This is a genomic window from Proteus vulgaris (assembly GCF_023100685.1).
Taxonomy (GTDB): Bacteria; Pseudomonadota; Gammaproteobacteria; order Enterobacterales; family Enterobacteriaceae; genus Proteus.
Genome location: NZ_CP090064.1, coordinates 288357 through 346027, shown reverse-complemented (window position 1 = coordinate 346027; position 57671 = coordinate 288357). Strand labels below are relative to the sequence as shown.

General features: G+C 38.8%; 53 protein-coding genes, 1 tRNA gene and 1 pseudogene (1 of these 55 only partly in view). 24 read left to right on the top strand and 31 right to left on the bottom strand.

Annotated features, from left to right (window positions below; translation table 11 throughout):
• The 11 genes and pseudogenes from arsC to LW139_RS01695 form a co-directional block, all read right to left on the bottom strand.
• A protein-coding gene (arsC, locus tag LW139_RS01745; protein ID WP_247850537.1) for a glutaredoxin-dependent arsenate reductase crosses the window boundary here: on the bottom strand, positions 1 to 57 show its 5' end (the start). Its footprint begins 384 nt before the window's first position; only the first 57 of its 441 coding nucleotides appear in the window; its start codon is at positions 55 to 57; its stop codon lies off the left edge, out of view.
• A 10-nt stretch (positions 58 to 67) separates the two neighbouring features.
• Positions 68 to 1357 (bottom strand): arsenic transporter, encoded by a 1290-nt coding sequence (locus tag LW139_RS01740; RefSeq protein ID WP_247850536.1) that lies wholly within the window; start codon positions 1355 to 1357, stop codon positions 68 to 70.
• 55 nt (positions 1358 to 1412) lie between these two features.
• Entirely contained in the window at positions 1413 to 3164 is a 1752-nt protein-coding gene (arsA, locus tag LW139_RS01735) for an arsenical pump-driving ATPase (RefSeq protein ID WP_247850535.1), read from the bottom strand.
• Between the two features lie 13 nt (positions 3165 to 3177).
• Complete coding sequence (arsD, locus tag LW139_RS01730) at positions 3178 to 3543, bottom strand: arsenite efflux transporter metallochaperone ArsD (RefSeq protein ID WP_247850534.1); 366 nt, start codon at positions 3541 to 3543, stop codon at positions 3178 to 3180.
• 47 nt (positions 3544 to 3590) lie between these two features.
• Positions 3591 to 3926 carry a metalloregulator ArsR/SmtB family transcription factor gene (locus LW139_RS01725; RefSeq protein ID WP_247850533.1) on the bottom strand — a complete coding sequence of 112 codons (336 nt, stop codon included), beginning with the start codon at positions 3924 to 3926 and terminating at the stop codon, positions 3591 to 3593.
• 444 nt (positions 3927 to 4370) lie between these two features.
• Positions 4371 to 5051, bottom strand: a complete 681-nt coding sequence (locus LW139_RS01720; RefSeq protein WP_247850532.1) for a hypothetical protein — start codon at positions 5049 to 5051, stop codon at positions 4371 to 4373.
• A complete protein-coding gene (locus tag LW139_RS01715) occupies positions 5051 to 6160 on the bottom strand; it encodes a hypothetical protein (protein ID WP_247850531.1) in 1110 nt (369 codons plus the stop codon). The genes LW139_RS01720 and LW139_RS01715 overlap by 1 nt, the downstream gene beginning before the upstream one ends.
• Positions 6157 to 7263: a hypothetical protein gene (locus tag LW139_RS01710; RefSeq protein ID WP_247850530.1), complete on the bottom strand. Its 1107-nt coding sequence runs from the start codon at positions 7261 to 7263 to the stop codon at positions 6157 to 6159. Before LW139_RS01710 ends, LW139_RS01715 begins: the two co-directional genes overlap by 4 nt.
• A 149-nt stretch (positions 7264 to 7412) precedes the next feature.
• Positions 7413 to 7633: pseudogene (locus LW139_RS01705) on the bottom strand (integrase); the annotation flags it as partial.
• A gap of 16 nt (positions 7634 to 7649) precedes the next feature.
• Positions 7650 to 8921, bottom strand: a complete 1272-nt coding sequence (locus tag LW139_RS01700; RefSeq protein ID WP_247850529.1) for a tyrosine-type recombinase/integrase — start codon at positions 8919 to 8921, stop codon at positions 7650 to 7652.
• 196 nt (positions 8922 to 9117) lie between these two features.
• Positions 9118 to 9202 (bottom strand) — tRNA-Leu (locus LW139_RS01695).
• A 1827-nt stretch (positions 9203 to 11029) separates the two neighbouring features.
• On the opposite strand from LW139_RS01695, the gene ampH reads away from it, so the two are divergent.
• Entirely contained in the window at positions 11030 to 12262 is a 1233-nt protein-coding gene (gene ampH / locus LW139_RS01690; RefSeq protein WP_247850528.1) for a D-alanyl-D-alanine-carboxypeptidase/endopeptidase AmpH, read from the top strand.
• Positions 12263 to 12335: 73 nt separating this feature from the next.
• Here the strand turns inward: ampH and lptG are convergent, their stop codons facing one another.
• Both lptG and lptF read right to left on the bottom strand, forming a co-directional pair.
• On the bottom strand, positions 12336 to 13415 hold the full coding sequence (gene lptG / locus LW139_RS01685) for an LPS export ABC transporter permease LptG (RefSeq protein WP_109408533.1): 1080 nt from the start codon (positions 13413 to 13415) through the stop codon (positions 12336 to 12338).
• Positions 13415 to 14512: an LPS export ABC transporter permease LptF gene (gene lptF, locus LW139_RS01680; RefSeq protein ID WP_166540317.1), complete on the bottom strand. Its 1098-nt coding sequence runs from the start codon at positions 14510 to 14512 to the stop codon at positions 13415 to 13417. The genes lptG and lptF overlap by 1 nt, the downstream gene beginning before the upstream one ends.
• A 286-nt stretch (positions 14513 to 14798) precedes the next feature.
• Here lptF and pepA point away from each other — a divergent pair, with 286 nt between their 5' ends.
• From pepA to LW139_RS01640, 8 genes are all read left to right on the top strand, one after another.
• Positions 14799 to 16307 carry a leucyl aminopeptidase gene (pepA, locus tag LW139_RS01675; RefSeq protein ID WP_036939243.1) on the top strand — a complete coding sequence of 503 codons (1509 nt, stop codon included), beginning with the start codon at positions 14799 to 14801 and terminating at the stop codon, positions 16305 to 16307.
• Between the two features lie 105 nt (positions 16308 to 16412).
• Entirely contained in the window at positions 16413 to 16862 is a 450-nt protein-coding gene (locus LW139_RS01670) for a DNA polymerase III subunit chi (RefSeq protein ID WP_006535638.1), read from the top strand.
• A 13-nt stretch (positions 16863 to 16875) separates the two neighbouring features.
• Positions 16876 to 19764: a valine--tRNA ligase gene (locus LW139_RS01665; RefSeq protein WP_247850527.1), complete on the top strand. Its 2889-nt coding sequence runs from the start codon at positions 16876 to 16878 to the stop codon at positions 19762 to 19764.
• A 180-nt stretch (positions 19765 to 19944) separates the two neighbouring features.
• Positions 19945 to 20292 (top strand): hypothetical protein, encoded by a 348-nt coding sequence (locus LW139_RS01660; protein ID WP_227336314.1) that lies wholly within the window; start codon positions 19945 to 19947, stop codon positions 20290 to 20292.
• A gap of 544 nt (positions 20293 to 20836) precedes the next feature.
• Positions 20837 to 21346, top strand: coding sequence for a GNAT family N-acetyltransferase (locus LW139_RS01655; RefSeq protein ID WP_109394761.1), 510 nt, complete (start codon positions 20837 to 20839; stop codon positions 21344 to 21346).
• Between the two features lie 422 nt (positions 21347 to 21768).
• Positions 21769 to 21936: a YhfL family protein gene (locus LW139_RS01650; protein ID WP_036914671.1), complete on the top strand. Its 168-nt coding sequence runs from the start codon at positions 21769 to 21771 to the stop codon at positions 21934 to 21936.
• A gap of 211 nt (positions 21937 to 22147) precedes the next feature.
• On the top strand, positions 22148 to 23071 hold the full coding sequence (locus LW139_RS01645) for an SEL1-like repeat protein (protein WP_166540315.1): 924 nt from the start codon (positions 22148 to 22150) through the stop codon (positions 23069 to 23071).
• A gap of 287 nt (positions 23072 to 23358) precedes the next feature.
• Positions 23359 to 24228 carry a pirin family protein gene (locus LW139_RS01640; RefSeq protein WP_166540314.1) on the top strand — a complete coding sequence of 290 codons (870 nt, stop codon included), beginning with the start codon at positions 23359 to 23361 and terminating at the stop codon, positions 24226 to 24228.
• 110 nt (positions 24229 to 24338) lie between these two features.
• Here the strand turns inward: LW139_RS01640 and rraB are convergent, their stop codons facing one another.
• The gene (gene rraB / locus LW139_RS01635; RefSeq protein WP_109408523.1) at positions 24339 to 24773 is read right to left on the bottom strand and encodes a ribonuclease E inhibitor RraB; all 435 of its coding nucleotides are present in this window, start codon (positions 24771 to 24773) and stop codon (positions 24339 to 24341) included.
• A 184-nt stretch (positions 24774 to 24957) separates the two neighbouring features.
• On the opposite strand from rraB, the gene argF reads away from it, so the two are divergent.
• From argF to LW139_RS01610, 5 genes are all read left to right on the top strand, one after another.
• The gene (argF, locus tag LW139_RS01630) at positions 24958 to 25962 is read left to right on the top strand and encodes an ornithine carbamoyltransferase (protein ID WP_166540313.1); all 1005 of its coding nucleotides are present in this window, start codon (positions 24958 to 24960) and stop codon (positions 25960 to 25962) included.
• A 178-nt stretch (positions 25963 to 26140) separates the two neighbouring features.
• Positions 26141 to 26311 (top strand): hypothetical protein, encoded by a 171-nt coding sequence (locus LW139_RS01625; RefSeq protein ID WP_166540238.1) that lies wholly within the window; start codon positions 26141 to 26143, stop codon positions 26309 to 26311.
• A complete protein-coding gene (gene pyrB, locus LW139_RS01620) occupies positions 26311 to 27246 on the top strand; it encodes an aspartate carbamoyltransferase (RefSeq protein WP_109408521.1) in 936 nt (311 codons plus the stop codon). Before LW139_RS01625 ends, pyrB begins: the two co-directional genes overlap by 1 nt.
• Before the next feature lie 13 nt (positions 27247 to 27259).
• Positions 27260 to 27718, top strand: coding sequence for an aspartate carbamoyltransferase regulatory subunit (gene pyrI, locus LW139_RS01615; RefSeq protein WP_006535648.1), 459 nt, complete (start codon positions 27260 to 27262; stop codon positions 27716 to 27718).
• Between the two features lie 220 nt (positions 27719 to 27938).
• Positions 27939 to 29114, top strand: a complete 1176-nt coding sequence (locus LW139_RS01610) for an MFS transporter (protein WP_247850526.1) — start codon at positions 27939 to 27941, stop codon at positions 29112 to 29114.
• Between the two features lie 4 nt (positions 29115 to 29118).
• Here the strand turns inward: LW139_RS01610 and LW139_RS01605 are convergent, their stop codons facing one another.
• Positions 29119 to 30030: a LysR family transcriptional regulator gene (locus LW139_RS01605; RefSeq protein WP_247850525.1), complete on the bottom strand. Its 912-nt coding sequence runs from the start codon at positions 30028 to 30030 to the stop codon at positions 29119 to 29121.
• 362 nt (positions 30031 to 30392) lie between these two features.
• On the opposite strand from LW139_RS01605, the gene LW139_RS01600 reads away from it, so the two are divergent.
• The 4 genes from LW139_RS01600 to LW139_RS01585 all read left to right on the top strand — a co-directional run bounded on the left by LW139_RS01600 (position 30393) and on the right by LW139_RS01585 (position 34253).
• Complete coding sequence (locus tag LW139_RS01600) at positions 30393 to 30779, top strand: RidA family protein (RefSeq protein ID WP_006535650.1); 387 nt, start codon at positions 30393 to 30395, stop codon at positions 30777 to 30779.
• Positions 30780 to 31122: 343 nt separating this feature from the next.
• Positions 31123 to 33261: an anaerobic ribonucleoside-triphosphate reductase gene (nrdD, locus tag LW139_RS01595; RefSeq protein WP_247850524.1), complete on the top strand. Its 2139-nt coding sequence runs from the start codon at positions 31123 to 31125 to the stop codon at positions 33259 to 33261.
• Positions 33262 to 33265: 4 nt separating this feature from the next.
• Positions 33266 to 33730, top strand: a complete 465-nt coding sequence (nrdG, locus tag LW139_RS01590; RefSeq protein ID WP_247850523.1) for an anaerobic ribonucleoside-triphosphate reductase-activating protein — start codon at positions 33266 to 33268, stop codon at positions 33728 to 33730.
• A 160-nt stretch (positions 33731 to 33890) separates the two neighbouring features.
• Positions 33891 to 34253, top strand: coding sequence for a hypothetical protein (locus LW139_RS01585; protein WP_247850522.1), 363 nt, complete (start codon positions 33891 to 33893; stop codon positions 34251 to 34253).
• A gap of 24 nt (positions 34254 to 34277) precedes the next feature.
• On the opposite strand, the gene LW139_RS01580 is transcribed toward LW139_RS01585, so the two are convergent.
• On the bottom strand, positions 34278 to 34718 hold the full coding sequence (locus LW139_RS01580) for a YhbP family protein (protein WP_166540309.1): 441 nt from the start codon (positions 34716 to 34718) through the stop codon (positions 34278 to 34280).
• Between the two features lie 114 nt (positions 34719 to 34832).
• Positions 34833 to 35084 (bottom strand): YdgH/BhsA/McbA-like domain containing protein, encoded by a 252-nt coding sequence (locus LW139_RS01575; protein ID WP_109408514.1) that lies wholly within the window; start codon positions 35082 to 35084, stop codon positions 34833 to 34835.
• A 286-nt stretch (positions 35085 to 35370) separates the two neighbouring features.
• On the opposite strand from LW139_RS01575, the gene LW139_RS01570 reads away from it, so the two are divergent.
• Positions 35371 to 35661, top strand: coding sequence for a GIY-YIG nuclease family protein (locus LW139_RS01570; RefSeq protein ID WP_109408513.1), 291 nt, complete (start codon positions 35371 to 35373; stop codon positions 35659 to 35661).
• A gap of 2 nt (positions 35662 to 35663) precedes the next feature.
• Here the strand turns inward: LW139_RS01570 and LW139_RS01565 are convergent, their stop codons facing one another.
• On the bottom strand, positions 35664 to 36170 hold the full coding sequence (locus LW139_RS01565; RefSeq protein WP_227336306.1) for a GNAT family N-acetyltransferase: 507 nt from the start codon (positions 36168 to 36170) through the stop codon (positions 35664 to 35666).
• Positions 36164 to 36697 carry a ubiquinone anaerobic biosynthesis accessory factor UbiT gene (gene ubiT, locus LW139_RS01560; protein WP_166540306.1) on the bottom strand — a complete coding sequence of 178 codons (534 nt, stop codon included), beginning with the start codon at positions 36695 to 36697 and terminating at the stop codon, positions 36164 to 36166. Before ubiT ends, LW139_RS01565 begins: the two co-directional genes overlap by 7 nt.
• A gap of 216 nt (positions 36698 to 36913) precedes the next feature.
• On the opposite strand from ubiT, the gene ubiU reads away from it, so the two are divergent.
• Positions 36914 to 37909 carry a ubiquinone anaerobic biosynthesis protein UbiU gene (gene ubiU / locus LW139_RS01555; RefSeq protein WP_109408510.1) on the top strand — a complete coding sequence of 332 codons (996 nt, stop codon included), beginning with the start codon at positions 36914 to 36916 and terminating at the stop codon, positions 37907 to 37909.
• Positions 37910 to 37922: 13 nt separating this feature from the next.
• Positions 37923 to 38801 (top strand): U32 family peptidase, encoded by an 879-nt coding sequence (locus LW139_RS01550; protein ID WP_166540305.1) that lies wholly within the window; start codon positions 37923 to 37925, stop codon positions 38799 to 38801.
• A 182-nt stretch (positions 38802 to 38983) separates the two neighbouring features.
• Here LW139_RS01550 and LW139_RS01545 read toward each other — a convergent pair whose 3' ends face one another.
• From LW139_RS01545 to LW139_RS01535, 3 genes are read right to left on the bottom strand one after another with little or no spacing between them, the layout of a single operon-like run.
• Entirely contained in the window at positions 38984 to 40147 is a 1164-nt protein-coding gene (locus LW139_RS01545; RefSeq protein ID WP_166540369.1) for an ABC transporter permease, read from the bottom strand.
• Positions 40147 to 41292: an ABC transporter permease gene (locus LW139_RS01540; protein WP_247850521.1), complete on the bottom strand. Its 1146-nt coding sequence runs from the start codon at positions 41290 to 41292 to the stop codon at positions 40147 to 40149. Before LW139_RS01540 ends, LW139_RS01545 begins: the two co-directional genes overlap by 1 nt.
• A 9-nt stretch (positions 41293 to 41301) precedes the next feature.
• A complete protein-coding gene (locus LW139_RS01535; protein ID WP_166540303.1) occupies positions 41302 to 42273 on the bottom strand; it encodes an HlyD family secretion protein in 972 nt (323 codons plus the stop codon).
• Between the two features lie 234 nt (positions 42274 to 42507).
• Here LW139_RS01535 and LW139_RS01530 point away from each other — a divergent pair, with 234 nt between their 5' ends.
• Genes LW139_RS01530 through LW139_RS01520 form a run of 3 tightly spaced genes read left to right on the top strand, consistent with a single transcriptional unit; the run spans position 42508 to position 45128 of the window.
• Complete coding sequence (locus LW139_RS01530) at positions 42508 to 44211, top strand: sensor histidine kinase (RefSeq protein ID WP_109408506.1); 1704 nt, start codon at positions 42508 to 42510, stop codon at positions 44209 to 44211.
• A 2-nt stretch (positions 44212 to 44213) separates the two neighbouring features.
• Positions 44214 to 44930 carry a two-component system response regulator BtsR gene (gene btsR / locus LW139_RS01525; protein WP_036939320.1) on the top strand — a complete coding sequence of 239 codons (717 nt, stop codon included), beginning with the start codon at positions 44214 to 44216 and terminating at the stop codon, positions 44928 to 44930.
• Positions 44931 to 44954: 24 nt separating this feature from the next.
• Positions 44955 to 45128 (top strand): hypothetical protein, encoded by a 174-nt coding sequence (locus tag LW139_RS01520; RefSeq protein ID WP_166540237.1) that lies wholly within the window; start codon positions 44955 to 44957, stop codon positions 45126 to 45128.
• A 207-nt stretch (positions 45129 to 45335) separates the two neighbouring features.
• Here LW139_RS01520 and LW139_RS01515 read toward each other — a convergent pair whose 3' ends face one another.
• The 9 genes from LW139_RS01515 to rimP all read right to left on the bottom strand — a co-directional run bounded on the left by LW139_RS01515 (position 45336) and on the right by rimP (position 57609).
• Positions 45336 to 47243, bottom strand: a complete 1908-nt coding sequence (locus LW139_RS01515; RefSeq protein ID WP_227336304.1) for a DEAD/DEAH family ATP-dependent RNA helicase — start codon at positions 47241 to 47243, stop codon at positions 45336 to 45338.
• A gap of 171 nt (positions 47244 to 47414) precedes the next feature.
• Positions 47415 to 48302 (bottom strand): lipoprotein NlpI, encoded by an 888-nt coding sequence (gene nlpI, locus LW139_RS01510; RefSeq protein ID WP_109394665.1) that lies wholly within the window; start codon positions 48300 to 48302, stop codon positions 47415 to 47417.
• A gap of 112 nt (positions 48303 to 48414) precedes the next feature.
• Positions 48415 to 50544, bottom strand: coding sequence for a polyribonucleotide nucleotidyltransferase (gene pnp / locus LW139_RS01505; protein ID WP_166540301.1), 2130 nt, complete (start codon positions 50542 to 50544; stop codon positions 48415 to 48417).
• Between the two features lie 253 nt (positions 50545 to 50797).
• The gene (rpsO, locus tag LW139_RS01500; protein ID WP_166540300.1) at positions 50798 to 51067 is read right to left on the bottom strand and encodes a 30S ribosomal protein S15; all 270 of its coding nucleotides are present in this window, start codon (positions 51065 to 51067) and stop codon (positions 50798 to 50800) included.
• A 124-nt stretch (positions 51068 to 51191) separates the two neighbouring features.
• A complete protein-coding gene (gene truB / locus LW139_RS01495) occupies positions 51192 to 52145 on the bottom strand; it encodes a tRNA pseudouridine(55) synthase TruB (protein ID WP_166540299.1) in 954 nt (317 codons plus the stop codon).
• Complete coding sequence (gene rbfA, locus LW139_RS01490) at positions 52145 to 52546, bottom strand: 30S ribosome-binding factor RbfA (RefSeq protein ID WP_109408501.1); 402 nt, start codon at positions 52544 to 52546, stop codon at positions 52145 to 52147. The genes truB and rbfA overlap by 1 nt, the downstream gene beginning before the upstream one ends.
• A gap of 302 nt (positions 52547 to 52848) precedes the next feature.
• Positions 52849 to 55605, bottom strand: coding sequence for a translation initiation factor IF-2 (gene infB, locus LW139_RS01485; protein WP_072069567.1), 2757 nt, complete (start codon positions 55603 to 55605; stop codon positions 52849 to 52851).
• A 22-nt stretch (positions 55606 to 55627) separates the two neighbouring features.
• Positions 55628 to 57136, bottom strand: coding sequence for a transcription termination factor NusA (nusA, locus tag LW139_RS01480; protein WP_006535691.1), 1509 nt, complete (start codon positions 57134 to 57136; stop codon positions 55628 to 55630).
• 20 nt (positions 57137 to 57156) lie between these two features.
• The gene (gene rimP, locus LW139_RS01475; RefSeq protein ID WP_072069568.1) at positions 57157 to 57609 is read right to left on the bottom strand and encodes a ribosome maturation factor RimP; all 453 of its coding nucleotides are present in this window, start codon (positions 57607 to 57609) and stop codon (positions 57157 to 57159) included.
• Positions 57610 to 57671: the final 62 nt, after the last annotated feature.

Here is a 57671-nt window from a genome sequence, read left to right as displayed (position 1 = left end):
AAGGGTATTACGCGAAGTGCCACAATTGGGATTATGGTAGATAGTGATCTCATTCATGGGGTTACCTTTAATTTAACAGTGAAAGTCGAAGTACTAAAGCAACGAGTGTGACAATGAGCACAGGGATAGTCATGATAATCCCGGTTTTGAAATAATATCCCCATGTAATGGTCATGTTTTTTTGCGATAAAACATGCAGCCACAGCAATGTCGCCAAACTACCTATTGGTGTGATTTTTGGACCCAAATCGGCACCAATCACATTCGCATAAACCATTGCTTGCTGAATTAACCCTGATGCTTCACTTCCTTCAATGGACATGGCACCAATTAATACCGTTGGCATGTTATTCATTATTGAGGATAAAAATGCAGTTATAAATCCCGTACCAATTGTTGCAACCCATAACCCTTTATCGGCAAGGTAATTGAGCGTTTCAGAAAGATAATCGGTTAACCCTGCATTTCTTAAACCATAAACAACCAAGTACATACCTAAAGAGAAAATGACGATTTGCCACGGTGCGCCACGTAATACTTTTTTGGTATTAATCGTATGGCCTCTGGCTGCAATCACCCAAAGAATTAAGGCACCAATAGCCGCAATCGCACTCACTGGAATACCTAATGGTTCTAAGACAAAGAAACCAATAAGTAGCAGTACCAATACCAGCCAACCTGCTTTAAACGTTGTCATGTCCTTAATGGCTAAAGTCGGTTCACTCAGTTTGGTAACATCATATTGTTTAGGAATATCTTTGCGGAAAAACCAATGCAGTATCGCTAATGTTGCAATAATTGCGGCAATATCCACTGGCACCATAATCGATGCATATTCAGTAAATCCAATATTAAAGAAGTCCGCAGAAACGATATTCACGAGGTTCGAAACGATCAGCGGCAAACTTGCCGTATCGGCAATAAATCCAGCAGCCATGACAAATGCTAATGTCGTGCCTTTGTTGAAACCAAGTGCCAATAACATCGCAATCACAATGGGCGTTAATATCAATGCTGCGCCATCATTGGCAAATAAGGCCGCAACCGTTGCACCAAGTAACACGATATAACTGAATAACAGTTTTCCTTTACCCCCGCCCCACTTGGCAACATGTAATGCCGCCCATTCAAAGAAACCACTTTCATCTAAAAGTAGGCTAATGATAATGACGGCAACAAATGTCGTCGTGGCATTCCAAACAATGTTCCAAACAATCGGGATGTCTTGAAAACTGATCACACCAAAGATCAGTGCCAATACAGCCCCTGCCGTAGCACTCCAGCCAATACCCAGTCCTTTGGGCTGCCAAATAACAAAGGTGATCGTTAAAATAAAAATTAAAGCGGCAATAAACATAACAACCTCATTTAAAAGGTGCTTTTCCGCACCTTTTATTTTTAGAAAATAAGACTTATTCTGCGAGCTGACTTAATGCAGATATCCCCACAGGCTCTGTTTCAAGCAAAGGAACAATAGCAACACGTTTTGCCAATGTTGATGTCACCTTTTCAATCTGAGCGACTTCCTGTTCTGCTCTTGAAAGTAACAATGGTGATGTTGTTTCCGTGATAGATAGACTGTTATTGATCACCCACGCCCACGGATGTATGTCTGCCCGTATTAAATCATTTTGTAAGTTCTCCGCCTCAAGCACAGGCGTAGTTTCAGCGAGAGTCGTAATAATAACTTTGGTGCGTTCAGGATCTTGTAATTGCATCATCGGCGTTAAATAGTGGCCTTTTTCGCCCATTTTTTTAGCAATTTCTTTATGGTATGCCCCTGTTGCATCTAGAAGTAATAATGTATGCCCAGTCGGCGCAGTATCCATGACGACAAAACGTTTACCCGCGTCTCTAATGATGCGAGAGAAAGCCTGAAATACCGCAATTTCTTCTGTGCATGGAGAGCGTAAATCCTCCTCTAGTAATGCACGCCCCTCGGCATCTAAATCTTTCCCTTTTGTTTCTAAGACATAATTACGATAACGTTCAGTTTCAGCTATAGGATCAATTCGGCTAACTTGAAGATTGGGTAAAACACCATCGAGGGTTGATTCAATATGCGCGGCTGGATCAGATGTGGTCAAATGGACATCAAGCCCTTTTTCTGCCAATTTAACTGCGATTGATGCCGCAATCGTTGTTTTCCCTACACCACCCTTGCCCATTAACATAACCAGCCCATGCTGTTGCTGGGATACTTCGCCAACCAGTTCTGACAAGGTAGGTAAAGACATAGGTTGTTTTGTCGGGGTAATAGTTGGAATTTGTGGCATGTCATTCGATAACAACTGTTTCAGTGCATCGACACCCACCATATTGATATTTTGTAAATAAAGAATATCGATAGGTAACGAGCGTAGTGCTTCAGGCATAGACGCTAATGCCGTTTGTTCACGAGAGTAGAGCGCATGGGATAACTTATCATTTTCAGTCACCGCCGTTTCAGGGAAAACACCATTGACAATCAATTGCTGATTTCTGATACCCAGAGATGACAACTCGCTATAGGTTCTCGCAACCTCTCTCAATGCCGCTGATTGAGGTCGTGCAACTAATACTAACCTTGTTAGTGATTTATCACTCAACGCTTCCACCGCCATACTGTACTGCTCACGTTGTTTATCAAGACCAGACATTGGCCCTAAACATGACGCACCATCAGGATTGTCACTAATAAAATCACTCCATGCACTCGGGAGTTGTAATAAACGGATGGTATGCCCCGTTGGTGCGGTATCAAAAATGATATGGTCAAATTGCTCTGTAATTTCGGTATTGGTTAACAACCCAGTAAATTCATCGAAAGCTGCAATCTCTGTGGTACAGGCACCTGATAGCTGTTCCGTAATACTTTGAATTACCGCTTCAGGTAAACTTTCTTTGATTGGATTAATAATTTTGTTTCGATATTCCTCGGCTGCGGCTTGAGGGTCTATTTCAATAGCAAATAGATTTGGAACCAATGTTATTGGCTTAATATTGTTGCCTATCAATTGAGAGAATACTTGCCCAACATTAGAAGCTGGATCAGTACTCACCAGTAAAACTTTTTTCCCTTTTTCAGCCAACTTAATTGCAGTCGCACAGGAAATAGAGGTTTTACCCACACCACCTTTTCCTGTAAAAAATAAATAATTAGGTGTGTTATCTAAAAATTTCATTTTATTGCTCCTGTTAACAACACGTTTTATCATTACCACAACACGATTTAACAATTTCGGCTTTTTCAATATTCGGTCGAATACCAAACCATCTTGCTAGCTCATGTCGTTTTGGGTATCGACCAGTCAGCACAATCTCACCATCAAGAATCAATAGTGGAAGTGACTCGGCACCTGCGGTTTCCAAAAATGTTTTTACTTTTGTGTTGTTAACGAACTCCATAGGCTCTTGTGCTAAATTAAAACGTCTTATACTTGCCCCTTGTTTTTTTAACCAATCCACATCTGTTGCGAAGTCTACCAATGCTTGATCGACTTCGGTTCCGCAAACACCAGTGCTACAGCATAATGCGGGATCAAATACTTCTAGTTTTTTCATACCTAAACCTCACATATGTTTTTTCGAATATGTTGACTTAAAAATTTTTATCTAGAACAGCTACTCGCAGGTTCTTTTGTCTCTAAGCTTTTGAGTAAATCTGCAACTCTATTTTTCTCTGTGGCATAGGTGACATCAATGATACTTTTTACCCACGGTAGTAATGCTGGAGATAATCGATAATGAACCCATTTACCATGTTTTGAATCGAGCAAAAGACCCGACTCTCTAAGCATTGCTAGGTGCCGAGAAGTCTTTGGTTGCGATAGATTTAAGGCCGTATAGATGTCGCAAACACACTGTTCACCAGATGCTTTTAACAATAGCACGATATCCAGTCTGGTTTGGTCACCTAAAATTTTAAACAATTGTAATGGTTCCATGTGTACCTCTTTAGTCTTTTCTTTAAACTACACCTAAACAATATATACGTCAAATCGAATATGTATCTAGCCATAGATTAGTATCAACATGGAATTTACTAACTAAAAAATTATAAAATAAATATATTATTAACTTGCATTTTAATTCTAGAAATAGATTTATTATTTACAACAATGTTATTCATAATAAAATATTGAGTTTTAATTGTAAATAAATGGATTATGATAACGAAAATTTATCATATATTAATGGTCGATTTACACATTCATCTTAAATAACTAATAACATCATGACGGTATAGCATAGATGATTTTATATAGCGATATAACCACTGCTGATTTAATCAGTAGTGGTTATATCGCGAAAAAATTCATGTGTATACATCTAATGATATTTTTAAAACTGAAATTGTTAAGAAACATGCAATTACCAAAAAATTTAGATTAGATATATTCATGACAAATTAGCTTTTCAATTAAATCAATTGGTGCCATATTATCTACTGTTATTCCTGAGTTTTTTATATCTAATGTATAAGTTGTATTATCATAAGAAAAAGTTAGCTTTGCATACTCTAACTTAAAATCTTTTACTTTGAACTTATCCATAAATATATCTAAAGCATTAATTGAAGATGTAACTTCCACTATAGCAGAAGAATATGTGTTTATAATAATATTAGATGCTTTTATTTTTTTTATATTAATATTTTTTAGCGTATCATTCATCATTAATGGTATTAATTTAAAAATATTAATATTTACTGATTCAACAAAAAAATTATAATCTAGTATTTTTTTTAGATACATAATAAATTCATTCAGTGTTCTAGGTGAATTTTCTATTCTTATTAAAAACTTATTACCAGAAAAAATAGATATAACAAAATATGTATATAAAAACCTTTCAATCTTTATTTCATCCTCAGTACCATCAGGCCTATTTATTTTCTCATACTGTATTACTCTTTCAACAAAAACAGCATCTATTGAATCATGATCTAGATTATTTACTATATAACCCTTATTAGCCCTTGAATCAAACCCATTATTTAATATAATATTAACAAGGTCATCAAGAGATATATCTATATTAATTAAAACCCACCTATATCGTGTCTTCATCATTCCTCCATTATAGGTAAATCATCACTATTACCGCTTGATCTAATTTCAGATATTATTTTCTTTGCTGTTTTTAACACTAATTTATTGAATATCATTTCCTCTGATTTACTCATATTAATTCTATTTTTGTGATGAGTATCATTAATATCTGAACTATCTATTTTTCTCGGATAATAACCTTTAACTAAAAATACAAATCCAGTACAGTTTTCTGGTTCAGAAAAAAGAGCTTCTATTTCATAGATATCAGATTCTACATATCTATCATCTGTTATTGTCCAAACTATTTTCCAAATATAAAACCCTGATTTATATAGTGATGATAGTTCTTGAGATAATGTAACACCTGTTCCAGATAAGGATGCCTTTTTTATATGAGTGCCTGAACCGTTATCTTTATCCGGGTTGTAGACATATACATCGGTAACACTTTTGAGGCTGTAACCTTTCATTGATGTTGTTAATTTATCAAATAAAGAGCTAATTAAATTATTATTAACCAGCCCTTCTAAATTTATTTCATCACGTGAGATAGTTGGATCTTTCTCCGCTAAAGAATCAAAAATAATATTAGTTATTTTTTCCATCTTTTTATTATGCGGTCCAATTAATCTGATCACTCCTTTAATTTTTTCAATAGTAATCTCTGCATCTTTATCCACAACTTGTCTAAATTCTGATTTAGTAAAGTCAGGTTCACTATACTCAATTTTTAAAATATATTTTTTGTTAACTATATTATAATCAACTATATCGTTACTATCTTCATAACTTAGACAATTTTTAACTTTATCTAAAGCCTCTTCAATATCACTTGCTTCAATAGATTTACTTATTAAATCTATTGATCTAGTTCTCTCTCTTTGAGTCGCAACACCTAAAATCTTTGATAAATATTCGTAATCTTCATACCCATGAATATATTTTGAAAAGTTATCCGCCAAACTCTCTTTAGACGTTTTATTTGATATAATAATCCCTCTTTTGAAATATAAATCTTTTAAGTCATCTCTTGTTACCTTAAATTGCTGTAACGCATCAAAAATTGCTTTGTCTGTTGCGCTATATATAGCACCCGTTTTATTTCCATAATTATCTTTACTCATTTTTTCCTCTGTGCAACTTCTTTTGTTTTAAAACAGGTCTGTTTTAGCGTTATTTCATTTATATCAATTTTATTTAAAATATTCCTTTTATTATCATCATACCCCCAACTACGTATATATATCTCCTTTGCCCTCTCAAAATGACTAATAACATCTTTATTGGGTAAGTAATGAGCTAATCTCAGTCTAATATTATAATCTCCATTTAATATCTGGTATCTAGATAATGTATCGAAGAGATACACAAATTCATATGGATCATTACCTTGCCTATTATAATAAATAACAAATCCCGCTGGATATGTATCATTTTTACCTTCCACTCTACTCTCAACAATTACTTCATCATGCTCAATAATTAAATAAGGTGCGGTTATTGCCTCTATAGTTGCTGGCCTTGAGTATTTATCTCCACTTATAGTTTTATTTCTTATCAATTCAGGATAATAAAATGAATATTTATGTCGAGGAAATGAACCTTCTCTATGTAGTTTATCAACATCAGCAATAATAGTAGTCATATAACTGATCATTAATGGTTCAACAATATGTATCTGCTGATTTGTTTTTAATCCAATAGATGCTAAATTGATTCCTAACTTACGTCTATTATTTATCTTTTCAGTTTTAAATACATCATAAAAATTTCTATGGTAGTTTCCATCATGGTTATAGATAAACAACATTCCTCTTATTTCATATTTAGTTGACTTAATTGCATACCTATTCTTCCATTCAGAACTTATTGAGGCACAATCAATTGTTTTAGCAATTGATTTTAACATATCCCTCACATCACTTGGCTTAATACTATTGGATGCATAACTTTTTAAATCAGTATTAAATAATATATCCTTTCCACTATATGGGTCTCTATATTTGAAGACAATATCGACAGGATGAGTCTTCACTGCATCTTTTTCTTCACTATCGGTTTCATCCTCTTCCACAACACTTTCTTTTTCTTCTTTAGAGAAGTGCTCATCTTGTTTCCTACAAGAAAAATTTTCATCATAAAACTCAATTGGCTCCCACCTAAACCAATCAAAAATATCCTTTGATACATTGTGGGCTAGCTCACTAATATTGATAGTCTCAGCCATAATATAATCACCTCAAAAGTTAATAATATTAATGAGTCTAACCTATAGATATCAGTTTTCAAAATCATAAAGTTTAAGTTAAAACACAATCAGTTATATAAATCCCCCATTATGATGACAACTTTATCCAGCTATCTAAACAACTGAGTTTAGGATACCGATCCCCTTTCCAACTCATCCATATAGTCCGCATACCACTGCATCATCTCCCTGCGCCCATCCATATACTGAGCATGATTATACGTGCCACGGATCGCATACTTATCGATATATCCAGTTCAGTCCATGTAGAGTTATATCTTTTTTCATGCAAAATTGTGCTCATCGTATAGAGGAATACATCCCCTGTCAGCCTCCCTTTATACCCGACAATTCAATGATCTAATTTAAATTGCCTTTAATGGATTACCCGACTTAGCAAAACTAAACGGCGAAATTTCCCCTTCCCTATTCACATCCAAATAATCCGCCCACCATTGCACCATCAATCGCCTTTCCTCAATATGCTCCGCCTTATGAATATAAGCCGCCCTCACTGAGTTACGCTCTTGGTGGCTCATTTGCCTTTCTACCGCATCCTTCGACCATAGCCCTGACTCAATCAACGAACTACACGCCATCGTTCTAAAACCATGTCCACAGACTTCCATCTTAGTATCATAGCCCATCACACGTAATGCATTATTCACTGTATTTTCACTCATTGGCTTTCTAGGATTATGATCGCCGATAAAGATCAGTTCGTGGTTACCGCTGAATTGATAGATCTGTTTTAAAATATCAATGGCTTGTCGGCTTAAAGGCACTAAATGAGTAGTACGCATTTTTGATCCACGATGGGAATGTTTAACCCCTTCTATCGCTTCGCGTTCTGCGGGGATCGTCCACATGGCATTTTCAAAATCAATTTCATCCCAACGAGCGAAACGCAGTTCACTGGAACGAATGAAGACTAACAAGGTAAGTTTGACTGCAAGTTTAGTTAAAGGTCTTCCCTTATAATCATCAATGCGTTGTAAGAAATCAGGTAGGCGTTTGAGTTCTAAAGCGGCTCTATGGACTCGTTTACCAGTAGCAACGGCACCCGCCATATCTTGCGCTGGGTTATAGTCAATTAAACCACTTTGTACTGCATAGCGCATAATGGCGGTCACACGCTGTTGTAAGCGTGCCGCCACTTCAAGACGTCCAGACATCTCTACGGCTTTAATGGGTTCGAGTAGATCACGAGTTTTTAGTTCAGCGATATTACGTTTACCAATAGCGGCAAAGATATTGTCTTCAAGGTTTTTGAGGACTCGATGGCTATGCCCTTCAGACCACTTCTTATTCGTTGCGTGCCAATCACGTGCAACCTTCTCGAAGGTATTAAATTCCTTTTGTTGCTCTTCTTTTACTTCTTTGCGTTTTTCACTAGGATCTACTCCGTTAGCGACAAGTTTTCTTGCCTCATCTCGTTTTTCACGGGCATTCGCTAGGGAGACATCAGGGTATACGCCAAATGCTAGCATCTTTTCTTTACCGCCAAAGCGATAACGAAAGCGCCAATATTTAGAACCATTGGGGTGAACCAGAAGAAATAATCCTTTACCATCTGTCAGCTTATATGCTTTATCTTCAGGTTTTGCAGAACGGATCTTAGTATCGGAAAGTGCCATTTGAACTATCCTCGCAGCCGAATTGCGGGTACAAAACTTTATCGAATCGGTATATACCCGCAAATGTACCCACATCATTAACTTGATGTCGGTTGAGTTGAGTATACGTTGGTAGAGTTAAAACGCGAGGAAAGCCTTGTAGAACTGGGATTTTAGATACAAAAAAGACGTCTGTTGACGTCCATTGATGTTCTTATGGTGCCGAAGGCCGGACTCGAACCGGCACACCCGAAGGCGGTTGATTTTGAATCAACTGCGTCTACCAATTTCGCCACTCCGGCACTGAAGTGTGTCTGGAAAACCCGCTCATTATACTTGCATGGTGAACCCTCGCAACAATTATTGTTAGTTTTCAGCTTGATTGGCGAAAAAAAGTGCATTTATGTTGTTGCATTACCATTAAAGTACAATTGTTATGTTGTTCAAAAACCACTGTTGTATAGGTTTAAGCCGCATTATATCAATCATCAAAATTCTTGAGGCAATTTTACCTAGTTTCTATTTATTTCTATTCTTTTTATATATTTCATCTTTTATTTTATTCTCATTTATTTAAGAAATTAATTAATAGTAAATATATTTACTCTCTATAGTAATATCTTTTTTCCATTAAAATAATTTTTGAATCATTATTATCTTACACAATCGATATATTATAATTTATATAGCGATAAATAAAAAAAGGATCAAAACTTGGGTTAGTGTTTTGATCCAACAGTACTGCTAATAGAGGGCTTAATTTTATTTTAATGACTATAAGTTATTTTTATAGCGTCATTGCCCTTTTCTTCCCTGGTGTGAGGAAGAAGGTAGTTATATTTTAATATGATAAATAAACTTCTTTATCGGTACTACATTTTATTGATATAAAGGTACTTATTATTAAATTAAAAAACTTACTTTTAAAACAAAGGTATACATAACTACTATAACGAAAGTTCTACTATCTAATATAAAGGTACTTCTTTACTACTATAACGAAGGTACAGCTATCTAACATCAAGGTATTTACAACTAAATTAACAAACTTACTTTTAAAACAAAGGCATACATAACTACTATAACGAAAGTTCTACTATCTAATATAAAGGTACTTCTTTACTACTATAACGAAGGTACAGCTATCTAACATCAAGGTATTTACAACTAAATTAACAAACTTACTTTTAAAACAAAGGCATACATAACTACTATAACGAAAGTTCTACTATCTAATATAAAGGTACTTCTTTACTACTATAACGAAGGTACAGCTATCTAACATCAAGGTATTTACAACTAAATTAACAAACTTACTTTTAAAACAAAGGTATTACTATTTAATATAATGGTGTTGAAAAATTACTACTAATATATAACTTATTTATTATTTAAGAGGCTATTTTATAATATGCCTTCTTATTACTTCGCTCTATTATTGCTGTGTTATCTTTGCTCTGTAACGCTTATATTCTCAGTCTCTCGACTTGATGAAACTATAATAAGTTTAATTTTATGTTCCCACAATCACTAAATTATTACAAAATATGACACACTCTTATATTGTCTTTATAAAACACTATTAATACCATCTAAAAATGATACATGTCGAGTTAAAATACCAATAAAATTAACCAATGAAAAATATAACACCATTCATTAACATTTTCTTGATATACATATTTTAACTTAATAATAAAGAAAAACTAATAATAGAGTAAAAATGTACGATAAACGAAGGAGATTGTAACTTAACGGTAATACTTATCTCATTTTTAGATGAGAAATAGCAGGGAATTATCTTTTTATGATGCAGTTTTTCTTCACTATCTTTATATCAGAGACAATTTGACACATTTAATGCCAACTTTCTGATAACTGGCACTTGCACTGATAGACATTCTTATTTCTGATAATATAATCAAAATTTGGTTTAAATCGGATTAGAAGGCGGTGTTATGGGCATTGTTGGCTGGATTATAACGGGTATATTTGTTGGTATTATCTTGGGTGCCGTATTAAAAATGATAAAGAAAAAATAGCGCGATAAGAAAGGCACCAATTTAAAACATAAGCCACTTATGTTGATCGCACTCCTTTCACCTCACTGACTTCTGTTGAAAGTAAAAATGAAAAAACATTTTCTAAAATATCTTATGATCCCAGTCGCTTTGCTGACATTGAATGCCTGTAGCCAGAATTCATCACTACCACCAGCAACGCAACCTTCTATGTTAAATCAGCAGAATAATAATGTACCTGAACTTACACAATGGCCTACAGCATTAAGCCCTAATGTGAGTAATGCGCGGGTGTTGTTTGATAAATATGCTTCTCAGATCTATCAAAAGAGTAACCCTCAAGGCATGGTTATTGTCATGATCAATAATTCTCAAACCTTGAATCATGCTTTTGGGACAACAACGCCTGAAAGTCGCAATGCACCATCAATGAATTCGCTTATTCGTATTGCTTCAATTACAAAGTTAATGACCAGTGAAGTCATGCTTAAACTACAAGATGATGGGAAATTATTAGTTACTGATCCATTACAGAAATACAATTACTATGGTGTTGATATCCCATTAGTGAGTGCTCAATCACCTATCCGCCTTTATCATTTAGCCAGTCATACCAGTGGTTTTCCACGAGAACAACCTGGTGGAAAATGGGGAAGACCTGTTTTTATTTGGCCAACTCATGGCGACCGTTGGAACTGGTTAAAAAAAGCAACATTAACATCACCTGCGGGTAATCAAGCTGCGTATTCAAATTTAGCGTATGACTTATTAGCAGATGCCTTAGTGAAAGCATCCGGTAAAAGTTATCCGCAACTCCTAAAACAATATGTTACTCAACCAGCAGGAATGACCAATACCACATTGACGCCAACACCTGCACAATGCCAACGATTATTAGTCGGATATAAACCAAGTCCATGTTCTGACACAATAGCAGCGGCAGGAAGTGGTGGTGTGTACTCAACACCTGCAGATATGCAACGTTGGATGCAAGGCTTTTTGACCTCTCATAATGCCATGCGAAAAGCAACGGCAAGTAAAGAGCAGTCTGTCTATTTTCCTCGTAATCGGCTCTCTTCAATAGAGGGAATGGATGTTGCAGGTCGTGCCGATGGTGTCGGTTTAGGTTGGGTTTATATGGCTCCAGCCAATGGAATTCCGGCTATCTACCAAAAAACTGGCGGTGGCGGTGGATTTAATACCTATATGGCAACAATACCTGAATTAAATATTGGTGTATTTGTTGTGATCACTCGTAAACCAAATGGCACTAAGTTTAGTGAAGTGACCCAAGGCACCAATGCTCTTGTTCGCGCACTAGCAAAAGATTTTTATCAGTGATCACATCCCCCGATAGAAACAAAAAGCGCCTTGTTAGGCGCTTTTTGTTTTTTCTGGCTACAGTGGATATTACCTAACGATTACGCCTCATCAATAACCATAGACTTAACGTTAGGAATAATATTCCTGGCACTAATGCTGCAATCACAGCAGGTATGCCATAAACCAGACTTAATCGTCCTGAAACTTCATTGACGATATAAAACAGGAAGCCAAAAGAGATACCCGTTAGAACTCTTAATCCCATTGGCACAGTACGCAATGGACCAAAGATAAATGACAATGCCATCAACATCATTACTGCAACAGAGACTGGCGCAAAGATTTTTTTCCAGAAATTCAGCTCATAGTTTGCTGATTCTTGTCCACTCTGTTTGAGGTATTTAACATATTGATAGAGCCCACTAATCGATAATGCATCAGGATCTAAGGCCACAACGCTCAATTTTTCTGGCGTTAATCGGGTTGGCCATTCAAGTGATACCTGTTTTTTACCTGTGATTTTTTGTGGATCGGTTAAATCTGACTGTTCGACTTGTTTTAACATCCACGTTTTTTTATCGACATCATAGGTTGCACTTGATGCATAACGCACAGTTTCTAGTTTTCTATCATTATTAAAATCATAGAGTGTGATGCCTTGCATCTCATTTTGGCTCTTTATTCGGTTGATATGAATAAATTGATTGCCATCTTTAGCCCACATACCACGGTTAGTGGAAACTAAAGAGTTACCCATGATTTTTTCAGCGCGATAGTTACGTGCATATTGTTCACCTTGTGGTGCCCCCCATTCGCCAATCAGGACTGTCAACAGTACTAATGGGATAGCGGTTTTCATCACAGAGCCTGCGATTTGCAAACGTGTAAAACCAGATGCCTGCATCACCACCAGCTCACTGCGTGTTGCCAATGCACCTAACCCTAATAATGCACCGAGTAACGCAGCCATGGGGAAGAAGATCTGCACATCTTTAAGGATATTTAAGATCGCATAAATACCCGCATCAAGTGTGGTGAAATCCCCTTGCCCTACTTTACGGAGTTGATCGACAAATTTGATAATGCCAGATAGAGAAACCAGCAAAAATAGTGTCATCAAAATCGACTGTAAAATAGTACGCCCGATATATCTATCTAATACACCAAACATCAGGCAACTCCTTTCTTAAAGCGAGCTCGGAATTTACGCATAGGCAAGGTATCCCAAATATTCAATAAGATAGCTAAGCCAAGATAAACGCCATTAACACTCCACATCGCAATGAGAGGGTCAACTTTTCCTTTTTCGCCATTAGAATGTAGCGAGCTTTGTAATAAGAAAAAGACCAGATAAAGCAACATTGCGGGTAACATACTTAATACGCGACCTTGGCGTGGGTTCACCTCACTTAAAGGCACCACCATCACAGCCATAATGACAACAGAGAAAATCAAAGTTAATCGCCAATGGAATTCTGCGATAGATTCTGTTTCATTAGAATGCCAAAGTTCCGTCATCGTTTTTTGTTCTACACGATTACTGCTAATGGTAGATTCGCGATGCCCGATAACAGCTTGGTAGTCATTAAAATCGGTGATACGAAAATCACGCAATACAGCCGTACCTTCATAGCGAGTTCCCTCACTGAGTACAACAATCTGATTTCCGTTAGGCAATTCCTTGGTATAACCTTTATCTGCCACCACAACCGACGGACGCTGATCTTGCGTTGGACGTAACTGTGCGAGGAACACATCTTGGAATTGGTTACCTTTTACGCTACCTAGATAAAGTACCATATTACGGTCACTGGACATTTTGAATTGTCCTTCCATCAAGGCCGCCAAGCTTGGGTTTGCCTTGGCATCTTCAAGCACTTGCTCTTGATGCGCTGATGACCATGGAATAAGCCAAATGACATTCCCTGCGGCTAATGCGCTAGTCAGCAATGAAAGCAATAGTGCTGCTTGCACTAATGCTTTTTTACCTATCCCGCACGCATTCATGACGGTTATCTCACTTTCAACATAAAGTTTGCTGTAAGTCATCAGAAGCCCAAGAAAGAGGCTTAATGGAAGAATAAGCTGTGCCATCTCTGGAATTCCCAGCCATAGCAGAGAAATCACGAGGTTTGTAGGAATGTTACCTTCTACAGCAGCCCCTAAAATTTCAACCAGTTTCTGGCTAAAGAAGATAAGCATCAGGATAAACAAGATGGCTATCTGGCTTTTAAGGGTTTCCCGAGCTAAATATCGAATTATAATCACGCTAGTTATGCCTGTGAAAACTTGTCTTTTTGCAGGAAAATCGCTAACTTCGTTGTATATCTATCATTTGTGCATCTCAGTTAGACATTCTTGCAGCCCAAATGATATCAAAACATGCTATAAACAGGTTCCCAATAAGAACAAGCTTATAAGTTAGCTAAATTAGTTGTGTTCAATTAATGCATTTAGCTTAACATAAAAAGTAAACTTTCTATGGGGTAGATTAATGCGGATCACTATTCTAAACGATACTTTCCGTTTTTGTCTTTAATATTCAGGAGAACGCATGGAGTTTAATGTAAAAAGCGGCAGCCCAGAGAAACAACGCAGCGCTTGTATTATCGTGGGGGTGTTTGAGCCTCGTCGTTTATCTCCGATCGCGGAGCAACTTGATAAAATCAGTGATGGCTATATCAGCGCCTTATTACGCCGAGGTGAGCTGGAAGGCAAAGTTGGACAATCATTGCTGTTACATCATGTACCTAATGTTCTCTCTGAGCGCGTTTTACTGATCGGTTGTGGTAAAGAGCGTGAGTTGGATGAACGTCAATATAAACAAATCATTCAAAAAACTATTAATACGCTCAATGAAACTGGCTCAATGGAAGCGGTCTGCTTTCTCACTGAGTTGCATGTTAAAGGTCGTAATAATTACTGGAAAGTACGTCAAGCGGTTGAGACTGCAAAAGATTGCCTCTATACCTTTGATCAACTAAAGAGCAATAAGACAGAATTACGTCGTCCATTACGTAAGATGGTCTTTAATGTTCCTACTCGTCGTGAACTACCTAGTGGTGAACGTGCCATTGCTCATGGTTTAGCTATCGCATCAGGTATTAAAGCATGTAAAGATTTAGCAAACATGCCACCAAACATCTGTAATGCCGCTTATTTAGCTTCTCAAGCGCGTCAATTGGCAGACTCCTCTTCAAATGTTTCTACGCGAGTTATTGGCGAAGAGCAAATGAAAGAGCTGAACATGAACGCTTACCTTGCGGTAGGTCAGGGCTCTCAAAATGAATCTTTAATGTCTATCATTGAGTACAAAGGCAGTAAAGATCCTGAAGCTCGCCCAATCGTATTAGTCGGTAAAGGGCTGACATTTGACTCGGGTGGTATTTCTATCAAACCTGCTGATGGCATGGATGAGATGAAATATGACATGTGTGGTGCTGCAACAGTCTATGGCGTGATGCGTGTGGTTGCAGAACTACAATTACCGATTAACGTTATTGGTGTACTTGCGGGTTGTGAAAATATGCCGGGTGGAAAAGCCTATCGCCCTGGTGATATCTTAACAACTATGTCCGGCCAAACCGTTGAAGTATTAAACACTGATGCTGAAGGCCGCTTAGTTCTATGTGATACGTTAACTTATGTTGAGCGCTTTGAACCTGAGTTAGTTGTCGATATTGCAACATTAACAGGTGCATGTATGGTGGCTTTAGGGCATCACTACAGCGGATTAATGTCTAATCATAATCCGTTAGCACATGAGTTAATGAATGCATCAGAGCAAGCGGGTGATCGCGCTTGGCGTTTACCATTAGGCGATGAGTTCTATGAACAAATCGAATCTAACTTTGCTGACTTAGCGAATACAGGTGGTCGTTTAGGTGGCGCAATTACTGCCGGTTGTTTCTTAGCGCGTTTTGCGACGAAATATAACTGGGCTCACTTAGATATTGCAGGTACAGCATGGCGTTCTGGTAAAGCCAAAGGCGCAACAGGTCGTCCTGTTTCTTTACTGTCTCAGTTCTTACTTAATCGCGCGGGTTTGAATAGCGACGAGTAATACCGCATAATTATCAGGGTTAAGGTATTACCCTATTATTATGGTAAATAGAGCAGACTCCAAGAAGGGTATTGCAACGCAATACCCTTCTGTTATCGGGATATCATGAAAAACGCCACGTTTTATTTAATGGAACACCCATCAATACACGATGATTTACAGGCTCACGAGTGGCTTGCCTGTCAACTTACCGCTGAACATTGGCGCTTAGGCAAACGTATTTTGTTGGTTTGTGAGTCTCAGGCTCAAGCTGAATTGCTTGATGAGGCATTATGGGCAAGAGAACCTCATCAGTTTGTTCCTCATAATCTTGCAGGTGAAGGCCCTCGTTATGGCGCTCCTGTTGAATTATGTTGGCCTGGAAAACGTGGTAATGCACCTCGTGATCTCTTGATTAATTTGCAATCGCAATTCGTAGACTTTGCCACAGCTTTCCATGAAGTGATAGACTTTGTACCTATTGATGAACAATTGAAACAGTTGGCGCGTGAACGATATAAAATTTATCGTAGCGTCGGCTTTACTTTGACAATGGCTACGCCGCCAACCTATTGAATACGTAAAGAATATGGAAAATAAATCCGCACCGAAAGAGCCATCGCTCGACACAACATATAATCCAGCAGAGATTGAACAACCTCTGTATCAGCATTGGGAAAAAAACGGCTACTTTAAAGCCAATGGCGATACAACAAAAGAAAGCTTCTGTATCGTGATCCCTCCGCCAAACGTCACAGGTAGCCTACATATGGGCCATGCTTTCCAGCAGACCATTATGGATACCATGATCCGTTATCAGCGCATGCAAGGTAAAAACACCTTATGGCAGTCAGGGACTGACCATGCTGGTATCGCGACTCAAATGGTCGTTGAGCGTAAAATTGCCGCTGAAGAAGGTAAAAATCGTCATGACTATGGTCGTGATGCGTTTATCGACAAAATTTGGGAATGGAAAGCTGAATCAGGTGGTAACATTTCTAACCAAATGCGTCGTTTAGGTAACTCTGTTGATTGGGAACGTGAACGTTTCACCATGGACGAGGGTTTATCTAAAGCCGTTAAAGAAGCTTTTGTGCGTTTACATAAAGAAGATCTTATCTACCGTGGTAAACGCCTTGTTAACTGGGACCCTAAATTACACACAGCGATTTCTGATCTTGAAGTTGAAAACCGTGAAGTTAAAGGTTCAATGTGGCACCTGCGTTATCCTTTAGCGGATGGGGCAAAAACAGCTGAAGGTAAAGATTACCTCATTGTTGCAACAACTCGCCCAGAAACCATGTTAGGTGATACTGGTGTTGCGGTTAACCCAGAAGATCCTCGTTATAAAGATTTAATTGGTAAAGAAATTATTCTACCAATCGTCAACCGCCGTATTCCTATTTTAGCGGACGAACACGCGGATATGGAAAAAGGGACGGGTTGCGTAAAAATCACCCCTGCTCATGACTTTAATGACTATGAAGTTGGACGTCGTCATCAATTACCAATGATTAATATCATGGATTTTGATGGCAATATCCGTGTTAGCGCAGAAGTATTAGACACCAATGGTGTTGAATCTGACGTTTACAGCACTGAAATTCCAGAAGCCTACCAAGGCATGGAACGTTTCGCAGCACGTAAAGCTATGGTCGCTGAATTTGAACGTTTAGGTTTATTAGAAGAGATCAAACCTCACGATTTAACCGTACCTTACGGCGACCGTGGTGGCGTGGTTATCGAGCCTTTACTAACAGACCAATGGTATGTTCGCGCAGCACCTTTAGCGAAACCCGCAGTTGAAGCTGTTAAAAATGGCGAGATCCAATTTGTACCAAAACAGTACGAAAACATGTACTTCTCATGGATGAATGATATTCAAGATTGGTGTATTTCTCGTCAACTGTGGTGGGGTCACCGTATCCCTGCTTGGTACGACAATGAAGGTAATGTCTATGTCGGTCGTGACGAAGAAGAAGTTCGTCGTGAAAACAATATCGCCGCTGATATCGCATTACGCCAAGATGATGACGTACTGGATACGTGGTTCTCATCTGCACTGTGGACATTCTCAACATTAGGTTGGCCTGAAAATACCGAAGCACTGAAAACATTCCATCCAACGAATGTATTAGTCAGTGGATTCGATATCATTTTCTTCTGGATCGCTCGCATGATCATGATGACCATGCACTTTATCAAAGATGAAGACGGTAAACCGCAAGTTCCATTTAATACGGTTTACATGACAGGTCTTATTCGTGATGAAGAAGGCCAGAAAATGTCAAAATCCAAAGGTAACGTACTTGATCCTCTGGATATGATTGACGGTATTTCATTAGAGAACCTGTTAGAAAAACGTACTGGTAATATGATGCAGCCACAAATGGCTGAAAAAATTGCTAAACGTACTAGCAAAGAGTTCCCAGAAGGTATTGAAGCACACGGTACAGATGCTCTGCGCTTTACCTTAGCGGCATTAGCTTCAACAGGTCGCGATATTAACTGGGATATGAAACGTCTATCAGGCTACCGTAACTTCTGTAACAAGCTGTGGAACGCAAGCCGCTTTGTTCTGATGAATACGGAAGATCAAGATTGTGGTTACCAAGGTGGTGAGATGACATTCTCACTGGCTGACCGTTGGATCTTAGCTGAATTTAACAATACCGTTAAAGCCTATCGTGAAGCGTTAGACAACTATCGTTTCGATATCGCGGCGGGTATTTTATATGAGTTCACTTGGAACCAATTCTGTGACTGGTATCTTGAGCTATCAAAACCTGCGGTACACAAAGGTAATGATGCACAAAAACGCGCAGCTCGTCATACTCTGATTGAAGTGCTAGAAGGCTTACTGCGTCTTGCTCATCCAATCATTCCATTTATCACAGAGACAATTTGGCAACGAGTGAAGGAAGTTAAAGGCATTGAAGGTGAAACCATCATGCTACAAGCTTTCCCTGAGTTCGATGCTTCACTGGTAGATGAACACGCGCTTAGCGATCTTGAGTGGATCAAAGAAGTTATTGTTGCAGTTCGTAATATCCGTGCTGAAATGAATATTGCTCCGGGTAAACCACTTGATGTTATTTTACGTGGTGCGGATGACAATGCTAAGCGCCGTGTTAGTGACAATATTGGCTTCTTAAAAGCCATGGGCCGTTTAGCTGATATTCGTCCATTAGCAGAAGGTGAAGAAGCGCCATTATCAGTGACTAAATTGGTTAGCGGTGCAGAATTGCTGATCCCAATGGCAGGCTTTATCGATAAAGATGCAGAGCTTGCACGTTTAGATAAAGAGCTTGAAAAAGTAGAAAAAGATATCACAACTTTAGACAGCAAATTATCTAACGATGGCTTTGTTAGCCGTGCGCCAGAAGCGGTTGTTGCTAAAGAGCGTGAACGCTTAGCGACATGCTTAAGTGCAAAAGAGAAGCTAATCGCACAGAAAATCTCTATCGCCTCTTTATAAGCACTATCGCTTTAAAGACGCTGAGATTGATAATGAAAAAACCGCGTTCTGAAGTGACCTCATAAAGTTGGACACTTTAAATTCGGCGGCTTGTAAGGCCTGATTTCGACATTCAACCGGAGTCAGGCCTTTTAATTTTTCTTTGTAGCCAATCAGCCACATTTTAGCTAGGTAAATTAAGTGATAGACAAAAGTAAACTCAAAAATATAAAGTTTTTTGAAAACGAACCACTGGTTCACCATTTGAATTACGCCCTTTCAGAGTGCGAAGAAAAAAATATTTTGCGGGGTTGGCGACCTTCATGTATGGAAGACAAATGGCTCTCATACAGTGAAGATGGCTGTGTTTTCGTTCACAGAAGCTGGACTGGTCATTTGATGTACAAATTTACGATCCGTGATCAGTCAATACAAAGCGTGGAAATTGCGATGGATGATTTTGTGAATATGACGAATGAACGGAAAATTGAGGTTTTTCTCTCACTTTTACCACGCTTATCAGAAGAGCACGAGAATGATTGGGAATAGCGCGTTATTGCTTTAAGAGTAAAGCCCCAGAATTTGTTAGTGGTTTTAGTGGCTGCGTCGAATATTTTCGGAGACTCATCAGGGAAAAGCATTTCTAAATCTTTGGTAAGGAAGATATTTCTACCTTTCTTATTGAACTTGTTAAAAACATTAACCGCTGTCATTAACTCCATATCACCCTCTACTAAATCCCCCCTCACAAGGGGTTGTTTTGTATATCGCGGGTTTTTACTTAGTCTCTTTCAGCCAAAAAATAAAACCATTTTTCACTTCATTTCTTATTATTCACGGTTCTATTCTCGTCAATACGTCGTTTCATCCTCTATTTTCACTTAGATTTAATCACTCACTAAAATATAACGCTAGAAATAAAGGGAGAAATTAAGCAAAGAGAAAGGGTTAACGGTTTACAAACACGCTTAATCAATTAAGATAGTTTTTGTAGCCATCAGTGCTACTTTCAATGAAGAAGTTCCTTTCCGGTGCTCTCTCAATAAATAATCAAAAAATATTCTACTAATAAGTGAAAACGATGAGTGCAACTATGACTGCAACCCAAGCTATAACCTCAAATATTGTTATTCGAGCCATTGAAGAAAAAGACAACGCAGGTATTGCTCGCGTTATTCGTGAAGTCTCAGCTGAGCACGGTTTAACTGCCGATAAAGGCTTTGCGGTTGCCGATCCAATTTTAGATACCCTCTATGAAGTTTATCATCAGCCACGCAGTGCTTACTGGGTTGTTGAAATGGATGGAGAAGTTGTTGGCGGTGGTGGTGTCGCACCACTTGCTGGTGGCGATGGCAATACATGTGAACTACAAAAAATGTACCTTTCATCCAAACTGCGTGGCAAAGGTATTGCGAAAAAAATCGTTCTGCAATCTCTTGAATTTGGTAAAGAGCAAGGCTTTAGCCGTTGCTATTTAGAAACCACAGATATCTTAAAAGCGGCTGTCGGTTTATACGAAAAACTAGGATTCGAATTTATTGATGAAGCATTAGGCAACACTGGGCATAGTGATTGTGAGATCCGTATGGTGAAGCCACTTTAAGCGTTCTTGCTGTTCCCTACGTAATACAATAAATAAAATAAGCTCTACTTGACCCGCATTTCTTATGCGGGTTTTTATTAGCAATAAATAGCATCTATTAACACAAATCCAGTTTATCAAAATGATATAAATACAGTATGTTTATATGCTTATTTTCTCAATTAATTTCTTAATTAATTATTATCAAAATATTATTAATGAAATTCTCATCTTAAATTTTATTAAAAACCACAAGTTTAAATTGTTTTTAATTCCACTCTAGATAATTATATTACCCCTCTTAAATAAAATATTATTTATCTTATTTTATATTTTAAAAAAGAGATTTTTTTATATTGCTATTTATAGCTAATTTAATATCTTTATGCAGATAAAGTCATGCATTGGCTTTTATAACTCTAAAATTTAAAAGGAATTTTTTCATGAAAAACTTTGTTAAAATTGCACTTATTGCTTCTGTAATTACCGTAATGACCGGTTGTACTGGTAGCGTATACAATAAAGAAAAAGACTGTAACTACGACTACTTACTGCACCCAGCAGTTTCTATTTCTAAAATCATTGGCGGTTGTGGCGACACAAGCAAATAAGATTTAAGAAATAAACACATTAATAAACTACATTCTGACTTATTGTTGCTAAGAAAGAATGTAGTTTTTTGTTTTATCATACCTTATATTTTTACTCGTTTTTTATGAGTTGCACTCCTCACCAACATAAGAAATCAGAGCTTAGTGTTTCCATTTTAATGGAAGATAGATTAAATTAACCATTAATAAAATCTATTTTAGGTAATTTTATATGACATTAAACTACAAGATTATTATCGTCACATTATTTTTATCTATTCCTATATTGGCTTATTCCTCCCCTCAAATTAAATGTATTGCCGAAGAAAAGAACTTCTCCGCATGTGAGATATTAGCAACGCAGGGAGATAATAAAGCATTATTAGTACTTGGACGTTTCTATGAAACGGGTACCGAAGTTGAAAAAAATGTAGAGAAAGCGGAACAAATCTATCAACTCTTAGCAGATAAAAATGATGCTGATGGATTTAATCAATTGGCAATGCTTAAGGAAGATCAGGGCAAAAAACAAGAGGCTATTTTACTTTATCAAAGAGCAATAGAACTAGGCTCATCATCTGCTAATTATAATTTAGGCATACTATACAAATATAATAATAATTATAAAAAAGCAAAAGAGATGTTTGAAAAAGCAATTACCGATAATAATTCAGGTAAGGCTATGATGAGTTTAGGCGATTTATATTTTGATGGATTTGGTGTTGAAAAAAATATGGAATTAGCGGAACACTGGTATAAAGCTGCTATTCAAGCTGATAATTATCTTGCCATTACACGATTGGGAATACTGTATGGCAATCTGGAAAAATATGATGAAGCGATAATATATTATCAAGAAGCGATCAAAAAAGGTGATCCCGCCGCAATGAATTCAATGGGATTACTATATCAACATGGTTTTGGTGTAAAACGTGATATCAATAAAGCAGTTAAATTTTATCAAGATGCCACTGAACAAGACGAAATCGGAGGGCTAATTAACCTTGGTCTAATGTATGAAGAAGGCCTTGGGGTACCTCAAAATTATGAAAAATCCATCGAATTATATACAAGAGCCTATCAATTAGGTTATACCGATATTCAGTTACGAATTAATTTCTTAAATAACCATTTAATAAAAAGAATGAATAATTAAATTCTATGTTGCCTGTTTTCGACATATCCAGTCTGGTCTCAAAACAAGAGTATGATAAATACGAAAAGAGCGAAAGTTCTCACCACCAATATATCTACTCAGTCAATATCTCTATTTACTTTTTATAAATTCATTCATTTTTTTTGAACACCATCAACAAATTCCCCCTATTTTGTTCATCACGCGAACACTTTATGATCAGCCTCATTAAGAAATCGCAATAATCTGTATTACCTCCTTCTGTGTCTTGGTTATTGCGGTTTCTTTCCTTAACTCGGAGAACAATCATGACTATCAGACAGATTAATCATATTTATTCGGCGCCAAATTCACACTGGGTAGGTAATGGCTTTCCAGTCAGCACCTTATTTTCCTATCAGGAAAATGGTGAGAAACATAGCCCGTTTCTGCTGATGGATTATGCCGAGCCAACACTGTTTAAACCTGTTACTAATGCCCGTGGTGTAGGAGTGCATCCTCATCGTGGATTTGAAACCGTAACAATTGCCTATCAAGGTGAAGTTTCTCATCATGACTCTAAAGGTCACGCAGGAACGATTACCGCAGGTGATGTGCAATGGATGACCGCTGCTTCTGGTATTTTGCATAAAGAGTATCACTCTGAAAAAATGACCAAAGAAGGCGGTGTATTGGAAATGGTGCAACTTTGGGTGAATCTGCCAACAGCGTACAAAATGACACAGCCTCGTTATCAGGCGCTGAAAGCAGAGGATATCCCTCATGTTGAATTACCGGATAACCAAGGTTATGTCAGAGTGATTGCCGGTAATTATGCCAACACACAAGGTGTGGCAATGACCTACTCGCCGCTGAATGTGTGGGATCTACGTTTAAATCGCGCAGGTGTTTCACATTACAGTATTCCTGAAGGTCATAATGCAATGCTGTTTGTGGTGAAAGGTGCTGTACATATCAATGACAGTGAAATTGCACGTCAGCACGATATGGTGATGTTAGATAATCATGGTGATACGCTCACATTAGAATCAATGGGTGACACCATTGTTTTAATTTTAACCGGTGAGCCAATTAATGAGCCGATTGTAGGACAAGGGCCTTTTGTGATGAACACGCAAGAAGAGTTACAACAAGCTTTTAATGATTATGACAATGGTAAATTTGGTGTGATGGATTAATCGCTCTCCCCTTAAAACCAATAACACCAGTCACAAAGCAATAATTTTGTGGCTGGTGCTATTATTTTGCACTGATAAATCAGGCACAAAGGGACAACATTTAGCAAAAATTAATGTAAGCGTGATGACTTATCAGACTCTTCATCTTCGTCGTCTTCGTCTTCACCGTCTTCATCATCATACTCAGCGTCAGGATCTTCAAAGTAAGTTCCCCAACCATCGTAATAAACACCCATTTTTTCAGCTAAATTCATTAACTGTTCAACTTGAGCATCAATAAGCTCAGCATTTAAACCACTTTCACTCACAGCATCAAAACAAACTAAAATTTCACCTGATTCGACTTCGATTTCTTCAGGTTCAGTCACTTCATAACCTAATTTAAATACTTCAACGGCTGCTTTTTCTAGTGTTTCGAAGTTTTCACAAGAAATATGGTGCTCAATGGCATACAGTGCATCAGGATCACTGCCATCTTCCAGTAATTCTTCAATAATAAGACGTGTTTCTTCACGTTGTTCTGCTAACTCTTTGCTGTCCGCCATAATCATGCTCCGCAATAGTCTGAAAAGGTATCTTGTTCATTCTCCCACAGGGCGAATCAACACTCCATACCTAATATGATGCGCTTATCGCAGACTGTCTAAATTAAAAGTTTTCCTTTAGGGGTTGATGATGAATATTTATTGATATAAATTGAATATAAATTCAATGACAGGATATCACTCTATGAACCCTTTTTATCAGAAATCATTCTTACGTTTACTGGATTTTTCACCTGCTGAAATTCAACAACTACTTACATTGTCAGCACAATTAAAAAAAGCCAAAAAATCAGGTCAAGAAACTCAGTATCTTACTGGAAAAAACATCGCACTGATTTTTGAAAAAGACTCAACACGTACTCGTTGTGCCTTTGAAGTTGCTGCATTTGATCAAGGTGCAAGAGTGACTTATCTAGGGGGCGGAAGCCAAATTGGACATAAAGAATCGATAAAAGATACCGCGAGAGTATTAGGCCGTATGTATGATGGAATTCAGTACCGGGGTTACGGGCAAAAGACGGTAGATGCACTTGCTCAATATTCAGGTGTACCTGTTTGGAATGGTTTAACCAATGAATTTCACCCAACTCAACTGTTAGCAGACTTACTGACCATCACAGAACATCAAACCAAGCCGTTATCGGAAACCGTATTTGCTTACCTTGGTGACGCTCGTAATAACATGGGAAATACTATGCTGGAAGCGGCTGCGTTAACAGGTATGGATTTACGTTTAGTTGCGCCTAAAGCATGTTGGCCTGAAGCAGGTTTAGTGGCTCAATGCCAAGATATTGCCAACAAAAATGGCGGAAAAATCACACTCACTGAAAATGTGGCTGAAGGTGTTAAAAATGCAGATTTTCTTTACACTGATGTATGGGTTTCTATGGGCGAACCAAAAGAAGTTTGGAAAGAGCGTATTGCGTTACTGAAGCCTTATCAGGTCAATATGAACGTTGTGAAATTAACAGGAAACCCAGACGTCAAATTCCTTCACTGTTTACCCGCTTTTCATGATGAAGAAACCACAATGGGTAAAGCATTAGCTAAAGAGTTTAATCTATATGGTGGTTTTGAAGTCACTGATGAGGTGTTCGAATCAAAACACAGTATTGTATTTGATGAAGCAGAGAACCGTCTTCACACCATAAAAGCCGTGATGGTCGCAACCCTTGCCAATCCGTTCTGAAATACATAATCATGCAAAACACCTATTTTTTAATCGAGAAAAAATAGGTGTTTTCTTCGTTTTATCTCAAGCTTATTGATTTTTAAATCAAAAAAAAATTTTTAGAAAAAAACAAAAGCAAACGCTTGCGTGTAAATCTAAGATGCGTATAATGCGCCACAATTTGTCAGGAGGAAAGATGAAACAGCGCCTATTCCAATGTGTTAAAAAAAATCGCACCTTAACCGGTCGCAAGCGCATTCACTTTTTTCCAATAGCCCAATTTTTTAAAACCCCTCTTATGGAGGGGTTTTTTTTGGCCTATAAAAAACCATTCATCGCACAATTCATCGCTAAAGGAGAACTCTAATGACTAATCCGCTCTACCAAAAGCATATTATCTCCATCAATGATCTGGACAGGGAAGATTTGGAAGCTGTTCTTCGCGTTGCTGATAAATTAAAACAGCAACCTAATAACGAATTGTTGAAAGACAAAGTGATTGCGAGCTGCTTTTTTGAAGCATCAACACGTACTCGCTTATCATTTGAGACAGCTATCCACCGCCTAGGTGCATCAGTTGTCGGTTTTTCTGATGGAAGCAACACTTCACTGGGTAAAAAAGGTGAAACATTAGCGGATACCATTTCGGTTCTTCGCACTTATGCTGACGCCATTGTTATTCGCCATCCTCAAGAAGGTGCAGCACGTTTAGCCTCTGAGTTTGCTGGTGATATTCCTGTTCTAAATGCAGGTGATGGTGCAAATCAACATCCAACACAGACTTTACTGGATTTATTTACCATTCAAGAAACACAAGGCCGCTTAGATAATCTCAATATCGCAATGGTCGGTGACTTAAAATATGGCAGAACAGTACATTCTCTGGCACAAGCATTAGCGAAATTTAAAGGTAATCATCTCTATTTTATCGCCCCTAAAGTGCTCGCGATGCCAGAGCATATTCTTCACTTGCTGGAAGAAAATGGGGTTGAATATAGCCAACATGAAACAGTCGATGAAGTGATGCCAGAGCTAGATATTCTCTACATGACACGCGTACAAAAAGAACGTTTAGATCCTTCTGAATATGCAAATGTGAAAGCACAGTTTGTTTTAACTAGCGCTGATTTAGTGAATGTGAAAGATAACCTTAAGATCTTACACCCACTGCCACGTATCGATGAAATCACGACAGATGTAGATAAAACACCTTACGCTTATTATTTCCAACAAGCTGGAAATGGTATCTACGCACGTCAGGCATTACTTGCCTTAGTTCTGAATAAAAACTTAGTTCTTTAATAAGGAGCACACCATGACACATGATCACAAACTAAAAGTTGAAGCTATCAAACGTGGGACTGTTATTGATCATATTCCAGCGCAGGTGGGCTTTAAAATTCTTTCACTGTTCCGTTTAACTGAAACGGATGAAAGAATAACCGTAGGTTTTAATTTACCTTCAGAAAATTTAGGTAAAAAAGACTTAATAAAAATCGAAAATGTCTTTTTAACCTCAGAGCAAGCAAACCGATTAGCGATGTATGCACCACAAGCAACCGTCAACATTATTGATGATTATCAAGTCGTTAATAAGATGGCATTAAGCTTGCCAGAATTGCTTGAAGATGTGGTGCCTTGTCCTAATAGCAACTGTATTAGCCATAACGAGCCAGTGCAAAGTAGTTTCCGTGTCAAAAAACTGGCCTCAGATGTTGTATTAACCTGCAAGTACTGTGAAAAAGAGTTCGAACGCCACGCGGTTATTCGTTAATTCTTTTAACTATCTGCTCGCAAGGGCAGATAGTTTTTTATTATTAATACAATAAAATACCAATTTGTACTTATTGTAGATATTTTCTCTACTTAGAATCACCAAAGTAGACCTTCTGTTTTCCCTCATTTTTTGTCACCATAAAGTCAGGATATATCCGCTAAATCATTTACTTAATTACTTTGACAGAGACGAATTTTCGCCTTCTGCGGATAGACTTATGCAAACAAAAACTCGCTTATTACTCTTAACATTATCACTTGCTGTTTTTGGTGTGATCACAACCGAAGTTGCGGTGATTGGATTGCTACCACAACTTGTCGAACAGATGAATATCACTGCACCACAAGTGGGCTTTTTAGTCAGTATCTACGCTATTGTTGTCGCAATAACAGGTCCTACTATTACACTTTTATTTGGGCGATTTAATCGTAAAACGGTACTGTTAGTCATAATGGCTTTATTTATTATTTCCAATACTGTTTATGCATTAACACATCAATATCACGTTATTTTGCTATTTCGTATTTTGCCTGCATTTACCCATGCGCTATTTTTCGCAATAGCACTGATGATAGCCGCAAATTCAGTACCAGTAGAAAAATCCACTCATGGCGTTGCTATTGTTTTTTCTGGTGTTGCGGTGGGAATGGTTTTAGGTATGCCACTTAGTGCTTTTATTGCTGAAACTTGGTCATTAAATATGGCATTTTGGTTTGGCGCTATCACCAGTGTTATCGCTTTTATTGGTATTGTGTTTTTTGTGCCTTCAATTAAAGTCACGGCACCTCTTAAGATTAGTGATCAACTAAAAGTATTAACAAAACCAACGGTTTGGTTAAGTATTGCTACTGTGACACTTATCTTTTCAGCCATGTTTGCTGGATTTAGCTATATTGCTGATTTTTTAGTGAATATCACTGGGTTTTCAAACAATATAACCAGTACATTACTGATTGTATTTGGTGTGAGTGGTTATTTTGGTAATTTTATTTTTAGTCACTATTTACAGCGAAATGTCGTTAAAACAACAATAACTTACCCAATCTTGTTCTGTTTTATCTACTTATTTATCTGGTTAAGCGGTTCTCAGGCGCTTGCTATGATCCCATTGATTATTCTTTGGGGCATGTTACACACATCAGGATTAATTATTTCTCAAACATGGTTAATGAGAGATGCAAAAGCAGCACCTGAATTTGCAAATAGCCTTTATATCGCCTTTTCTAATTTAGGGATAACCGTAGGTTCGATGGTAGGGGCTTGGGTAATTCAACATTTTGAATTACAAATGATAATTTGGGTAGGTATACTTTTTTCACTGCTTGCATTGAGTACTATTTGGTTACGAGTACGATTGCAATCACCAAATGGTAAAATAGTTTATCAGCAATAACTCTCTACTCATCAAACCCACCTTCTTTTGCCACCTGAAGCAATGCATCTGCTATATAACGTGTTTTAGGTGGCACTTTTTGCCCTTTATGCCACATCATATTGATAGGAGATTGATACCCTTCTGTTTTTATCAATATACGCTGTAATTGCCCTCCTTTAAGCAGATCCCCAATCATCCATAACGGAAGTTGAGCAATACCATAGCCATGGCTCACCGCGTCAAGCATTGCATCACCATCAGCAAGTTCATAAAAAGGAGTTGGAATATACTGGCGGAAGGTATCAGCTTCTTTTAGCATCCAATAAAAAGGGGCTTCTTGGCGAAATCCAACAATACAACGATGGTCTGATAACGCTTCAATTTCTTTAGGAATACCATATTTTTGCAGATAAATCGGAGAAGCACAGAGAACCAGTTTTTGTGTTGTCAGTTGTCGAGCAACAACATTGCTACTATCAGGTAAATGCCCGATACGAACGACTAAATCCACGCTCTCCTCATGCATATCAATATAGCGCTCACTAAATGAAATGCTCATCTTAAGCTGGGGCAGCTTATCCATTAATGTCATTAAAACAGGCATAATACATTTACGACCAAAAGCAGACGGTAAATCCAGACGAATTTTTCCTGTTAATACCGACTGATTTTCTTGAACTTGATTATTAGCTTGTTCAAGAATAGAAAGTGCTATTTGGCACTGCTGTAAATAATACTCACCTTCAGAGGTCAACGTTAAACGTCGTGTTGTTCTTAATAGTAGATTAATACCTAAATGCTCTTCTAACCGAGTCACACTTTTCCCAACGGCTGATTTGGTTACTCCTAAACGAGATGCAGCTTCAGTAAAGCTACCTGTTTGAGCCGTTGCAACAAAAGCGGTGATGCTTGAAAGTGAATTGAATTGTGTCATAAGTGCCCGCTGTGATTATTTTTAATCGTACATCAGTAATTCACAGATAAAAAGATCATAAAAAAGCACGATATCTTTCTATTATAGAATAATTACCCCTTAAAATCATAAAGAGGAGATTTGTAAAAAATAGAATTTATACATAAACCTCTTTTTGTGAAAAAAAATTCTCTAATAATCGGATATATACTGATAAAAGCAGGTGTTAATAAAGGGTAATTGCATGAGTTTATTTTCTTTTTATACTCACAGACTTTATGATAAAGCCTGATATCTGTCATATTGCTAACTTACAGCGCTGGCTATAATAGCGCCGTGCTAATCAAGCGTTAGCCTTAATCTTATAAAAACAGGAGTTCTACATGTCTTACGAAATTAATACCGATAAAGCCCCTGCAGCAATTGGCCCTTATGTACAAGGCGTTGATTTAGGTAATTTAGTGATCACTTCAGGCCAATTACCTGTTGATCCAGCTACAGGTGAATTTGTTTCTGATAATGCCGCAGAACAAGCTCGTCAATCTTTAGAAAACGTAAAAGCAATTATTGAAAAAGCGGGTTTAACTGTTGCTAATATCATCAAAACCACTGTTTTCGTAAAAGATTTAAATGATTTTGGTACCATTAATGCCGCTTATGAAGCTTTCTTTAAAGAGCATAATGCAGCATTCCCAGCTCGTTCTTGTGTTGAAGTTGCTCGTTTACCAAAAGATGCAAAAGTAGAAATCGAAGTTATTGCTATCCGTTAATTTCATTTCAAAAATAGGTCATAAAAAAGCAAAGGTCTCTTTATGAGCACTTTGCTTTTTTTATGCTCTCATTTTTTGATAATAATTTATCACTTCTGTTTTTGGCACATATTTACAATTCAGCTAACCCCTCTTGATGCCTGATGTAGCAAAAATACCTTGATTTAGATCAGTTTTAATGAAGATTATTTCCCTTTCAATTACTATATATTGTGCTTTAATACATACCGACATACAACATATAGTAATTATACACATCTTATCCACAATAAGCCTGAATGCTGTGCCATCACCTGTTTTTATGGGATTTGAGCCTGTGGATAAATAGTTAAGGAGCAAGATTGTGAAAACCATAGTGATAAAACGAGACGGATGTAAAGTCTCTTTTGACCAAACCCGCATCAGCGATGCTATCAAAAGAGCCGCCGTAGCTTGTGAGATCACTGATGATGATTATTGCGATTCTATCGCGCAATCCGTTTCACAATCTCTCGCAGGACGTTCGAATGTCGATATCCGTGAGATCCAAGACGCCGTAGAAAATCAGCTGATGGCTGGTGAGCATAAAGATGTCGCCAGAGCCTACATTGAATACCGTCATGACCGAGATGTTGCCCGTGAGCAACGTGGAAGATTAACTCAGGAAATCCGAGGTCTTATCGAACAAAGTGATGTCTCTATTCTTCATGAAAATGCGAATAAAGACAGTAAAGTTATCCCTACCCAACGTGATTTACTTGCGGGTATTGTGGCTAAACATTACGCAAAATTGCATATCCTGCCAAGAGATGTGGTACTCGCTCATGAGCGTGGTGAAATTCATTATCATGATCTCGATTACTCACCGTTTTTCCCTATGTTTAACTGTATGCTAATTGACCTTAAAGGCATGTTAAACAACGGTTTTAAAATGGGAAATGCGGAAATAGAACCCCCTAAATCTATTTCAACAGCAACAGCAGTAACTGCACAAATTATCGCACAAGTAGCAAGCCATATTTATGGTGGTACAACGATAAATCGTATCGATGAAGTATTAGCGCCGTTTGTAAAATCAAGTTATGACAAACACTATAAAGTAGCGCAAGAGTGGCAGATTGCTGATAAAGAAGCCTATGCCAATGCGCGCACTGAAAAAGAGTGTTACGACGCATTCCAATCTTTAGAGTATGAAGTTAATACACTGCATACCGCTAATGGACAAACGCCATTTGTCACTTTCGGCTTTGGCCTTGGTACGTCAAAAGAAGCGCGTCTAATTCAACGTTCTATCCTTGAAAATCGTATGGCGGGTTTAGGCAAAAACCGCAAAACAGCTGTTTTCCCTAAACTTGTTTTTGCCATTAAAGATGGCTTAAACCATAAGTTCGGTGATCCTAATTACGATATCAAACAACTTGCGCTTGAATGTGCAAGTAAACGCATGTATCCCGATATTTTAAATTACGATCAAGTGGTTAAAGTAACAGGTTCATTTAAAACCCCAATGGGTTGTCGTAGCTTCTTAGGTGTTTACGAAGAAAATGGTGAGATGATCCATGAAGGTCGTAATAACCTCGGTGTTATCAGCCTAAACTTACCGCGTATTGCAATTGAAGCTCAAGGTGATGAAGCGACATTCTGGTCACTGCTCGATGATCGCCTCGAATTAGCGAAAAAAGCACTGATGACTCGTATTGCTCGTTTAGAAAACGTCAAAGCGCGTGTTGCCCCAATCCTTTATATGGAAGGTGCTTGTGGTGTGCGCTTAAAAGCAGATGATAATGTAGCCGAAATCTTTAAAAATGGCAGAGCATCAATTTCATTAGGTTATATCGGTGTTCATGAAACCATTAATGCGTTGTTTGGTACTCAAAAACACGTTTTTGATGATGAAACCTTAAGAGAAAAAGCCGTCGCAATTATCAATCGTCTGCGTGAAGCAACAGACCAGTGGAAAGCAGAAACAGGTTATGGCTTTAGCCTTTACAGCACACCAAGTGAAAACTTATGTGATCGCTTCTGTCGCTTAGATGCAGCTGAGTTCGGTATTTTGCCGGGTGTAACGGATAAAGGTTATTACACCAATAGCTTCCACTTAGATGTTGAGAAAAAAGTAAATCCATACGACAAACTAGATTTTGAAGCACCTTATCCTCCATTAGCCAATGGTGGTTTCATTTGCTATGGCGAATATCCAAACTTACAACATAACCTTAAAGCATTAGAAGATGTGTGGGATTACAGCTATACCCGCGTTCCTTATTACGGAACAAACACTCCGATTGATGAATGTTATGACTGTGGTTATACCGGTGAATTCTCTTGCACTAGCAAAGGTTTTACTTGCCCACGTTGTGGTAATCACAACCCAGCGAGAGTTTCTGTTATTCGCCGTGTATGTGGATATTTAGGTAGCCCAGATTCACGTCCATTTAATGCGGGTAAACAAGAAGAAGTTAAACGTCGTGTGAAACATCTGGCAAATGGTCAGTTAGGTTAAGAAAGTGAATTACCATCAATATTACCCTGTTGATGTTGTCAATGGTCCTGGTACTCGTTGCACCCTGTTTGTTGCAGGGTGCATACACCAATGCAGAGGCTGTTATAACAAATCAACGTGGTCATTAACGTCAGGCAAGCCATTTACACAAGAGATGGAAGATCAGATTATTGCGGATCTTCAAGATAGCCGAATCAACCGACAAGGATTATCGCTTTCGGGGGGTGATCCTTTACATCCACAAAATTTATCTACAATTTTGCATTTGGTAAAACGAGTCAAAGCCGAATGCCCTGAAAAAGATATTTGGGTTTGGACAGGCTATTTGCTAGCAGATTTGACACCAGAGCAACAAGAAGTTGTTAGCTATATAAACGTGCTAATTGATGGAAAGTTTGTACAAGAACTTTATGATCCCGCATTACTGTGGCGTGGTAGTAGTAATCAGGTTATTCATAAGTTGAAGTAATATCTAGAAGCTCATTTATAATGAGCTTTTTTTCTTTCACCATTCTCATTTAATCACCTCCGTTATCAAATGCGAATCATTTTCAAAAATGATAGTCAAAGTGATTAGTTTTGTTTTATTATTAACGCTCTTCACTATTCTTTTTATGATGATATTTGATATGAAAATAGTACTTTTCCCTTTTTTTTCAATAGTTTTACTTTCTGGTTGTAGCAGCACTTGGGAACCTAAAGGTGCATCAGATTACACATTACAAGAAGCTAAAATGCTTTGTGAACTTGATGCGAATACTCGCTACCCTATTCGCAAAGAAGTGCTACAACGTACTGTTTATCGTGATGTACAAAAAACATGTCGTAAAGATGATAAAGATCACTGTGGGGATAAAAAAACCTACACAGAACGTGTACCAATGACAGAAAGTTATGTTGAAGACATTAATCAAGAAGACAGAAAAACCTTCTACACCTCTTGTATGTCTTTAAAAGGATGGGAACAAAAAAGTCATTATTTTTGGGAATAATAAGAAGTTAAGAAAATAAGAAGCTTAATTACGTAGCCAATAAAGCTTAGTCCCGAACCCCAATTGATTATTCACCATCTTAATTTCTTGCAATTGTAATTCCCATAAAGGTACATGGATGGCGGCTAATGCGACAGGAAAACGTAAGCAATAATGTTTTCTTGCATTGAAGTCATCCTTACCTGCTAGCAAAGAAACAGCCCCAGTAAATTGGATGCCTTGTAAATTGGATACTACAATTTCTTGTGTGCTAATACTCCCTGCAACTAATAAATTTTCCTGCATCATCTGAGCATGACGAGTCTTCTTTTCTGAAAGAAAAACAAGCCTCATCTGACTTTCATCGAACCAATAAAAACAATTAGCACACCAAACATCACCCAACGAACATGTTGTACATAAGGTAAACACATGGTTATCACGTATATATTGTTTAATTATTTTGATCGAGTCTAATGAAGACATAATATACCTGCATAGAAACAAAAAGAGACGCTGTTTAGATGATAATTATATCATCAAAACGAGCGTCTTACCGCGTGTCTCTTATTACAGATTATTTATCAAAAATAGTCAAAATTAACGATAAATTTCAGCATTTACAGTGAGGTAATCTTCACCAGTTGCGCCAACAACTTTAAAGCCTTTTGCCCCTTCATCTTTTGCGATTTGAGCAATTTTAGCGGTTAAGCCATCTAAAGTATCACTGCCTGTGATTGTGATATACTCACCATTAACAGAAGGGCTTTTTGATACGCTATCAGATGCGATTGAACCGAATGAAATAGCACTTAAAGCTAATGTTGCAGCGATTAATGTAGATTTTTTCATAATAAACTCCAATTTAATTCTAATTTTGTTAGGTATCGCGGAGTGTGTCTCTGTGATGTGGATCATATTATGCGCTTTAGTTTAACTTTAAAATTAGCAATAATTGCTGTTCACTTTCAAAAAAATTGAATGTCATTTTTTAAATAATAAATTTTATTGTCACAAATATTTCACAACATATTGATATACTTAATAGATTTATTTTTGACATACCTTAAATTACTCACTTAAAAAACTAAGAAATATTATTTATCAAAAGAAAAAGTAGCACGAAAAGGAAAAAATGATGGCTGACACAATGTGGTCACTCTATATTGTTAGAAATCGTCTTGGTTCTCTTTATACAGGGATCACGACAAATGTTGAGAGGCGTTTTCAACAACATCAGAATGGAACTGGTGCTAAGGCACTGAAAGGTAAAGGCCCTCTATTATTAGAGTTTCATTGTCAGGTTGGCGATAGACAGCGTGCTTCTCAACTTGAATACCAATTAAAACAATTGAAAAAGACGCAAAAAGAAAAGCTGATCACAGACCAGCCTTCAGACATTGCACTGTATTTAATACAGGACAAATAAATTTAGCTAAATTGATCAAACAATGGCGAATAGTTGACTAAACCATGGATATCATCAACATTGCCATTTTCTAACGCATAAAGCTGAAAAGCCTCTTCTGTATCAGGCCATTTGCAATGCAAACCTTGAGATTTAGCAGGAATAAAACCCGATACTAGATAGTATTTGGGATCTCCCAATACTACGACTGCACCATACCCAAATTCATTTAGGCTATCCAGCCCTTCATTAATCAGTTGGCGTCCAATACCTTGGTTTTGGAACTCTGGTGCAACAGCAAGTGGCGCAAGACCAACCCACTGACAATCTATTCCATCAACATCAACTGGTGTAAAACCGATATAGCCAACTAATTGGCCTTCATCGCTAATAGCCACCATACCTAATGTTAATAGACCTTCTTCACGTAAATGTCCGACTAAATCAGCTTCAGAGCTTGTCGGAAACACTTGGCGTAAAAGGCTATCAATAGCAGGAATATCAACAGGAATTTCAACACGTATTAGCATGAAGTTGAGCTCAGTTCATGGCTGTGCATTTTGTCTTCAGTTTCTTCTTGAAGTCCACTTTTTACAAACTCAGCCAGTTGTAATAAACCAAAACGCAACACAGATGGCATTGAGTCTAATTCAATTGCATCCATCAGGTTCTTAACATATAACCCGAGTTCTGTATCACCCTCAATTTGTAGACGGCGTTGGAAAAATAAGGTGTCAGGATCTTCTTTGCGAGCTGCAATTAAAATAAGATCATTAGCATTACCACTAAAGCTGACATCTTCTTTTTCTAAGCGACTAACCACTAATTTATCATCACAAACACTGATAAACCACTGTAAATGTAAGTCTCTTATCTCAACTTTTAGCCATTTATCTTCTAAAAAGTGTAGATCACCTTCCGCAAGGGATTCACGAAACTGCCAACTTAAAAACTGTTCTAAAATATCGCGTTGCAAAGCAAATGGGGTAACTTGTAAAGGGTAGCGTAAAAAACGAGGCCCTTCTTTTACCAAATGGGCACGAATTTTGTTAAACACGTTCGGACTCCTATAAATAAATTTAGGGGCTATTGTGCCAGAAATGAACAGATATTCTGCGATCCTATATCAATATTCTGTTAATCCATTGTTCGCTTTTTGAGTTCTTTGATTTTACTTAAGTAAAAAACAAACTTCTCTGCCTTAAATCAAAACCTTTTTTTATCTTACTCATTACAATTTCTGATCATTCTTAATTTCTAAAGGGAAGTGAAGATGGAATTGCTGTGCCCTGCGGGTAATTTACCTGCCTTAAAAGCAGCCATAGATAATGGTGCGGACGCCGTTTATATCGGCTTAAAAGATGATACGAATGCAAGACATTTTGCAGGTTTGAATTTCACAGAAAAGAAGTTACAAGAAGCGGTTAATTATGTTCACCGCCACCAGCGAAAATTGCATATTGCAATAAACACCTTTGCTCACCCTGATGGGTTTGAACGCTGGCAAAAAGCGGTTGATATGGCAGCATCTTTAGGTGCTGATGCGCTGATTTTGGCAGATATCGCCATGTTAGAGTACGCCGCAGAGCGTTATCCTAATATTGAGCGCCATGTTTCAGTGCAAGCCTCTGCAACCAATACACAAGCGATTGAATTTTATCAGCGTAACTTCGATGTGGCTCGTATCGTTCTTCCTCGAGTTCTATCTATTCATCAAGTAAAACAGTTAGCACAAACTAGCCCAGTACCTTTAGAAGTTTTTGCCTTTGGTAGCTTATGCATTATGGCTGAAGGTCGATGCTATCTTTCTTCCTACTTAACCGGTGAATCACCCAATACCGTAGGTGCTTGCTCTCCTGCACGTTTTGTACGTTGGCAACAAACACCACAAGGAATGGAATCTCGCCTTAATGATGTCCTGATAGATCGCTATGCGCCTGATGAAAATGCGGGCTACCCAACACTGTGTAAGGGGCGCTATTTTGTTGATGACCATTGTTATCATGCATTAGAAGAGCCAACTAGCTTAAATACCCTTTCCCTATTACCTGAATTAATGGCAATGAATATTGCCTCTGTCAAAATTGAAGGTCGCCAGCGTAGCCCTGCTTATGTCACTGAAGTTGCAAGAGTTTGGAGAACGGCAATTGATCAATGTAAAAAAGATCCCCAAGGCTTTAGCACTGATCCTCGCTGGATGAATGCATTAGGTAAAATTTCAGAAGGAACACAAACAACATTGGGTGCTTATCACCGTAAATGGCAATAATAAGGATAATAAAATGAAATATGCATTAGGCTCTGTACTTTATTATTGGCAAAAAGGAGCACTTGAAGCGTTCTATGAAAAAACAAAACAATGTGATGCTGATATTATCTATTTAGGCGAAACAGTTTGCAGTAAACGTCGAGAAACTAAACCTCAAGATTGGATTAATCTTGCCAAAGAAGTTGCTAAAAGTGGTAAACAAGTGGTTCTTTCTACCTTAGCATTATTACAAGCACCTTCTGAATTGAAAGAAATTACTAAGCTGGTTGATAACGGTGAATTTTTAGTTGAAGCGCATGATTTTGGCGTCATCAATATGCTTTATGAGCGTAATCTTCCTTTTATTGCGGGTCACGGACTAAATTGCTACAACGCTTATGCGCTACGTTTATTGCATAAACAAGGAATGATACGTTGGTGTATGCCTGTAGAACTTTCTCGCGAATGGCTAAGTAACCTTCTAAACCAATGTGAAACATTGGGTATTCGGAATAAATTTGAAGTCGAAGTTTTGGCTTACGGGCATCTTCCTTTAGCTTATTCAGCGCGTTGTTTTACTGCCCGTTCTGAAAATCGCTCTAAAGATGATTGTGAAACTTGTTGCCAAAAATACCCTCAAGGCCGTGAAGTATTATCTCAAGAAAATCAGCAAGTATTTGTGCTCAATGGTATTCAAACACAAAGTGGCTATTGTTATAACTTGGGTAACGATCAAGCATCAATGGCAGGTTTAGTGGATATTATCCGTTTATCTCCTGAATCTGACGCTATTTTTGATACCTTGCAACAATTTCGCCAAAATGAACAAGGCCAACAACCACTGACGACAGTTCATCATCATGACTGTAATGGCTATTGGCGTAAGTTAGCTGGATTGGCGTTGGTAGAGTAAGAATTCAATGATAAATCCACTTCATATCTATTTTGTGAAATGGATAAAAGGAATTTATTACCCGTTACACTATTGAAGTTAGTAGAGAGTTCACCTCTTCTAAAATGAAGATATTTAATTGCTTATAACAACTTCTCTTTTGTTGATAATTTAGCAATAAATAAAAAGCCCTTAAGGGCTTTTTATTTTGACTCACCACGATGATGTAACCAATGTTTAAATTGGTGCGTAATATGTCTTAACTCACCATTACGTAACATACCCACCAGTACACCTAATACAGTATAAATCACACCTAAAACCAACATCATCACGATATCACCCAATATACTTTGGAATGACAATCCCATTTGATTTATGCCTGCCATAGCGTTTACAGCCCATGTAGAAGGTAATGCTGATGAAATGGCAAATACCCAATCAGGCATTGCTTGTAGTGGCCAGATCGTGCCAGAAATATAGAACACAGGTGTTGTTACAAATGCTAGTGTCAGATAAATCATCTCAACACTACGCAAGCATTCTGTAATTAATTTACCTAACCCTAAAACTGCTAATAAGAATGGAAATGTCAGCATCCAGACTTGATAAAGTGGAGCCTCTTGGCGATAGCCTAATACCCAAGGCCATAATGCAAAGAATACAGCCGACAAAAATAACCAAATCGGAATAAGTGCAGATAATGCCCCTAAATAAACAGCTAGCGGTGGTTTTCCTTTCGGTGTACTTCTTACTGCAATACTGACACGGACACAAGCAATTAAGAGCGAGTGCTGTAACAACATCACTAATAACCCAGGAAAAATAATCGCTGCGAAACTTACACCAGGGTTATACATCGCAATGGTTTCACCTTGAATGGGCTTTAACAGGATTTTCGATTGCTCACCACTAAAGCCGGCATTTTGTAAAATACGATCATTGTAAGAATCTAATAACTGTTGATAAGCCAACATCAATTCCTGCTGGATTTGTCCACTGGCAAGACGGTTTGTGGCATCACCAAAGACCGGAACAGTGACATCTTTACCATTGAGTAATTTCTTCTCAAAATCAGTTGGCACAATAATGATGGCAAAAAGCTCTCGCATAATCATATCGTGGCGCGCTTCATCTAAATTATCGTAGTTCTTAATGCTTAATTTGGGTGTCGAGTTTAATGCACGAATAAGTGAATAACTTGCAGGACTGTGATCTTGATTGATAACAGCGACAGGTAGATCCCATAAAACAGGTTTGGCATAAACCAAACTCATCACACACAGAGAAACAATTAACAACATCCACATAGGTTTTTCTAACATGCCCAGTAGAACACGTTTAAAAGTTTGGAAATACATCTGCATCATGCAACACCTACCTGTAATTCCAATCGTTTAAAAATACGTTTACGAACTAAGAAGGCGATAGCAAAAGGATAAATCAGTAAGAGTGAACAAACATACAAAATACCTTGTAGTGATACTTCTCTTAAGAAGATATCAAACATCGCATTTAAAGCGTGTGTTAACGGTTCTAGATTCGAGATAATTTGTGCAGGTAATATCATTGAAAGTTCAGGTACAGCCATTCCTGAAAATGCCAATGCAATACTCACCAACATCCCTATCATACTGTACGCAGTGATCGCACTATTGGTAAACGCAAAAAGCAGTAATCCCACACTTTGAGCCGCAATAATATAAAAGAATCCGACCAACACCATATATAGCGGATTACCATTTACCTTTGCCCCAGAAAAATGCACTAATGCTGCTAATTCAACAATTAATAAGGTCAAGAAAAACAGTGTGTAAGGTGTGAGCTTACCAATAAGTGCAAATGTGAAGGGCTTAATATTCAATAGCATATTACCGCGTGACAACGAATAAATCGTACAGGTCACAACAAATAATTGAAGCATATGGATGGTAGCTGCAAATTGCTGATAATAAATATAACTACCACTGGCATTAAACAAACTGTCATAAGAGAGCGTTACTTTTGCTAATGGTGGAACAGGTTTATTCATTTCTTGTGCCAATACCGTACGATATTGCGCATTAAGCTCTGCAATTAATCCACTAAAGTCCTGTATTGCGTAGCTCCCAGCAGCATAATATAACCCGTTGTAATACATACGTGTGGTGGGTTGCTTTCCAGCTAATACGTTGCTTTCAAAATGGCGGGGTATTGTGAGTATTGCGTAATCTTTTGCGCTACCGAGTCGTTCCATTGCTGTACGAGGGTTGCCATCTAATGTATTTAATTGTGCATGGGAACCTGCATTTAAGTCTCTGATCAGTGTTCTCGATAATGGGCTATTATCATTATTGATCACTGAGACGGGTAAATTCAGCAATGTACCTTCAGAAAAGTTAGCACTAATTAACGTGAATAACATCAATGGAAACAGCCAGCTTAGCCAGTGAAAAACGGGGCTACGAACTGCCATATGAGTTTCTCGTGAAAATGCGCTACTAAAGCCACGCCAAGCTGCGTTTACTCTCATTATTCGCCCTTATTTATCCCAGCGCCATAACGCACTCATACCAGGACGTAGTCCCTCAATCGGTGTCACAGGATACAGTCGAATTTCAAACGTTTTTAAATCGAAATCACCCGTTGCTCTTGTCGCTCTTTTTGTTGCGTAGTCACCCATAGGAGCGATATAACGAATTTCCGCTTCGACTTCTTTGTTGCCCAGTGCAGGAACCATGATAGTAATGCGATCACCTTTGCGAATATCCGCTAATATATCTTCACGCAGGTTATAAACAAAATAAGCATCAGGAATACGAATCAGTGTCGCGAGTGGGCTATTAGCATTAAAAAGCTCACCTATTTCTGCCGGAATTGGCCCAACTTCACCATCAACAGGTGCTTTCACTTGTAAATCGTCTTGTTGGATCTTCAGCTCGATAAGTTGTTGTTCTGCTTGTTGTACCGCAGCCATGTATTTATGACGTAATTCAATGCGATCGCCATTTTTAGCTTCATCTAATTCTGCTTGGGCAGCTCTTACTCGTTGTGATGCAACATCACGACTACGGCGTGCATTATCCAGTTCAGTTGCTGAGACATAACCTTGATTAGCCACAGCGCTAATACGCTGATAATCTCGTGTCGCATTACTGGCTTCTACTTTGGCTTGAGATAACACCGCTTCTAAATTACGAATGCTCTCTTCTCTTGTGCCATGTAGTGACAAATCTAATTGAGCTTGTGCTTGTGCTTTGGCAGCTTCGAGTGCCGCAACTTGTGCGTTAAGTTCGGGGCTTTCTAATGTGATCATTAATTGCCCGGCTTTGACATCATCACCTCGCTCTATATGGCGCTCAATTACACGACCTTTAGCTTTTGAGGCAACAATCACTTCTGGTGCATCGACTTCCCCTTGCAGTAATAAATATTGATTATGCGCGCGGAAAAGTACGGCTAATGCAATTAGTATTAGCATTAATAAAATAAGATAAATGGCTCTTTTTTTCATATAACGATTAGACCTTAATAGTGAAGTAGAACACTCACTGACAGAGTTATATTACACAATAACTCAGAATTTCTTTAAGAATTTTGTGCGCCAGATCACTGACGCAAAGGAATATTTTCTTTGAAAGCGCGATTAAGTTACTCTTATATCAAACTTTATCGCCTAATTAATAGCCCCGTTTTATCTGAACTTTTTATATTAATCAGATAAAAAAGAGAACGGTACTCAACACCTATGTATGAATTTGATCTTATATTGCTGTTATTACAGCAAATGTGCGTTTATTTAATTATTGCTTGGTTTTTAAGCAAAACACCACTATTTACGCCACTTTTACAGGTCACGATAAAACTCCCTCATAAGTTGATGTGCTATGTCATTTTCTCTATTTTTTGCATTATGGGCACCTATTTTGGGTTACATATTAATGACTCTATTGCTAACACGCGCGCGATTGGATCTGTCTTAGGAGGATTACTCGGCGGCCCATATGTCGGCTTTCTTGTTGGCTTTACCGGGGGATTACATCGTTATTCTCTCGGAGGCATGACCGCACTAAGTTGTATGGTTTCAACTATCGCAGAGGGGTTAATTGGTGGATTAGTTCACCGCTATTATGTCAAACGTGGCCAAATGCATCGGATATTTAATCCATGGACTGCGGCTGCAGTAACCTTCTTTGCCGAAATAATACAGATGAGTATTATTTTATTATTAGCCCGACCGTTTAATGAAGCTCTTGCCTTAGTTAAGGATATTGCAGCGCCTATGATTGTTGCAAACACTATTGGTGCGGCAATGTTTATTAGAATATTACAAGATAGACGGGCAATATTTGAAAAATACACCAGCGCTTTCTCAGCACAAGCATTAAAAATTGCCGTTTGTACCGAAGGTATTTTGCGTAAAGGATTTAATCAAGATAATAGCACTCGAGTTGCAAAAGTCATTTATCAAGAATTAAGAGTCAGTGCTGTTGCTATTACTGACAGAGAAAAACTACTCGCCTTTATTGGTATTGGCGCCGATCACCATTTACCTGGTACGCCTATTTCATCAGAACAATCGAAACAGGCAATTAATAATAATGAAGTTGTTTATGCTGACGGTAATGAAACACCGTACCGTTGCACACTTTCTCCTCATTGTAAGCTAGGATCAACCTTAGTTATTCCGCTAAGAGGTGAAAATAATCAAGTCATTGGGACAATAAAACTTTATGAAGCTAAAAATCGCCTGTTTAGTTCAATTAACCGTACTTTAGGAGAAGGTATAGCCAGTTTATTATCTGCACAAATTCTGGCAGGGCAATATGAGCGAAATAAGCAATCACTTTTAGAATCAGAGATTAAACTTCTACATGCACAAGTAAATCCACATTTTCTTTTTAATGCGTTAAATACACTACAAGCCGTTATTCGCCGTGATAGTGAACAAGCAAAACAATTAGTCCAATTTCTTTCAGCGTTCTTTCGTAAAAATTTAAAAAGACCTGAAGCAGTTGTGACATTAAGTGATGAAATTGAACATGTAAATGCTTATCTGCAAATTGAAAAAGCCCGTTTCCAAGATCGTTTACAAATTGATATTCATATTCCAGAAACGTTAACCAATGCTCGTTTACCTGCTTTTTCGCTTCAGCCGATGGTCGAAAATGCAATTAAACATGGAACATCACAGTTATTAGACACTGGAAAGATTACAATTAGGGCGCACCAAGAGCACCATCTGATCATTATTGAAATCTGTGATAATGCGGGGCTTTATCGACCTCAATCTCCTTCCCATGAATTAGGATTAGGCATGAGGCTGGTGGATAAGCGATTAAAATTACGCTATGGCGAGCTTTATGGTGTTTTAGTCGAATGCCAAGCTGATGAATATACAAAGGTGAAAATTTGCTTACCTCTAGAAAAAAGCATGGATAACGTTACATAACAATGAATATATTAATCGTTGATGATGAGCCACTGGCTCGTGAGAATTTACGTTGTTTACTTGAAGTTGAAAAGGATATTCATATTGTTGGTGAATGCAGTAATGCTATTGAAGCCATAGGTGAAATACATCGTAAAAAACCTGATGTTGTTTTCCTTGATATTCAAATGCCTCGCATTACTGGACTTGAAATGGTCACAATGCTTGATCCTGAACATCGCCCTTATATTGTTTTTTTAACTGCATTTGAAGAATATGCGATCCAAGCCTTTGAAGAACATGCTTTTGATTATTTACTCAAACCTTTAGAGCAAGAGCGTCTCACAAAAACATTAAACCGTTTACGCCAAGGTAATAAGCAAAATATTGATTTATTAACTCCTCCAGAAGAACGCTTAAAATGCATTCCATGTACTGGGCATAGCCGTATTTGGTTAATGCCAATTGATGAAGCCATATTTGCTACATCAAGACTTAGTGGTGTTTATGTCACGAATAATCAAGGCCAAGAAGGTTTTACTGAATTAACACTACGTACATTAGAAACACGCACACAATTAGTTCGTTGCCATCGCCAATATTTAGTGAATATGGATTATGTTAATGAGATTATTTTTGGTGATAATGGGCAAGCTGAACTGATCTTACACAATAACAGCCAAATTCCTGTTAGCCGTCGATATCTAAAACCGTTAAAAGAAGCAATTGGCTTAAGCTAATTATTTATATAAGGAAAAAATAGGATGGAACCTATTTATATTAAAGTTTATAAAAACCGTATTGAAATTCGTGATATTCACACCCAAAAAGATGCGTCTGTAGAGCGTGATTTCTCTCATAGTCGAATGTTAATTGGGGATTTCTATCCTGCTATTGAAGCCATTCATCAAGTGCTCTGCCATCAATATAAAAATTAAAGTCAGCACAAGTATCATTATTTTGTTGGATACAACGTAATTCTAGCCAATTACTTTTCATAAATATGTCTATTTTTTATATTGATAAAAATTCGATGTAATAAATTTTATATCATTTAAATAAGCATAAAAAAACCAGCCAATGTTCATTGACTGGTTTCGATTTTTTATCATCAGCTCAATTAACATTGAGTTGATTATAGGCTCTTATTGATTATGAGAGCTGCTACGACGACGTGGAGTACCTTCGTTGTTACGACTACGGAAGTTACCACGTTCGCCACCACGATCATTACTACGTTCGCCACCACGATCGTTACTACGTTCGCCACCACGGTCGTTATTACCACGACGTTGTGGTTGATCACCATTGTTAAAACGACGACCACCTTGTGGTTGACCATCACGGCGGCTGTTATTACGACGTTCACGGAAAGGTTGAGATTGAGCATCTCCCACTAATTGCATATTCAGTGGTTTGTTCATGATACGTGTACGTGTAAAGTGACCTAATAAGTCAGTTGGCATACCTTTTGGTAACTCGATAGTTGAGTGAGAACCATACAGTTTGATATTACCAATGTAACGGCTGCTGATATCGCCTTCGTTAGCAATTGCGCCCACGATATGACGAACTTCAACACCATCATCACGACCTACTTCAATACGGTATAAATCCATTTCACCAGCATCACGACGTTCACGGCGAGGAGCACGTTCACGATCGTTATCACCGCGACGACGATCATCACGATCGTTAAATTCACGACGAGGGCGACGAACTGGATCTGGTGGCAGGATAAGCGCACGCTCACCTTGAGCCATTTTCAGTAATACCGCAGCCAGTGTTTCCATATCTAACGCTTCTTCACCTTGTGGCGCTAATTTAGGTAACAGAGCGCGATATTGGTCAAGGTTGCTTGTTTCTAATTGCTGAGCGATTTGCTGTGCAAATTTTTCCTGACGACGTTGGCTGATAAGTTCTGCATTTGGCAGTTCTACTTCAGGAATAGTCATCTTCATTGTACGTTCGATATTACGCAGTAAACGGCGTTCACGATTATCAACGAATAAAATTGCGCGACCAGCACGGCCAGCACGGCCAGTACGACCAATACGGTGAACATAAGATTCTGAATCCATTGGGATATCATAGTTCACAACAAGGCTGATACGGTCAACATCAAGACCACGAGCTGCAACATCAGTCGCGATTAAAATGTCTAAACGACCATTTTTCAAACGCTCTAATGTTTGCTCACGCAGTGATTGGTTCATGTCACCATTTAATGCTGCACTGTTATAACCATTACGTTCTAATGCTTCTGCAACTTCTAATGTTGCATTTTTAGTACGCACGAAAATAATCGCCGCATCAAAATCTTCCGCTTCTAAGAAACGAATTAATGCTTCATTTTTACGCGCACCAAATGTCATCCAGTAACTTTGGCTGATGTCTGGGCGAGTTGTTACGCTGCTTTGAATGCGAACTTCTTTAGGATCATTCATGAAGCGACGTGTAATACGACGAATAGCTTCTGGCATTGTTGCAGAGAACAGCGCAGTTTGGTGTTCAGCTGGGATCTTACTTAAGATATTTTCAACATCTTCAATAAAGCCCATACGTAACATTTCATCAGCTTCATCTAAAACTAAGCCTTTCAGTTTAGATAAATCTAATGTGCCACGGTTTAAATGGTCTAATAAACGACCAGGTGTGCCTACAACCACTTGTGGCCCTTGGCGTAATGCACGTAATTGAACGTCATAACGCTGACCACCATACAGTGCAACTACATTTACTTTTGGTAAATGCTTAGAGAAATCTTCGATGGCTTCAGCAACCTGAACAGCAAGTTCGCGAGTTGGTGCTAAAACTAAAATTTGTGGTGCTTTTAATGATTCATCAAGATTGTGTAATAACGGCAGGCTAAATGCAGCGGTTTTACCACTACCAGTCTGTGCCATACCTAAAACATCATTGCCGTTTAAAAGGAAAGGAATACATTGTTGCTGAATTGGAGAAGGCTTCTCGTAGCCTAAGTCATTCAGTGCAGTCAAAATAGGTGCTGATAAACCTAGATCAGCAAAAGTCATATCGGTTTCAGTAGTCATGTCACTGTGCCTCATTCATTATGGCAGCCAGTTGACATAACATACCGCATGGTTTGTCGGTCTTTATCATCTAAAATGTGAACTGGCTCAAATTATATTATTAAACGAACAAACAAGCCCTCATCCTATGCAGATGATGGCTTTCAAACTGATCAGAGAAATGTTCGTCAGCTATTGCTGGTCCGATTCCGCTAGGTCTTCTTGTTGGCCTAACAGTGCTAATTCCAACAATGCGTAGCGGTGCTCAACAAAGTTATGTGCGTTGTTGGCAACCGTCAGCTTGAATAACGCTTCTGCGCTATCCATGTCCCCCAGACTTAGGTAATACTTACCTAAATAGAAGTTAGTTTCACTAAGATGCTCAGCGAGCGAAGTGTTATCGGTTGAGGCTTCACGTAGTTTTGACATTAATGCTTTTTCATTAATGTTACCTAAATAAAACTCAACTATATTCCATCCCCATTGCCCCGTTTTATCCGCCTGCTGGTATCGCTGTTTTAACTGTTGTTTAGCTAAATCAGTGTTTATCTCTTTTTCGACAAGATATAACCAAAGCGAACGAATGGGGTCATTTGGATCGACCTGATAAAACGCCTGCAGATCATCCTGCGCCAATTTCAATCGGCCACCGTAGTATAAAGCGATACCACGATTAAAACGCGCATTATTGTAAGTTGGATCAAGCTCTAAAACAGAATCAAACGCTTCATAAGCAGCATCATAGTTCGCTGCTTGCGTAAAATAGATACCTAGAAAATTAAAAATTTCCAGCATATCTGGTCTTATTGATAGCGCCATTGAAAAATCATTACGCGCTAAAGCTCGTAAACCGAGACTATCATACAGCACACCACGCTCATATAAAAGCTGTGCGTATTCATCTTCGGTTAATGAGCGACTCGCAAGAATTTGTTCTATACGAGCCAATATCACTTCTTGTTGTAAAGAAGGTTGTAATGGAGTGGCGAAAATCGCATTCTGACGCCATTCTGGACTAGTGCTGCATCCGGAAATAAAGATGAAAACAGCAATAGAACAACCGCGCAGAAATGTTTTCATTTCTCACTCCCAAAGTCAGACCTTTCAACAAAAAGCGTTCTGGACGTCCTACTTGTCAATCATAATAAATCTCTACCGATACCTATGTCTAGATATCGGTAGTAGAATATCATTAATTCGCAGAATCTTCAGAAGAAGTTTCTGTTGCTTCCTGCTGATTAGCTTGAGCTTCTTTCATACTTAAGCGAATACGGCCTTGACGGTCAATTTCCAGCACTTTAACTGGAACTTCTTGACCCATTTCCAAGTAATCACTCACTTTCTCAACGCGTTTATCTGCGATTTGAGAAATATGAACCAGACCTTCTTTACCGCCACCGATAGCAACAAACGCACCGAAATCTACGATACGAGTTACTTTACCGTTGTAGATACGGCCCACTTCAACTTCAGCTGTGATTTCTTCGATACGAGCAATTGCCATTTTAGCTTGCTCATTGCTTGTTGCAGCAATCTTCACAGTACCATCATCTTCGATTTCGATAGTTGTGCCCGTTTCTTCCGTTAATGCACGGATAACTGAACCACCTTTACCGATAACGTCTTTGATTTTGTCTGAATTAATTTTAATTGTATGAATACGTGGTGCGAATTCAGAAATATCAGCACGAGGTTGGCTAATTGCATCTTCCATAACACCTAAAATATGCAGGCGTGCGCTTTTCGCTTGGTTTAACGCAACTTGCATGATTTCACGTGTGATACCTTCGATTTTGATATCCATTTGTAATGCGCTGACACCGTTACGGCTACCCGCAACTTTAAAGTCCATATCGCCTAAATGGTCTTCATCACCCAGAATATCTGAAAGAACAACAAAGTTGTCGCCTTCTTTTACCAGACCCATTGCAATACCAGCAACAGATTCTTTAATTGGTACACCCGCATCCATCAGTGCTAAAGAAGCACCACATACAGACGCCATTGAAGATGAACCATTTGATTCAGTGATTTCAGAAACCACGCGAACAGTATATGGGAATTCTTCAATAGTCGGCATTACCGCTAACACACCACGTTTTGCTAAACGGCCATGGCCAATTTCACGACGTTTTGGTGAGCCCATCATACCTGTTTCACCAACAGAATATGGAGGGAAGTTATAATGCAGTAAGAAGGTATCAGTGTGCTCACCCATGATATCATCAATAGTTTGAGCATCACGCGCAGTACCTAATGTCGCAGTCACTAAAGCCTGTGTTTCACCACGTGTAAACAGTGCTGAACCGTGAGTACGTGGTAATAAACCTGTGCGGATATCTAATGCACGTACCATGTCTTTTTCACGACCATCGATACGAGGTTCGCCTGCTAATACACGAGCACGAACAATGTTTTTCTCTAAGCTAGAGAATAGATCGTTGATTTCACCTTCATCTAAGGTTTCATCTTCAGCTAATAACGTTGCAACAACTTCATCGCGAATTGCTTCGATTTGTTCATAACGTTCTTGTTTTTCAGTGATACGGTATGCATCACCGATGCGTGCTTGCGCTAATTCTGCAATGCGATCGTGTAAAGTTTGGTTAACGGCTTCTGGTGCCCAATCCCATTTTTCTTTACCGACTTCAGCAACTAATGCATTGATATTTTCAATCACAACTTGTTGTTGATCATGACCAAATACCACTGCACCTAACATTTCTTCTTCTGATAATAAATCAGCTTCTGATTCTACCATCAGCACAGCGCCTGCAGTACCTGCAACCACTAAGTCTAATTTACTCACTTTCAGCTCATCAACAGTTGGGTTCAGAACATATTGACCATCGATGAAACCAACACGAGCACCACCGATAGGACCATTAAATGGAACACCTGACAGAGCTAATACAGCGGAAGCACCAATCATTGCAACGATATCTGGGTTAACTTGTGGGTTAACAGAAACAACAGTAGCAACGATTTGGATTTCGTTTAAGAAACCTTCTGGGAATAATGGGCGTAATGGGCGGTCAATTAAACGTGCAATTAACGTTTCGCCTTCACCTGGACGACCTTCGCGACGGAAGAAGCTACCTGGGATACGACCAGCAGCGTACGAACGCTCTTGGTAGTTCACTGTTAATGGGAAGAAATCTTGACCAGCTTTAACTTTTTTCTTTGCAACAACGGTAACAAAAACAGCGGTGCCGTCCATGTCAACCATAACAGCAGCTGTTGCTTGACGAGCCATCATACCCGTTTCGATTGAAACCGTATGTTGACCGTATTGAAATTTACGAACTGTAGGATTCAGCAAAATAATATCCTTTATCTTATTGTCGCCAGATGTTTAGCGACGATGAATGATCTTTTCTCCGCTACGTCCCCTCGCGACTAATGAAAATATTGACCACTTATTAGCAATAAATACTTTCATTAGCCGCGCGAATTGTCGTAACTAGAGAGACTAAATAACAATCACCACATTAAAACATAACGACTAATATTAAAAATAGCACTTTCTAGTAGAAAAGGGGCCAACAGGCCCCTTTCCACTGAAACTCACTTGATTAGCGACGCAGACCTAAACGTTCAATCAGTGCAGAGTAACGAGCAACATCTTTACGTTTCAGGTAGTCCAGCAGATTACGACGGCTGGAAACTTTACGCAGCAGACCACGACGGCTGTGGTGATCTTTTTTGTGCTCTGAAAAGTGACCTTGCAGGTGGTTGATTTCTGCAGTCAGCAGTGCAACCTGAACTTCGCTTGAGCCAGTATCGTTAGCATCACGACCAAATTCAGCAACGATTTTTGCTTTCGCTTCAGTACTTAGAGACATAATAAACTCCAATTAAATTAAAATTTTTAGGATAGCCAATCTCTAATTCAGCTATCCAACTCAGCCACCTAAACAGATAGCCGCATTATTCTACGCTTCAAACACTTTTAGCGCAAGATTGCTATTAAGTGTTATCTTGTGCGCTATAGTCTACAACGACTCTTTTCGGAGCAACTAGGCCATCTTTAATGATAGCAAGGCCAATGAATTTTTTTTCATCACCTTCAGTTACTCTCACCCATTCGCCTTCATTGATATCATGATTAACGCGAACAGGCTGTCCTAGCTTGAGATAACCCGCAATGATCGTGGTTAAATTCACAACAGGAAAATCGGCCACAGCGGTATCCATAGGCAATAACAGTGCATCAAGTGCCGCGAAAGGATCTTCTTGTGCAGTTTGTGCATTTTCTATCATCGCTCTTAATTGCTCTAACGTTACCATTCGCTCTTTAGGATAATCTGCAACTTCTAATCGGCGTAAGAAAATAACGTGGGCACCACATTGTAATTTCTCACCAAGATCATCAATGATTGTGCGAATATACGTTCCTTTAGAGCAATGAATTTCTAGTTCTAATTCGTCGCCTTCCCAGCGAATAAACTGGAGTTCATAAACAGTAATCGGTCTTGCTTCTCGCTCAACTTCTATGCCTTGTCTTGCATATTCATAAAGCGGTTTACCTTGATGCTTTAAAGCAGAGTACATTGAAGGAACTTGCAATGTTTCACCACGAAAGCTCTCTAAGGCATCGTCTAAAGCTTGCTGCGTAAATTGCACTGGGCGCTCTTGGATAACTTCACCATGTGCATCAGAAGTATCTGTTCGTTGGCCTAAGCGGGCAATAACACGATAACGCTTATCCGAATCCAATAGAAACTGTGAAAACTTCGTCGCTTCACCTAAACAAATAGGTAGCATACCTGTTGCTAAAGGATCCAATGCCCCCGTATGCCCTGCCTTACTGGCATTAAACATACGGCGGACTTTTTGGAGTGCGTCGTTAGAGGAAATATCTTGGGGTTTATCGAGTAGCAATACGCCGTTAATCTCACGCCCCTTACGACGACGCCCCATTATTCTTCCTCTTTATGACGACGCTCTTCGTCGTTTTTAACGACATTAGAAACTAAATTAGACATGCGCATACCTTCAACTAATGAGTTGTCATAAGCAAATGTCAGTTCTGGCACAATACGTAAACGCATTGCTTTACCTAATAATGAACGAATAAAACCCGCAGCTTCATTCAAGGCAGTTAAGCCATCTTCAACCATCTCTTCTTCGCTTTTTTCACCACCAGATAAGTTTAAAAAGGTGACGAACACTTTGGCGTAAGCCAAATCGCGAGAAATTTCAACGCCAGATACAGTGGCCATTCCAATACGAGGATCTTTTACTTCACGTTGTAGAATGATGGCGATTTCTTTTTGCATTTCCTGAGAAACACGCTGACTACGGCTAAAATCTCTTGCCATTTTATCTCTCCCTGACAATAGGGTATTGCCCTGATTGTCACTATTAATTCAGATCTAAAATCAATGATATCTAAAGAGTATACATGAAGTGGTATTTAACAACCGCTTTCTCTGATTTCTTTCTTTAGAAATAAAATGTTTCTTTGTTGCTATTTTACCCTGTTATCTCACTTTCATAAATTACTGAAAGCCAATCTATTTCGGTTATGTTGAAAAATGAAGAGGAAAATAAAAGAGAATACAGCAAAGAAGGGAATAAGAAGGGAGCCGTTAAGCTCCCTTTTAAAACAAGACGTACTAGATTAATCAATAGAACGTTTGATTTCGATAACTTGGAAGACTTCAATCATGTCGCCAACACGAACATCATTGTAGTTTTTCACACCGATACCACATTCCATGCCGTTACGCACTTCGTTGACGTCATCTTTAAAGCGACGTAGTGACTCAAGTTCGCCTTCGTAGATAACCACGTTATCACGTAGAACACGAATTGGGTTATTACGTTTGATGTTACCTTCAACCACCATACAGCCCGCAATCGCGCCGAATTTCGGTGATTTAAACACATCACGGACTTCTGCAAGACCCATGATTTCTTGTTTATATTCAGGTGCCAACATACCACTCATTGCCAGTTTGATTTCGTCAATCAGGCTATAGATAACGGAGTAGTAACGTAAATCAACACTTTCTTGTTCAATAATACGGCGAGCAGATGCATCTGCACGAACGTTGAAACCAAGAATAATTGCGTTAGAAGCAGCCGCTAATGTTGCATCAGTTTCAGTGATACCACCTACGCCAGAACCGATGATTTTCAGTTTAACTTCGTTAGTAGACAGTTTAACTAATGCATCAGTAATCGCTTCACAAGTACCTTGAACGTCCGTTTTCAGAACGATGTTCAGTTCAGAAGTTTTACCTTCTTCCATGTTAGCAAACATGTTTTCCAGTTTAGATTTCTGCTGACGAGCCAGTTTAACATCGCGGAATTTACCTTGACGGTATAATGCAACTTCACGCGCTTTCTTCTCATCACGAACAACCGTTGCTTCATCACCTGCAGAAGGAACGTTAGACAGACCTAAAATCTCAACAGGCATTGATGGGCCAGCAGATTGAACGTCTTGGCCTAATTCGTTACGCATTGCACGAATACGACCGTATTCGAAGCCACACAGAACGATATCACCTTTATTCAGCGTACCTTCACGAACAAGGATAGTTGCCACAGGGCCACGGCCTTTATCGAGGTAAGATTCGATAACAACACCGCTTGCCATACCTTCTTTAACTGCTTTCAGTTCAAGAACTTCAGCTTGTAAAAGAATCGCATCCAGCAGTTCGTCAATACCTAAACCTTGTTTTGCAGATACGTGCATAAACTGAGTTTCACCGCCCCACTCTTCTGGCAGGATGCCATATTGAGACAGTTCAGTTTTCACGCGATCAGGATCAGCTTCGTGTTTATCGATTTTGTTCACAGCAACAACAACGGGTACGTTTGCAGCTTTTGCGTGTTGGATTGCTTCGATAGTTTGTGGCATTACACCATCATCTGCCGCAACAACCAGAACAACGATATCCGTTACCTGAGCACCACGAGCACGCATTGAAGTAAACGCGGCGTGACCTGGGGTGTCTAGGAAGGTGATTTCACCTTTATCTGTTTTAACGTGGTAAGCACCGATATGCTGGGTGATACCACCCGCTTCGCCTGATGCTACTTTCGTTGAACGAATGTAGTCCAGTAATGATGTTTTACCGTGGTCAACGTGACCCATGATAGTCACAACCGGTGCACGAGATACAGCACTTTCTTCGCCAGTATCACGATCACTCATGACTTGTTCTTCTAACTCGTTTTCACGACGTAAGATAACTTTGTGACCCATTTCTTCAGCAACAAGCTGTGCAGTTTCTTGGTCTAAAACCTGGTTAATGGTTGCCATAGCACCCATTTTCATCATGGTTTTGATAACTTCAGACCCTTTTACTGCCATTTTGTTAGCAAGTTCAGCAACAGAAATAGTCTCACCGATAATAACATCACGGTTTACAACAGCTGCTGGCTTATTGAAGCCTTGTTGTAATGAGCTACCTTTACGTTTACCTTTCTTGTTAGTACGACCAGCAGCACGTGCTTCTTCACGATCTGCTTTTTCAGAATGGCGGTTGTTTTTCTTAGGACGAGGAGCCTTGGCATTGCGACCACGACCGCGGCCACCTTCAACTTCAGCATCACTTTCATCTTCTGCATCACGAGCATAACGTGATGTTGTTACATGATAGTCTGAGCCTTCAGTTTCTGGTGCTTTAGGTTCAGCAGTCCATTTTTCAGCATTCTCTTCAGCTAAAAGACGTGCTTTTTCTGCTGCAACTCGTGCTTCTTCTTCTGCTTTACGGCGCTGTGCTTCTTCCGTTTTACGCTTCAGTTCAGCCTGTTCAGCATTGCGACGTGCTTTTTCCTGATCTGCTGCTTTATCAGCTTTTGGTTTATCGTTTTGTTTCACTTTATCTTTTTCCGCTGCTTCGCGCTTAGCTAATTCCGCTGCTTCACGTTTTGCTTCTTCAGCTTCACGTTTCGCTTTTTCTTCGGCGTCTTTCTTTGCCTTTTCAGCTTCACGTTTTGCTTTTTCTTCAGCTTCGCGCTGTGCTTTCTCTTGTGCTTCGCGCTGGGCTTTTTCTTCGGCTTCGCGATGCGCCTTTTCTTCCGCTTCACGCTGAGCTTGCTCATCCGCTTGCGCTTTTTCAACGGCGTCACGGTTCACATAAGTGCGTTTTTTGCGGACTTCGATGGCTACTGATTTACTTTTGCCACCTGTACCAGGAACACTTAACGTACTACGTACTTTACGTTGTAACGTTAACTTTTCTGGTTGGTTGGTTGAGACGTCTTTATCACGATTCAACCAAGCCAGTAAGGTTTCTTTCTCTTTTTGGGAGACAGAATCAGAGACGGTCTTCTTAATACCGGCATCAGCAAACTGCTGTACCAAACGTTCAACCGGTGTCTGAATCTCTTCTGCCAGTGATTTTACTGTTTCATCTGTCATTCTGTTCCTTCCTGCTCAGTTGTTACGCATCATTCCCAAACCAGCAGATATTACGTGCGGCCATAATGAGTTCGCCTGCGCGCTCACTATTTAAACCTTCAATATCAGTTAGGTCGTCGATACCCTGTTCGGCAAGATCTTCCAGTGTGCAGATACCACGGGCAGCTAGATCAAATGCTAAAGAGCGCTCCAAGCCTTCGAGAGCTAATAAGTCCTCGGCTGGCTGGTTATCGCCTAGGCTTTCTTTTTGAGCCAATTCAATCGTTGTTAATGCTGCTTTTGCTCTTTCACGTAGAGCTTCAACGGTGTCTTCATCTAATCCGTCAATCGCCAGCAGTTCACTGATTGGCACATAAACTAACTCTTCAAGGGTAGAGAAACCTTCTTCAACTAAAACAGTTGCGAAGTCTTCATCAATGTCGAGATGCTTAGTAAATATTTCAATGGCTGCGTTTGCTTCTGCCTGATGTTTTGCATTCAATTCATCAGCAGTCATGACGTTTAATTCCCACTTGTCATCACCACGATGTTTTTTCAGTAACTGAGCTGCCAGACGTACGTTTTGACCGTTACGGCCAATCGCCTGAGCAAGGTTACTGCTTTCAACTGCAACATCCATTGTACATTTGTCTTCATCGACAACAATAGAAGCAACATCTGCCGGAGCCATTGCATTAATCACGAATTGTGCAGGATTATCATCCCACAGAACAATATCAATTCGCTCGCCGCCCAATTCACTGGAAACGGCTTGTACACGTGCGCCACGCATACCAACACAAGCACCCACTGGGTCAATACGCTTGTCGTTAGTTTTTACTGCGATTTTGGCACGAGAACCTGGATCACGCGCTGCAGCTTTAATTTCAATGATTTCTTCGCCAATTTCTGGCACTTCAATGCGGAAAAGTTCAACCAGCATTTCAGGGCGAGAACGCGTCACGAAAAGTTGTGCACCACGAGTTTCTGTACGTACATCGTATAATACACCGCGTAAACGGTCGCCCGGACGGAAGTTTTCACGCGGTAACATATCTTCGCGTAAAATAACGGCTTCTGCGTTATTTCCTAAGTCTAGGGTGATGTTTTCACGGTTTACTTTCTTCACAACACCCGTGATAATTTCGCCTAATTGTTCGCGGAATTGATCAACAACCATTGCTCTTTCAGCTTCACGTACTTTTTGTACGATAACTTGTTTTGCAGTTTGTGTTGTAATACGGTCGAAAGTAACTGATTCAATCTGATCTTCAATATAACCACCTAGTTCGATACTAGGATCTTCATATTGAGCAGCTTCAAGTGTAATTTCACGAGTAGGCTGAGTCACTTCATCTACAGCAACCCAACGGCGGAATGTATCAAAGTCACCGGTTTTACGGTCGATACATACGCGAACATCAATTTCTTGCTCGTATTTTTTCTTAGTTGCTGTCGCTAGTGCGGTTTCCAGTGCTTCAAAAATCTTTTCACGAGGAAGAGATTTTTCGTTAGAGACCGCTTCCACAACAGCCAGAATCTCTTTGTTCATCCTAGTTGCCTCTTCAAAACTTAAAAGTGGGGTACCAGGTTAGCTTTCTGGATGTTGCTCAGTGCGAACACTTCGTCTTTACCATCCACAGTAACCGTGATCATTTCGCCAGCGACAGACTTAATAATGCCCTGCCATTTACGGCGGTTTTGCATTGCAATTCGTAATACGATAGCGGCTTCTTCACCGATAAATTGCTCATAATGCGTTGCAGTGAATAAAGGTCGTTCTAAACCAGGAGAAGAAATCTCAAGGTTATAAACTGTTTGAATTGGATCTTCAACATCCAGCACAGCACTGACCTGGTGGCTAACATCAGCACAATCATCAACAGTGATACCGTCTTCACTATCAATATAGATGCGCAATGTTGATTCTCGGCCACGAATAAACTCAAGACCGACAAATTCAAAGCCTAATGCTTCTACTGGTGCTGAAATCATCGCTGTTAATTTTTGCTCTAATGTGGACAAACCCACCCCCAAGGCATAAAAAAAGGGCCTATAGCCCAGTATTCTATTCTCTGATAACAAAA

What these genes read in the sequence shown, in the direction of transcription:
- LW139_RS01740 (WP_247850536.1), bottom strand. Translation starts at nt 1,357, where the DNA reads ATGTTTATTGCCGCTTTAATTTTTATTTTAACGATCACCTTTGTTATT.
- arsA (WP_247850535.1), bottom strand. Translation starts at nt 3,164, where the DNA reads ATGAAATTTTTAGATAACACACCTAATTATTTATTTTTTACAGGAAAA.
- arsD (WP_247850534.1), bottom strand. Translation starts at nt 3,543, where the DNA reads ATGAAAAAACTAGAAGTATTTGATCCCGCATTATGCTGTAGCACTGGT.
- LW139_RS01725 (WP_247850533.1), bottom strand. Translation starts at nt 3,926, where the DNA reads ATGGAACCATTACAATTGTTTAAAATTTTAGGTGACCAAACCAGACTG.
- LW139_RS01720 (WP_247850532.1), bottom strand. Translation starts at nt 5,051, where the DNA reads ATGAAGACACGATATAGGTGGGTTTTAATTAATATAGATATATCTCTT.
- LW139_RS01715 (WP_247850531.1), bottom strand. Translation starts at nt 6,160, where the DNA reads ATGAGTAAAGATAATTATGGAAATAAAACGGGTGCTATATATAGCGCA.
- LW139_RS01710 (WP_247850530.1), bottom strand. Translation starts at nt 7,263, where the DNA reads ATGGCTGAGACTATCAATATTAGTGAGCTAGCCCACAATGTATCAAAG.
- LW139_RS01700 (WP_247850529.1), bottom strand. Translation starts at nt 8,921, where the DNA reads ATGGCACTTTCCGATACTAAGATCCGTTCTGCAAAACCTGAAGATAAA.
- ampH (WP_247850528.1), top strand. Translation starts at nt 11,030, where the DNA reads ATGAAAAAACATTTTCTAAAATATCTTATGATCCCAGTCGCTTTGCTG.
- lptG (WP_109408533.1), bottom strand. Translation starts at nt 13,415, where the DNA reads ATGTTTGGTGTATTAGATAGATATATCGGGCGTACTATTTTACAGTCG.
- pepA (WP_036939243.1), top strand. Translation starts at nt 14,799, where the DNA reads ATGGAGTTTAATGTAAAAAGCGGCAGCCCAGAGAAACAACGCAGCGCT.
- LW139_RS01670 (WP_006535638.1), top strand. Translation starts at nt 16,413, where the DNA reads ATGAAAAACGCCACGTTTTATTTAATGGAACACCCATCAATACACGAT.
- LW139_RS01665 (WP_247850527.1), top strand. Translation starts at nt 16,876, where the DNA reads ATGGAAAATAAATCCGCACCGAAAGAGCCATCGCTCGACACAACATAT.
- LW139_RS01655 (WP_109394761.1), top strand. Translation starts at nt 20,837, where the DNA reads ATGACTGCAACCCAAGCTATAACCTCAAATATTGTTATTCGAGCCATT.
- LW139_RS01650 (WP_036914671.1), top strand. Translation starts at nt 21,769, where the DNA reads ATGAAAAACTTTGTTAAAATTGCACTTATTGCTTCTGTAATTACCGTA.
- LW139_RS01645 (WP_166540315.1), top strand. Translation starts at nt 22,148, where the DNA reads ATGACATTAAACTACAAGATTATTATCGTCACATTATTTTTATCTATT.
- LW139_RS01640 (WP_166540314.1), top strand. Translation starts at nt 23,359, where the DNA reads ATGACTATCAGACAGATTAATCATATTTATTCGGCGCCAAATTCACAC.
- rraB (WP_109408523.1), bottom strand. Translation starts at nt 24,773, where the DNA reads ATGGCGGACAGCAAAGAGTTAGCAGAACAACGTGAAGAAACACGTCTT.
- argF (WP_166540313.1), top strand. Translation starts at nt 24,958, where the DNA reads ATGAACCCTTTTTATCAGAAATCATTCTTACGTTTACTGGATTTTTCA.
- LW139_RS01625 (WP_166540238.1), top strand. Translation starts at nt 26,141, where the DNA reads ATGAAACAGCGCCTATTCCAATGTGTTAAAAAAAATCGCACCTTAACC.
- pyrB (WP_109408521.1), top strand. Translation starts at nt 26,311, where the DNA reads ATGACTAATCCGCTCTACCAAAAGCATATTATCTCCATCAATGATCTG.
- pyrI (WP_006535648.1), top strand. Translation starts at nt 27,260, where the DNA reads ATGACACATGATCACAAACTAAAAGTTGAAGCTATCAAACGTGGGACT.
- LW139_RS01610 (WP_247850526.1), top strand. Translation starts at nt 27,939, where the DNA reads ATGCAAACAAAAACTCGCTTATTACTCTTAACATTATCACTTGCTGTT.
- LW139_RS01605 (WP_247850525.1), bottom strand. Translation starts at nt 30,030, where the DNA reads ATGACACAATTCAATTCACTTTCAAGCATCACCGCTTTTGTTGCAACG.
- LW139_RS01600 (WP_006535650.1), top strand. Translation starts at nt 30,393, where the DNA reads ATGTCTTACGAAATTAATACCGATAAAGCCCCTGCAGCAATTGGCCCT.
- LW139_RS01585 (WP_247850522.1), top strand. Translation starts at nt 33,891, where the DNA reads ATGAAAATAGTACTTTTCCCTTTTTTTTCAATAGTTTTACTTTCTGGT.
- LW139_RS01580 (WP_166540309.1), bottom strand. Translation starts at nt 34,718, where the DNA reads ATGTCTTCATTAGACTCGATCAAAATAATTAAACAATATATACGTGAT.
- LW139_RS01575 (WP_109408514.1), bottom strand. Translation starts at nt 35,084, where the DNA reads ATGAAAAAATCTACATTAATCGCTGCAACATTAGCTTTAAGTGCTATT.
- LW139_RS01570 (WP_109408513.1), top strand. Translation starts at nt 35,371, where the DNA reads ATGGCTGACACAATGTGGTCACTCTATATTGTTAGAAATCGTCTTGGT.
- LW139_RS01565 (WP_227336306.1), bottom strand. Translation starts at nt 36,170, where the DNA reads ATGCTAATACGTGTTGAAATTCCTGTTGATATTCCTGCTATTGATAGC.
- ubiU (WP_109408510.1), top strand. Translation starts at nt 36,914, where the DNA reads ATGGAATTGCTGTGCCCTGCGGGTAATTTACCTGCCTTAAAAGCAGCC.
- LW139_RS01550 (WP_166540305.1), top strand. Translation starts at nt 37,923, where the DNA reads ATGAAATATGCATTAGGCTCTGTACTTTATTATTGGCAAAAAGGAGCA.
- LW139_RS01545 (WP_166540369.1), bottom strand. Translation starts at nt 40,147, where the DNA reads ATGCAGATGTATTTCCAAACTTTTAAACGTGTTCTACTGGGCATGTTA.
- LW139_RS01540 (WP_247850521.1), bottom strand. Translation starts at nt 41,292, where the DNA reads ATGAGAGTAAACGCAGCTTGGCGTGGCTTTAGTAGCGCATTTTCACGA.
- LW139_RS01535 (WP_166540303.1), bottom strand. Translation starts at nt 42,273, where the DNA reads ATGAAAAAAAGAGCCATTTATCTTATTTTATTAATGCTAATACTAATT.
- LW139_RS01530 (WP_109408506.1), top strand. Translation starts at nt 42,508, where the DNA reads ATGTATGAATTTGATCTTATATTGCTGTTATTACAGCAAATGTGCGTT.
- btsR (WP_036939320.1), top strand. Translation starts at nt 44,214, where the DNA reads ATGAATATATTAATCGTTGATGATGAGCCACTGGCTCGTGAGAATTTA.
- LW139_RS01520 (WP_166540237.1), top strand. Translation starts at nt 44,955, where the DNA reads ATGGAACCTATTTATATTAAAGTTTATAAAAACCGTATTGAAATTCGT.
- LW139_RS01515 (WP_227336304.1), bottom strand. Translation starts at nt 47,243, where the DNA reads ATGACTACTGAAACCGATATGACTTTTGCTGATCTAGGTTTATCAGCA.
- nlpI (WP_109394665.1), bottom strand. Translation starts at nt 48,302, where the DNA reads ATGAAAACATTTCTGCGCGGTTGTTCTATTGCTGTTTTCATCTTTATT.
- rpsO (WP_166540300.1), bottom strand. Translation starts at nt 51,067, where the DNA reads ATGTCTCTAAGTACTGAAGCGAAAGCAAAAATCGTTGCTGAATTTGGT.
- truB (WP_166540299.1), bottom strand. Translation starts at nt 52,145, where the DNA reads ATGGGGCGTCGTCGTAAGGGGCGTGAGATTAACGGCGTATTGCTACTC.
- rbfA (WP_109408501.1), bottom strand. Translation starts at nt 52,546, where the DNA reads ATGGCAAGAGATTTTAGCCGTAGTCAGCGTGTTTCTCAGGAAATGCAA.
- infB (WP_072069567.1), bottom strand. Translation starts at nt 55,605, where the DNA reads ATGACAGATGAAACAGTAAAATCACTGGCAGAAGAGATTCAGACACCG.
- nusA (WP_006535691.1), bottom strand. Translation starts at nt 57,136, where the DNA reads ATGAACAAAGAGATTCTGGCTGTTGTGGAAGCGGTCTCTAACGAAAAA.